Origin of the sequence: Shewanella sp. GutCb, from assembly GCF_002836135.1 — a bacterium.
Lineage (GTDB): Bacteria > Pseudomonadota > Gammaproteobacteria > Enterobacterales > Shewanellaceae > Shewanella.
In genome coordinates this window covers 57,672-115,342 of the sequence record NZ_PJBL01000001.1, presented here as the reverse complement: position 1 = coordinate 115,342, position 57,671 = coordinate 57,672, and the positions used below count along the sequence as shown (strand labels likewise).

Here is a 57,671-nt window from a genome sequence, read left to right as displayed (position 1 = left end):
GAACGCGCATTGATAAAACAATACCCAATTACCTTAAGTGTCGGCGTGTTAGTTGGACTGCTCCTCGGTATTGGGTCCTCTTGGTTGGTTGGCTACTTCACATCAATGCCCGCTGAATTATCTAATAGCCTAATGGTGCGTTCGGTTTCAACACCTTTTGCCATTGTTGCAACCTCCTCCTTTGGCGGCGTACCTGAACTCACTGCGATGCTAGTGTTAATCACGGGAGTAATGGGAATGCTGATTTGTGAACCTTTGTTTAAAGTCGCTAAGATCCGTAGTTCCGTGGCAAAGGGAGTTGCGCTAGGGGCTTCCGCTCATGGTGCCGGCGCAGCAAAAGCCAGTGAGATAGGCAGACAAGAAGGCGTCATCGCCAGTTTAACCATGATTTTCACCGGTATTGCGATGGTGATTATGGCGCCTGCATTTGCTTACATCATCAATTAAACCGCTTTTCCATAGCAAGGTTTTGTGCCGATGCTATTGAGCCTGCACGTAAAACCGTTCGAATAGTGACCTCCTCTTAATCAAGCCCAGTCTGAACTTGATGCCAAAGCCCTGAGTTATTCTCAAACTTCCATTAACGCACTGGTGTTTGTCATCAAATTAGGTAAAGTGTTTACCGCAATCACAAGCTTGCAGCGTTTTGGCAAAGAACATTACCTTCATCTCACCCAAAACCAACATAAAAATGCTTCTTAAATACGAAAGCAATAATAAATATAAATAATTAAAACAATTAAAGGAAAGTTATGAGCGAGTCAAAAGATGCTTACGCAGATAACGACCTACGGGAAGTAAAACAGCTGGGAATGTGGGCCTCGATTGCCAGCTTAAGTTATATATTTTGGATTGTCGGCGGCATGGAACTGGTCGAGCGTATTGCCTATTACGGCGTAAAAGCCAGTGCAGGCCTTTACGCTAAAGCACCAGTATCGAATGGCGGCCTAGGCATTAGCTTAAGTGACTACGGTATTATTATCGGTATCTGGGCGATGATGCAGACCTTCGTTCCAGTATTCACTGGCGGCATTTCAGACCGTGTTGGTTACAAAGAAACGATCTTCGCTTCAACGCTAATCAAGATCTCTGGTTACTTGGTGATGGCGTTTTTCCCGAGTTTCTATGGTTTCCTTTTTGGCGCCATTCTCCTGGCCGCTGGAACCGGGGTATTTAAGCCCGGTATTCAGGGCACACTCGTGCTCTCCACTGGGCGACAGAACACCTCGATGGCTTGGGGTATTTTCTACCAAGTCGTTAATATTGGTGGTTTCTTAGGACCGTTAGTTGCTGTGCATATGCGTCAACTCTCTTGGGACTATGTATTCTTTGCCTGCGCCGCGATTATTTCTTTTAACTTTCTATTTTTACTCGCCTATAAAGAGCCTGGTAAAGAGGAGCGTTTAGAGCGTAATCGTAAGATTAAATCTGGTGAAATTAAGCAAGTAGCACTGTGGCGTGATGCGCTACACGAGCTGAAAAAGCCAATCGTAATCTACTACATGTTAGTGTTTGCAGGCTTTTGGTTCCTGTTTAACTCCTTGTTTGATGTATTACCTATTCACATTGCTGAATGGGTCGATACCAGTGTGATTGTGACCTCACTATTTGGTCCAGAAGGCACCACAAATGGGTTTTTCCAGTTCTGGCTTGGCCTAGATAATACCGGTACTAAGGTGATGCCTGAAGGCATGCTTAACCTTAACGCGGGTATGATCATGACCACCTGCTTCTTAGTGGCGGCGTTAACCGCAAAGTACCGGATCACCTCGGCGATGTTAGGCGGGTGTTTACTGAGTATTTTGGCCTTCGTTCTCGTTGGTGCTACCAATGCCGCTTGGATGATCGTATTCGCTATCGCGATGTTCTCCTTCGGCGAAATGATGATTAGCCCGAAGAAAAATGAGTTTATGGGCAACATTGCCCCTGAAGGCAAAAAAGCCATGTATCTTGGTTTTGTGATGCTGCCGCAAGGCATTGGTTGGACGCTTGAAGGTTTCTTTGGCCCTAAGCTCTATGAGATGTATGCCTCGAAAGAGATCTTCTCGCGGGAGTTATTGGTAGATCGTGGCATGAGTGCCAGTGATGTTAGTGCTATACCTCTGGGCGAGGCATTTTCAACCTTAGTCACTTATACTGGTGAGCCGGCGCAGCAGCTAACGACATTGCTTTATAACACCCATAACATCGGCATGGCGTGGTACATCATCGCCGCCATCGGGTCTATTTCAGCCATTGGTATTTACCTTTACGGTAAGTGGTTGTTTAAGCTTCAACAACGCTAACCCCGTTTCATAACGAAAAAAAGCTGACATACTTGTCAGCTTTTTTGTTATCTACAGCCGTAAAACGCGAACGGTTATGCGGCTTTTAAAACAGGTTTTACATCAACAACCGTCTGCACGCTTGCTGAAAATCTGGCCTTACCGACCGGTAAAATCACGCGGTTATACTCTGCGTTAAGCACTTGAGCCATACCAAAGTAGATAGCGCTTAGACCACAGAAAATACCTTCAAAGCCTGCAATCGTGCCGATAAGTGCGTTGCCAGTAAAGTCACGCGCTGCTAATAAGAAGAATAATATCGTCAGTGAACCAAATACAATCTGTTTGGCCAGCGGGTAACGCATTGAACCGATAAACATAAAGCCAGTGAACGTGCCCCACAACGCTAAGTACCAACCCATAAATCCTGCTGGACTCGCCGCGAAGCCCATTTTAGGCATCACAATAAGCCCAACCAAGGTTAACCAGAACAAACCATAAGAGGTAAATGCCGTGGTACCAAAGGTGTCACCCCGTTTGAAACACATCATGCCTACGAGTACTTGCCCAATACCGCCATAAAATATGCCCATCGCTAGGATCATTGAATCCATCGGAAAGAAGCCTGCGTTGTGAATATTAAGCAAAATGGTGGTCATACCGAAGCCCACTAAGCCAAGTGGAGCAGGATTTGCCAAAGAATTTGTAAGCTGTGTAGACATTGAGTTCCCCTACAGGAAGTGATCAATTAGATGTGTAGCGGTTACGCTCTACCGCACTAGATTAACAATGGTTAATCTTAGCGCCGCGGATTTTAGTTAAAGCACACGCAGCAAGCAAATGAGTGGTGTTGATAATCACGATAAGAGAATGGTTCAAAAAATAGCGATTAAATATTATTATCAAACACTTAACCTAAAAAACTAAAGATTGTAATAACCACCATCCGCAACCAGCATCAAGATCACACTTCCTGCCATTACTTGCTGCTCCTCACGCTTATTCAGCATTATCACTTTAGCAATTGCTAAAACGGCTAAGCGATACTGTTGAATAATTGCACTCGGTCACAAACTCGGACATTGGTTCATTTTTATTAAAAATAACCAACCAACAGGGTCATTACACGCTAAACAAAAAAATAAACCCCAAAATCATCGCAAAAAAAGGGGAGCCCGAAGGCTCCCAAGAGGTTCAATGACTATGAGAAGCAGGGATCCCATAGCAGGTGAAACTTTTATAATTTTAAGTTAGTGAGCACCTCCCATATGCATCTTGTCGATACCATAAGTCTTACCTTCAGCGTGACACGTTGCACAAGATTCAACAGGTACTAAGTTAGCATCTCTAACTTCATCACCCCATACAGTCGCACCATTACTCTTGAAGTGAGCTAAGGCTGCAGCACCTGAGTGAGCATGGCAACTACGACAAGCTTCAGCAACCGGTGAGATATACTCAACCGTTGCACCGTAATTATCAGTTGTCGCAATCGCTTCTCTGCCCGATGTTAGACCACCGTTAGCAGCAAAGAATGGCATTGCATCGCCTTCAGAATTTTCATCTTTATGGCACGCTTGGCAGTCTGTTTTAGGTGCTGGATAGTTAACCCAAGTCTCACCATCTGTACCTAAGTAGATCCCACCACCTGTGTTACCAGCAAACATACCACTGTGGAAGCGGTGAGCAACGGTAACGAGGTCTCTGTTGTAATACTCCAAACCTTCCATAACTTCAAATGTCGGTTCACCATCTGCATCTACACCAGATTGCTTATAAACATCAGCATGATATGAACCCGCGTAGCTGTTGTTATGACAATCAGCACACTGAGTAAAGTCAGTTACACCATGGTTAGGTGATTTGATGTGCGATAAGTTGCCATGACAAGCATTACACTTGGCTTCATCAGCTGTTGTGCGGTCATTTCCAGCCTGCGTTGGAGACATATAGTCCGTAAGTTTAGAACTTACGAAGCGGAGGTTATCTTCAGTCTGTACACCTTTAACGGCTGTAGCTTCAAACTTGAAGAACTTAGTGACGATGTTAGCCGGAATAGCGACATCACATGCACCACTATCGGTACCAGCTCCTTCGGTTAGCTTAGTGTTTTCAATAATCTTGCTCGTGCTGGTATCGCCACACATATTCATTTCAGAAGAAACAGACAGTGTTTTGCCATCTAGCTGACCAGCAGTAATTGCTTTCGTTAAGGTTAACTTACCGCCTTGAACAACGAACTGCTCAGGATTGTTTTTAGTGTTAATACTTAGTCCACGAACATAATCACCGTTTGAATCAAGTGTGCCGATTAAAATATCATCGCCTGACTCGAATTTATTCAGGTACTTAGTTAAGTCAGTACCATCGATAGCGACTTCACCATTAAGCTGTACATCAATGACAACGGTTAATAGATCAGCAGCAACGTCGGCTGACATCACATCTAACACTAGACCGGTTTCAAAAGCAGCTCGGCGATCGACACTATGAGCTTGCATTGGGCTTAGGCTACCTGCGCCATGACAACCAGAACAAGCCGCATCACTCTCAGGCACAATACCTCTGTGACCATCACCTGTAGCTAAGTCAACATCAGTATGGCAAGACACACAGGCTTCAGCATAGACATTGTCATTCCACTGAGTACCGTTGTCATGACAAGTGGTACATTCGTTTAGCTCTGATGGGAAACCAATTTGTTCCCATCCTTCAGCTTTAGCGTCACCAACGAGATCAAGATGATGACCTGCGTGGATGGTGTGGATCATTGCGTTCCAATTAGGATTAAAGCCTTTTTCGGCGTCATTCTGATCAGCTGCGTATGCCGGATTATGACAAGCAACGCAATTTTCTACTTTTTGATAGTTATGGTGAGCACCAATATTGGCGATACGGATGTCAGTAACGGCGTAACCGTCTTTGCTACTATGACACTTGATACAAGCGGCATTAGAGACTGAATCTTTTACTGATACCGCAAGCTCACCCGTTGCAGGAATAAAATCAACAGGCGTAGACAGTAGTTTGTCAGAGATGCCGGCCCCTGAACTATCAGAGACATTATAGGTACGCACCATGACGCGGAATAGGTTATTAGCATCGCCTTCGGCCAGTACGACTGGCGCATTACCATCATGCTCCCAAGTACCTGTGTAAGTGCCTGGGTTAGCTTCATCTTCAACCAAAGTACAGGCATCTACTTCTGCGCCACCACGAGCCGTTGCTTTACCCGTTAGCGTACAATACATACTTGAGCCAAACTCGTTAGCCAGTGCATTGTTTTGCCACAATACCGGTGCGCCAGTATCAGTGGTGTTAGCAGCCTGGTTCATTACATATAGCGCAACTTTTTCTAGCCCAGTAAAGGGAACCGCTTCGCCTTTGCTGTTTTTACCTGTTGCGGTAAATTTAATAGTGAAGGCGTCAGTACCCACGACTACGATATCTGCTGGTGCTACTGTAAGTACGAAATCAGCGGCACTACTAACGGTATCAACCGTTATGCCTGCTGGTGTGCCTGGGGTACCAGGAGTGCCCGGTGCGCCTGGTGCACCGTCTTGGCCATCATCACCATCTCCACAACCAGTCAAGCCGATGGCAGCTATCAATGCCATCGCCAATAAAGACTTCTTATGTGTTCTCATCATTTTATCCCTTTATAGGTATTATTTTGCTGCATACGCAGTAAATCAAATATAAAAGAAACCGACTATTTCGACACCAATTTGTATCAAAGATGTGACTAAAAATTAAAGATTCAGTTAATGGAATTTCAATTACTGAAATTGGTAATACCAGTAATTGAAATTAGAGGCGGGAAATAAATTAATTAGATTGGAGTAAACCCTGTACCAACTCAACGACCAATGTTCTTCTCTCTTGCGTATACCTTCTATTTTTAAGTTCTTTTTCAATAAGATAGTATTTTGGAGATAACATATCGCCATGCAACAGCGCGACTTGTTCACGAGGTAAAGCTTCGGTTCTTAAAGACGGAATGTGATTACACTCATCAGCTTCTACCGCAGGCAGGAAAGCTAAGCTTCCCATCGTCATCAAATGACAAAACCATGCCTCACGACTCGTGACTTTTTCAACACTTTCAAGCTCTATTTGCGCATTACGACAATACATTTCCAGCGGATCAATCTTGTCATTAAACCCTTTACTTTCTAGGTATAAAAATGGATGGATCGCAATATGTTCTAAGGTAATATTTGGAATGTTTTGCCAGATAGGGTGTTGTTCTTTAGCGGCTAAATAAACACTTTCAAGTGTGCCTAATAATTCGTATTCAAGTTCAGTGGTGTGCGAAATATCAAATCCAATACCAAAATCAAGCTCGCCATTATGAATAGATTCAGCAGAATTGGCTTCCCAACTTTGCAGGCGGATCTTACCAATAACCTCTTGCTGGTCATGACTGCTAATGGCTATCGCTAAACTCCTCATAATGCCTTGGGTAACAGCAATGTTTAGCGTTGAAGTAAGTTTTGATTCAGTTTCGTCAAATGCGACCTGTTCAATATGCGTCACAGCATGATAAAAATCACAAATAGGATCATATAACAGTTCAGCCAAGGGCGTAGGTTTTAGCCCCTGCAGTCTACGGTAGAATAGTTCGTCATTGAACGTTGTGCGTAACAACGTAAGGCAACGGCTAATTTTTGGAGCAGACACTTGTAACTCAATTGCCGTCGAGTTCGCATGGCCATTCTCGTAAAGAGTCTTAAACACGATAAGACAAAAAACATCTAATTCAGACAACTTTTTCAGTGATTCATTAAGCATTATTTTTAGTCATTATTTGAATACTTAGCTATAGATATAGCATACTCTTGCATCTCAAATAGTGATCATTGCTAATAGCTGCAACATAATAATCAAATATAGGGTACACATCATACCGATCCGCAACAATGTGACGGTGGAATTTCGATAGCGACTGAATAACATACTATCAAAAAGCGCTATTGAGGCTATTCAGATACTTCTTCTGCGGTTAATAATCGGCTCTGTCCTGGCACTAAATTGGAATCGAGTACAATGTTGCCCACGGATATTCGATGTAGACCCACTACGGGGTTACGAAAACGGCCAAACATACGCTTTATTTGGTGATAACGCCCCTCCATCAGACTCACTAATGCAGTATATTCATCAATAATTTCAAGCTTAGCTGGCAAGGTAGTAATATCTTCAAATTCAAAGTACATTCCCGCTGCAAACGCGTTAATGTAGGACACATCAAGTGGGTTCTCTAGTGTCACCCGATACAGTTTGGCCACTTTATGCTCTGGTGACATTAACCGCTTTGACCAGCGACCATCGTTAGTTAATAGCAGTAATCCTGATGTATTGAGATCTAAACGGCCGACAATATGCAGACTATGTTTATCTTTTTGAGTCAGTAGATCGATCACCGTTTTATGCTTATCGTCAACAGTGGCACTGACCACCCCTATCGGTTTATGCAGCATCACATAGCTTGGTGTGTTGGCTTGTAATACTTCGCCCTCTAGACAAACATGAGAAAATTCATCGATGATTTGATCAATATCTCGTGCGACTTTACCATCAACTTCAACTAATCCTTTAGCCAGTAGTAGTCGAACATGTTTGCGATTAATGGAGGTTTTTACACTAATAAATCGATCTAGGCGTGCTCGTTTAGATTCCACCTTTCCCCCCTACCCGTCAACCGGGACAATCTTATAAGCGCAGCGACGTGCCCCCTCAATAATATGCTCTTCACGGCTAACACTGGCGTCATCTTTTAGCAGCGACTGAAACAGTTGCAGTTCTGAACGGCAAAAATTGAGGCATGAGGCAGCTGCTGCACATATTGGACAGTGATTTTCAAGCAGCCAATAAACATCATCACTCACTTCAACGCTGGCCATATAACCCTCTTCCGTTCGCAATCTAGCCAGTACGGCTAACTTGGCGGATAGATCTGTCGCGTCAGTTAATGCCGCTTGATATAGCGTAAAAGACGCCTCTTCACGATGGGCGATGAGCTGCTCTAAACCTTGATCACCAAAAATAGTTTTCACTGAATCAATTAATTGCACCGTGAGCTCTTCATGGCGATCTGAAAAGTGGCTGTTGCTTTTAGGCGTCAGGGACCAGTAACGAGTCGGTCTGCCACGAGTCGCTTTTCTATCTGCAAAAATCACATCGCTACTGTGTTCTAGACTTTGTAGATGTTGACGCACGCCCATAGTGGTCAATTCAAGTTCTGTTGCGATGACTTTGGCTGTCAGCTCGCCTTGGGTCTTTAACATCTGCAATATTTTGTCACTGGTTTTCATATATACCCATTCTACTTGAAGGTGCTCGTTTCAGAGGCGGTATTCTGTATACACCTCTATAACGCTTAAGGCACATTATTACTGAATCCATACTTAAGTAAACTTTTATCTTTACTTTATTATGTAAAGATATTACTTTACATAAAAATTAATAAACAAAAAGGTTTACTTAAATGGAATTAGTGATTGTTAGCGGCAGCCAACGTAAGGACTCGCAAAGTGCAAAAGTTGCCCAATACTTAATGCAACAAATGCTACCGACGCATAATGTAAAACACATTGAGCTTTGTCAGTATCAGTTGCCATTTTGGGACGGTGAGCCCGAGAGCAAAAATGTTGACGGTAGTCGCTGGCCTTTTATCTCTCAACAAATTAAACGCGCAGATGCACTTGTTTTAATAACACCAGAATGGGGCGGTATGGCCTCACCGCTCATTAAGAATTTCTTGTTGATGTGTGATAAGCAAGAGACAGCCCATAAACCGGCGTTATTAGTGTCGGTGGTGAGTGGCATTAGCGGTGCATACCCGATTGCGGAGTTGAGGATGAATGCATTAAAGAACAATAAACTAGTGGCGACACCTGACCATCTGATTATTCGTCAGGTTGAAGAGGTGCTCAACCAAGAAGAGCCCATGAGCGAGCGCGATCAGCACTTACGTGAGCGTATCAATTACTGCTTACACATGTTGCTGCAATACAGTGAAGCATTAACAACAATTCGTGTTAACCATGAAGCCATGCCCTACCCTAAACAACAGGAGTACAGTTATGGCATGTAAAAACTTAATCACTAAACAGGCTGCAAGGAGCAAATTATGATGCATTTAGAACACTTAAATTTGGTGGTAAAAGACATCCCGACCACTCTGGCTTTTTACCAAGCTATTTTTCCCCATTGGAAGACACGTGGCGGTGGGGTGAGTCAGTGGCATGGGGTTGATCGCAACTGGATCCATTTTGGCGATGATTATCAATATCTGACGTTTAATGATGATGGTGTCGACAATAATCGCGATCTGAGTGGCCATCAAGTCGGCTTGGCTCATTTTGCTTTTGTCGTCGATGATATAGACGCTGTAATAACGCGCCTAGCGGCGATAGGCCATCCTGTCGATAAAGCGGGTGCAGAGGACCCTTATCGACGCAATGTATACTACATTGACCCAGACGGTTACGAGGTTGAGTTTGTTCAATACCTTAGCGATATTCCCAGTGAACGTAACCGTTATTGATCGTTATAATGATTAACCGTTATAACCGTGAATCATCGCACTGGCGAGTCACATTAGTGCTGCAAATTTAGTGGTACGTCTTTAATGATGACTTGCGTGAACGTGATCAACTCATTTTTCTGACCCACGAATCGGGTACTACTCGCAGTGCCCAATGCAACAGTGCCCAAGGCCATGTAGGGACAAAACTATTGGCTTTTTCAGCCTCTATCGCTTTGACCATTGCACGGCACCCAACGTCAGTATCGACGATAAAGGGGACCTTTTCGACCTGGTCGTTAATTTCACTTCGAATAAAACCAGGATGAATACAACTCACACTAATTGGGGTGTTCATCACATCAATGCGGATCCCTTCGGTCAACGAGGTCACAGCCGCCTTTGTGGCCGCATACACTGTCATCGCTCGCCTGAAGCCTCGAACTGCACTAACCGATGATATAGTGACTAAGTGACCCGCATTTTGCTTTCTAAAAATCTGCATCGCAGCTTCTGCTTGTGCCAGTAAACCAATAAAATTAGTCTCTGCCGTTTGCTTGTTAGCTTCAAAATGACCAGTACCGATTGAGGCACCTTTGCCCATACCGGCATTAATAATGATCCGGTCAATGCAGCCCAACTCTTGATTAAATTCATCAAACACATCGAATACTTGTTGATGCTCGGTTACATCTAAAGATTTAATAGAGACACGGATATTAGGATTGAGCACTTCAAGCTCACACTTTAGGGCTTCTAACCTATCGATACGCCGTGCGCACAGCGCTAGATCTCGTCCCATCTTGGCAAACTCTAATGCCATTCCACGACCAAGCCCTGAACTCGCGCCCGTGATAAGGATAGTTTTTCTTATTTTCATATCATCTAGCAACTTTGCAGCAATTTTTAGCTAAGCTACTGTTGAATGGATAAAATGTAAACAGTTGTTTTAACTTTGAATGACTACAGAAATGCCTCAAAATCATCACTAACCCAGCCAAATAGCCAGTATGAAAAACAGCAGGTAGAAAGAGAATCCAATGATAAAGGTTATATTAAATGGGTCTTTCTCTTTGTACTTGCGACGGTGAAAATAGCTAACGGGTGTTAGAGGGTAGCGGGTTTTGCCAAAGCTAAAAATACGGATCAGTAATGCCCCGGTGAGACAAAATACAAATGACAACACATAATCCCACAGCACCCAAAACACCAACTCCATAGCAAATACAAACATAGCCTCTCCTTAGCGAGTTAGCGGCAATACCTTTGCCTTTAGCGAGTAATTAACGATTGCTTTTTTCGTTAACACAGCAGTGAAAATTGGCGTTTATCTCAACGTTCAACTAGGTTAACGAACCGTTAAAAATAAGTCATGTTAAACATTGTTAACAGGAGAAACCGTAGAATTTACGCCAGCTAATTCTTGAAATTATGTGAATTTAGTAATTGCAGTCGTGGTGCTTTTGAAACAAATCAGTTAGTTAATATTGAGTATATTGAATTGCGCTGTATAAACGGACTTTAAGCGCTATTCGTTATGAAGAAAACCGTGTGTTCATGGGGTTTTCGTCTACAGTTGTTCAAAATGGAGTGAAAGAAAACGGAGTACTTCAGATGATCTCTTACCACCATACGTTAGCGCTAATAGACAATCATTCAGCTACGCAATTCGCCCTAAATAAAGCCCTACAGCTCGCCTGTAAAACTAAAGCGAAAGTCACCATATTGAAAGTCGATAGACCCTATAATAACTTTCTCAGCCGCTTAGGTTTGATCCCCAACAATGCGCTGGACCCAATGCTATTTGTCAATAAACTAATGAGTAAATACCAACGTCAGGGAGTCGAAATAGACGTTAAAGTGATCAAGAATGTCAAAGACCATCAGGCTATTCTCAATGAAACAAACGCCAGTGATTATGACTTAGTGGTTATGAATAATCAGCACCACAATACCATTATCAATGAACTTATCCCCAGTTGCGAAGCGCATCTGTTACGCGAAAGCAATTTGCCTATTTTAATTGTTGGCAATAAATGTTGGCAACGACAGGGGCACATTTTAACTGCGCTAGAAACGGCGGGATCGACGATTGCCCATAAAGAACTTAATCAACATTTGTTAGATGATACACAGCAACTAGCAGACTTACTGGAAAATGACATCCACCTGCTTAACTGTTATCAACTGAAAAACTGGAGTATGTCAGTCAATAAAGATCATGGCTTATTTACTGATGAGGAGCAAAGGAGTCATCACTGGGATCACCTAATCGATTCGGCTAAAGAGTATCATTTGCGAGATGATCATCTGCATCTTGAGCAAGGGCTGCCGGACCATATTATTCCCGAAATTGCACATAAGTGTAATGCAAATCTGTTAGTGATTGGCGCAGGTGAACATCATGGCTTTATTAACGACCTAAAAGGACACACTTCATCGGTGATCATTGACCAATTAAAGTGTGACATCCTTGCCATTAAGCCAACGCAGCACTAATTACTCTAACGTATCAGCACAAACACCTACGATTATAAATAACCTGTATTGACGCTTTGATGATCTAGCTGGCGTCTCTTTCACTTTGGTTTTCAATAACGATGTCTGAGCCCGCTTGCGCCCAAAAATCGACCCTAAATTGGGTTTCTTCGGTTAATAACTCTACTTTATGCCAATATTGCGGTGGCGAAATAGCGGTCTGGCCGACCTCAATAACGATCTCTTGTTCCACCTCTGCTCGCCTATCTTTAAAACCATAAAACTTCAGCGTGCCACTTAATACATGAATTTGCCCATACACGCCTGCTTTAGTGTTATGCAGATGCAAAAACATCTTTGGCACAGTGTCTTTATCAAACAATGGTGTTGATTTATAATTTACAAAATCTGTTGGTATCATTGCCATAATCTCTTTTAACCCCTTTATCATTGCCAAACCTTGCTTCAATATAGCTTGATTAAGCCTGAGTTAATCAACTAAATGCAAACTTAAGGGTATAATAGCCAATTAGCGCCTTAAGCATTATCTTCGCATTAAACTAATGAGCCCAAATGAAATCTGAATACAGCTATACCACTCAATATACTTTAGATAAAAGCCACTTTAGCGAGTGCTTTGATGAGTCAGTTGTCATTGATACCTCAATACGCGCTCATAAAAAGGCCATCATCTTTATACTTATTGGCATTGTATTACTGCTGACTGGGATCAATGCTTATGCTTCGTGGTTTTTAATCGTACTCGGCGTATTAGAAGCATTAAACATACGTTACAAAAAACCTTGGTGGCTTATGCGTCAAATGGTCAGTAAAGCGGCCAGCAATGAAGTGACACTAACAATCGACGAACAAGGGATCTCTAATGACTCGTTTTATGTCAAAGGAAGTATTCTTTGGCAAGATGTTGTGTCTATTTCTGAATCAGAACAAGGCTTTTTAATCAAACAAGCTAACACCGTTAATTACTTATCCAAACGTAGCCTAGATGAAGAGGCCATTGCATTTGTCTGCAGTAAGATGAATAACGTTTAAAAGCGATCGTTGAGCCCTAATACCGTTTTGACGATGCTAGGCTGCCACATCGTTCAGCCAAAAATATTAACTACGTCTAGGCAATTGAATAAGCTCTTAAAATTCATGCTAACGTAAGTTGCAGACATCAATAAGCACGTCCCTCCACTAAGAGGTTAACGTTTTTAAATTCAGCTAAAAAATTGAGCTAGGCTCTATGCATGTACCGATAACTGCATTCATAAACCCTTTTTATTCAGTGCTCTAATTAGAATGCGTCAAATTTATCCCATTCTGCGTCAGTCGTTGCAGATTTAGCGGGAGCTCAAATCTGACTAGCCTGTTGATGACTTTATGACCTGTATCACTTTGCAACAAATCCACTCATCCCCATGATGCGATTAACGATTAGTGATACTCTATATTCTCTTTTGTTAATTTTGTAATCATAAGTCGATATCAATCTATGCATTATCTATTGGCGCTAATCCTAAGCATTAGCTTTTTTGCAACTTCTGCGCACGCTAGTAATAACGATGCTTGCAGCAACGACACCGACTGTATTGAAGTTGGTCGTTGGGATATAGGTATTGCACTCGGTTACGGCGTTAAATCAAACCCGCTTAAAGATTTTGATGATATCCCTCTCTATGCCGCACCAACCATTGCCTACTATGGTGACAGTTGGTTTTTTGATAACGGCAGTATTGGTTACACTATTACTGAAGGTGAAAATTATACCGTCAACGTAGTGAGCACGTTTAGTACCGACCGCGCTTTCTTCTATCGCTGGGATCCCTCTAATATTTTCCTTCTCAAAAGTAGCAGTGTTGAGCGAGCGACAACGCCTGCAGGTATCTCAACCATGAGAACCAAGGCAGAGCCAGAGATCGATACTAATGAACTCGAAAATAGAAACTTTACATATCTTGGCGGAGTAGAAGCGTTTCTTTACACTAGAATTGGTATAGTCAAAGCCTCTGTTACACATGATCTTTTTAATGTGCATAATGGAACAGAAGCGCAGTTAAAATGGTTGTATAATATTCCACTTGATAGTTGGAATTTTGAGTTCGCAGCTGTGTTAGACTGGAAAAGCGAACAAGTCGTTGATTATTACTATGGTATTAGACCGAGTGAGAGCCTCTATTGGAGCGAGAAGTACCAAGCGGAGTCAGCTTTGAATCAAAGTATCGAATTCACAGGACAATATGTGTTAACTGAAAATTGGAATATTTTGCTGGTAGCACGTTATACCGACCTTGCCGATGAAATTGTTGATAGCCCTCTGCTCGACAAAGATTATACGACTACCTATTTTGTAGGCGCAGCGTATAGGTTTTAACGCCAGTGTTATCAATAGCAAAAAAATCATGGTTGTGGTTCCTTTTTTACTCGGCGTTCAGTGGCTACGCTGTCGCTGAAGAGCTTGAACCTCTTACTGCCAGTCTGAGCTTATCCCCCACCATTTGTATTACCAGTGAAGATGAAGAAACTTGTAATACTGAAGTTGTACTCACGTGGGAGCTGTTAAAAAATCGCTCAATATGCATCATATCTGACTACAAAGAACTTAAGAAGTGGTGCAATAGTTCACCTGCCGTTAACTCTTTAGCGATCAATGTCAGTGCAGACAAAGATATTCAGTTTGTCATGATAGACAAAGATACCCACGAGACTCTTGCGGGTGTAAAATTAAAAGTTACTCAAGCTTCTTCGCCTCAAGTAAGGCGTCGTTACCGCAACCCATGGAGTTTATTTTAATGACCAACTCTCAATCTACGCATAGAGTCCTACTCGTAGAAGATGACATTCGTCTGGCCAACTTGATCGTAGACTACTTAAAATCGCATGGAATGCACGTTGAAGTGGAGCGTCGCGGGGATACCGTATTAACCCGACTAATCAACTATAAACCTGACATCATTTTGCTGGACATTATGCTACCAGGCATGGACGGTTTAACACTGTGTGAGAAGCTACCTGATTATTTTGCCGGGCCGATCTTATTAATGAGCGCATTGAGCTCAAATGAAGATCAAATTAAAGGCTTAGAGCTAGGGGCTGATGACTACGTAGTTAAGCCTGTCGACCCAGCGTTACTCGTTGCAAGAATTAATAACTTACTACGTCGTCAAGCAAAGCCACCACAAGTTGAGTCTCATTGTCTAAGCTTTGGTAAGTTAAGTATCGATCCTCACACTCAAGCCATTCGTCTGGGTCAAATAGAAGTTGACCTTACTAGCCATGAGTTTGAACTATTATGGTTACTTGCTTCTCAAGCAGGACAAGTCATGAGCCGCCAGTATATTTATCAATATTTACTGAATATCGACTTTGACGGTAAAGATAGAAAAATTGATGTGCGTATTTCGCGCTTGAGAAAGAAACTTGGTGATAATATTGAAACACCTTTCAGAATTAAAACAGTTTGGGGACAGGGATATCTATTCGCACCAGAAGCCTGGAATAACTAATCTTCAAGCTAGTCTAAAATGAAGCGTCTATTTTTAAGCTTATATTTACTGTTAAGCCTTGGCTTTCTCGGTATAGGTTGGACACTCGATAGTTTTTGGAAACAGAATGCCGATCAAGAGGGTGCACTCGATGCACCTTTAATCGCTTTGGCGCAGGTATTAACAAAATTACCCGCGCTGCAGCGACAAGAGATGCTCAACAGCATTAACAGCAATCCTGACTTTCCGTTAGCACTGCTCGATGCCGACCAAGTCGCGTTCTCAGAAGAACAGATGGTACAGAGCCACGCAGTTATCGCTACGCCGTATGATATCAATCATGAACTTCAATTCGTTGCTGTAGGCGAACAAATCTTAATGGCTGGCCCCATTGCACTTGATCCTGATGCTAGCTTGCGTGGCCTTTATAATGTCTTCTTTTATCTCTCATTAGCGTTTGTCACGCTCATTTGGGTGTGGCCACTCTCTAAAGATTTAAAAACACTGCGTAACGCGACAAAAGAGTTTGGCCAAGCAAAGTGGAATACCCGTATCAAACTCGCTAAACGCTCACAAGTGTTGCCATTAGCCACCACCTTTAATGATATGGCGGCGCACATTAGTGCACTCATCGAAAATCAAAAACACCTTTCAAATGCCGTCTCTCATGAGATAAGAACCCCACTAGCTCGGCTCAAATTCGCCCTGGCATTGATCCCACAATATTGTTTGCCAGAGTCTGATGAGCAGCGGCGCCAAGCATTTTTGGATGAGATGTTACTCGATATAAAAGAGATGGAAGACTTGCTGCAAGAACTGTTGACCTATGCCAGTTTAGAGACACAACGAGAAGGACTACAATTTGAACTCTGCGACTTAAACAGCTTAACAAAGCAAACCATTAAACGGTTGCAGTCGCACCACTCAACCCCTATTGAGTTAATTGAGCCTCAACAGATAGTACAACTGAAGGCCGATCCGTCGTTAATTGAACGGGCACTTCAGAACTTAATCACCAACGCTCAACGTTTCGGTGTCGAAAAGATCACTGTCGAAATTAGCCGTAAAGGTAAACAGATATGTCTCAGTGTGACGGATGATGGCGAAGGGATATTAGCGCAGGACCAGCTGAAAATTTTCGAACCCTTTTATCGCAGTGATACCCGTTGTAATGGTAATAAAGGCCATGGTTTAGGCTTGGCAATCATCAAGCGGATCATGGAGCGTCATCAAGGGGATGTATCGCTAAAAAGTCACCCCGGCTTTACCCAATTCACCTTAACTTGGCATCACCCATAATGGAGCTGCTAAAGCGTTTAATAGTGTTAATGGTAACGCGTTTAGTCTAATTTAAAATCACTCACATCGAGTGAGTCTGGCGCTTGATCCTTAAAATCTAAACTCGGATTGACTGTGGCTCTTTCTTCGATAAGTTGCGCCTTCTTTGCTTTTAGTATCGCAAGCTGACGACGGCGTTTACGCTGTTTACACAGCCTGATGACATCAAATTTTTGCACATCAGAAAACTCGAGCCACTTGAAACGTTCGTCTCGATTACGTAAACACCCTTTGCAATATCCCCTCGCATCACTTTGGCAAATACCGATGCATGGGCTGGGGATCTCAAAAAACTCTAACTGCTCCATACTCTAAACATATACTATGTAAGAGGTAATACCAATTTCATTAACTATGCTATCGATTCAAAACAGCAGAAGACAGCATACTTAATGACGTTGAATTAGCGTAACGTTGAGCACGCTCATTGAAGTTATTGTCTTCATATCAGCGAGTGAACCAAAAGAATAATGGGGCTTAACGCCTTAAATTAAAGAGGCTAAATAATGAATACACTAAAACGAACCTTATTAATTTGCTTGCTATCACTACCGCTATTTGCCCTACTCGGGTGCAGTTCCCCTCCAAAGAATGATTACGACCTTGATTACAACTTCTCTCCGCTAAAGACATTTTCACAAGTAGAGCCAGCGCAAACAACCGATCCGCTCAGTGCAGCAAGAATTCAGCAATCTATTGCAGCTGCGCTTATCGCTCAAGGATTTATCCAACAGGATGAAGCTGCTGATTTTTTGGTGACTTATGGTTTTAGAGTCGATGATAAACCCAAAGATTCAGGCTTTTCTATTGGACTCGGTGCAGGCTCATGGGGTAGCTCTAGCGGCGCATCAATCGGCACCAGTGTTGATGTTCCCGTGGGGAGTGATACCGCAAAAATCCAAACCATACAGATTGATGTGTTGGATCCACAAACACAAAAACTCATTTGGCGCGGCAGTGACAAATTTACTTTTGATGATGGCGGCGAAGAAAAGGCGCAAGAGACCAACGCGACTGTCAGCAAAATATTAGCGCTATTTCCACCGCAGAAAAAGCCATAACATCAAATTGAAGATATTAAAAAAGGACGCATAGCGTCCTTTTTTGTTCCCAATATTATTCGGGATTAGTGTGCGTGTGCAGCACTTGCTTCTGCAGCAGGTGCATCCGCTTTTTGGATATCCAACAATTCAACTTCAAATACTAAAGTAGAGTTAGCAGGAATAGTGGCTGTATCGCGATCACCATAAGCTAGTTCTGAAGGGATAACGAACTTAAACTTAGAACCCACAGACATTAGCTGTACGCCTTCAGTCCAACCAGGAATAACACGGTTCAATGGGAACGTTGCAGGCTCGCCACGAGCTACTGAGCTGTCGAACTCAGTACCATCAGTTAATGTACCAACATAATGAACTTTAACAGTGTCAGCAGCAACAGGCTTCTCACCAGTACCTTCGGTTAATACTTCGTACTGTAAGCCAGACTCGGTCGTTACAACACCCTCTTTTGCTTTGTTTGTTTCAAGGTATGCGGTGCTGCTAGCCAAGCTTTTCTCTGCTAATGCTGCCGCTTGTGTTTGGCGCTTTTCATTTAGCTTTTCATCAAGGGTTTGCAATACTGTTTGCATCTCTTCTTGCGTTAGCTTTAGCTCGCTGTTCAAGCCTTCGCTGAAACCAGTCACGACTAGGTCTCTGTCTACAGTTAAACCTAGTTCCTCTTGTTCCTTGATATGGCCAGCCATATAAGTACCAATTGACGCGCCAACGCTGTAGGCTTCTTTTTGCGCATCAGTTTTCAATTCTACCGGCGCAGCAACTGCTTCTTGTGCTTGATTACAAGCACTAAGACCAACAACGGCCAAAGCCACTAGTGAATATTTATAAATAGATTTCATTTAAAGCTTCCTCAGCATCTACACGTGGTTACTATAACCTTTACTTTTATTAAGCGAACCACTTTATACTAGTTAAATAGGTTATTCCAATCTGATTAGATAAAAACGACGTCACCGTGATTTAGCCACTTTTCCAATACAGATTAATATATTACATACATTGCCTGTCATTAGCCTGAACGACTATTGCACTTGTATGAACAAAGATTCACTTAAAAGACAACACAGAATAGAGCAAGTTCAAAGCTGAATGATGACATTGGTTAATAAACCACTTATTAACTTCTTTTTCGCTTACTGTTTACTGACAATCCATCTAACATGTTGGACAAGTTGTTAATACGACTATCCCCAAATATACGGAGCCGTTGTATACTCTGCTTCAACTAACGATAATCAACAGTAAGTGCAATGAGCATTTGCCCATCCATCAGAGGTAAACGTGGATAATATAGAACACAGAATTGAAGAGTTAGAGATGAAATTGGCGTTCCAAGACGGCACCATCGAGGAGCTCAATCAACAACTCATCAAGCTAAATGATGTGGTTGCAATACAGCAGGAGCAGTTACGTTTATTACTCAATAAATTACAATCAGCTGAACCGAGTAATATGGCATCCCAAGCAGACGAAACACCACCGCCACACTTCTAGTGACAAATGGATAACGACAACGACTAGATTAACAGCTTAAATTCTTGCTATATTTAAACGGTAATAGTCGTTATGCATTCATGTTACGTTCAGATTCGATATGTTAAAAGTGCGCTGCTATAAATGAAACTTTGTAAATATATATACATTCTCTTATCAGATTGATTTTATCATTTATACTGCATTTTAGTGCTCGGTCCATTCTCCAGAGCAAACAAGGAAGCCAATGCAAATAGCACACTATATCGAGACGTTAGCATGAGACGTTTATTATTACTGACAACCATGATGCTAAGTCTAAGTGGATGTGCATTTAACAGCGTATTCATTAACTACCCTTCTCAGATTGCCCCCGTAAAAGCGCAGCTCAATTCTGCAACGCCTCAGCAAGCGGCAAAGATTGTGGAATCAGAAGTGACCAGTGCCGATGGCTTACTGTACGCACAAGAAGCTGGACGCTCGGCACAAATAGCGGGCGATTTTGAAGGCAGTAAAACATTCTATCAACAAGCGGCCAATGCTTATCGAGTGTTTGATGATAAGGCTAAGCTCAGCTTAAGCGATGCGGGAGCCACGGCCACCAGCCTCTTTATTAATGACAACGTGATCCCCTACCGAGGTCCGGGTTATGAGCGAGTCATGCTCCACCAGTATCAAGCGCTTAACTATCTATTCAGTGGTGACGCTGAAGGTGCATTAGTGGAAGTTCGTCGCAGTAACGAGCTGCAAAGTTCAGAGCAAGCACGCTATCAAAAGTCCAACAAGTCAGTGCAAGCAATGGCTAATGGCACCATTGACGCCGAAGTCAATAAACTCGGTAAAGCAGCGGGAAGTACCACCAGCTCATTTTTAAATGCCTATAGCTACTACACCACTGGTATGTTGCATGAGATCTTAGGTGAACCTAATGACGCTTATATCGACTACCGTAAAGCAGCGCAAATATCGCCAAACAACCCATACTTACAAAAAGATTTAGTCAGACTCGCTAAGCAATTGTCGATGCCACAGTACGACGAGTTTAAAAAACGCTGGGGCGACGCCATATCGCAAAAAAAGGAAGAAGGACAAGTTATCGTGATGTTGGAGCGTGGCTTTGTACCTGAAAAGAAAAGCCTAACCGTGCCTTTTACGATACATGGTAACTGGCAAACCGCTTCACTCGCCACCTACTTCCCAACGAAGCAAACGGTAAGAGCGGGTCGTATACAAGGTCTGGGAACCGTTCTAGTTGCAGCGCCTATTGCCAATATTGATGCATTAGCGATTACAGCACTAAAAGAAGACTTACCTGCCGCACTGATAAGACAAGCCGCACGAGTTTATGCAAAATCAGAGATGGCACAAAGCGTAGAAAGCAGTAGCAAACGACGCAACAATCAAACGGATTATGCTTCAATTGCAATGCAAATATTTAACGTCGTCACCGAGCAAGCCGACAGACGTAGCTGGCTAACCTTGCCAGAACAAGCACAAATTGCCCGCACTTACATAAAGGCAGGTAACTACTCCGTTAAGCTCGATAATGCAGCACCGAGCTCTATTGAGGTAAAAAGTGGCCGAACCACACTCATTTGGGTCATTGATACTGGCAATTACACCCGTTTTTATTCAATAATAATTTAGCAATCACTTGTATGGAACTCACTATGAAACATTTAAAAGTTATTTTTATTCTCGCGGCAGTCATCGGCTTGTCGGCGTGCCAATCAAAAGTTGAATACGGTGATGCCACGGAAGTGGAAACCGTCAACGAAAACTTTGGCTCAACCGATCTACAGGCTATTGCCGCTAAAATGGTTGATAGCATGTTGACCTTCCCACCTGTTGTTGCGATGACCGCTAACGACCGTCCGATTATGTTTGTTGATAAAATTAAGAACAAAACCTCTGAGCATATTGATACGGAATCGGTTACTGACTCCATTAGCAATAAACTATTACGCTCTGGCAAGTTCCGCTTTATCGATATGACTAAAGTTGACTCGGTACGTAAGCAACTAGATTATCAAAATAATTCAGGTATGGTTGACCCATCAACAGCCATTAGCTTTGGCCGTCAAATTGGCGCGCAGTACATGCTTTACGGCAACCTATCTAGCATCGTAAAAGAAGATGGCAGCACTAAAGATGTTTACTACAAGATGACCATGCGTTTAATGGATTTGGAAACAGGCCTTATTGAATGGTCTGATGAAAAAGAGATCCGCAAAGTTAAGTCTAAGTCTTTCCTAGGCATGTAATGCTTAGTTAGCACTGCACAACCGAATAAAGCCAGCATCTCGCTGGCTTTTTTAATGGCTCAACAAGGTGATTTTAACTTCAGCGTATCGCTGAAATAAGGTACCGTATGCAGCTTGTTGCTATTGGCACTAAATCGCTTATTAAAAGGATGCTGTTTTGAACCTGCTTCATACTGCTGTCGTTATTGTAATATCTGTTGTACTTGCTGCATGTAATTCAACGCCTCGAGAGCCAATATCGACGCGAGATGCTTCTGCCTACATTAGTCAACAATCTGCAGCACAGCGCTCCGCTAGAGTGTCTGATGTGCATTATGATTTGGACTTTACTTTAACGGGGGGCACGACATTCTCTGCAACCACTAACGTTAACTTTAACCTCAGTGATACCAATAAAGCGCTCACACTCGATCTCAATCAAGCAACCATTAGCCACTTTAGTATTAATGGCAAAAAGGTTTATCCAAACTATAACAACCGTTATATAACCCTTAATCCAGGATTGTTAGTCAGTGGCCGCAACACCGTTGAAGTTCAATTCACCCGTGCGCATAGCACCAACGGCGAGGGGCTGCATCGCTTTGTCGATCCGGTTGACGACAAAGTCTATCTTTACTCCCACTTCGAACCCGCCGCAGCCCAACAGATGTTTGCCGTCTTTGACCAGCCAGATCTTAAAGCGACCTACACTTTGTCGGTCACCGCGCCAAAAGATTGGACGGTCATCAGTGCGATGCGAGAATCTTCAACAACAGAACAGGGCGATACCCGCCAATGGCGCTTTCCTCAATCCCCTAAGTTGAGCCCTTATAACTTCTCAATGCATGCCGGCCCATATCATCAGTGGACAGATAACAGTGGCAAGTACCCGCTCCGTTTATTTGCGCGGCAATCTGTTGTAGACCAAGTCACACCACAAGACTGGTTTACTTATACTCAGCAGGGACTTACATTTTTTGATGAGTACTTTGGGATCCCCTACCCGTTTAAAAAGTATGACCAAGTGCTGGTGCCCGACTTTCTCTATGGCGCGATGGAGAATGCCGCAGCAATTACCTTCAGCGAAAGTCGTTTTCTGTTTAATACCGAAATGACCGCAACGCAAAAGCAACGTCTAGCAGGCGTGATTATGCATGAGATGGCACATCAGTGGTTTGGTAATCTCGTCACCATGAAATGGTGGAATGGTTTGTGGCTAAATGAAAGTTTCGCCTCCTTTATGGGCACTCTTGCCACCGCAGAAGCCACTGAATTCACCCATGCTTGGCGCAGCTTTTATGCCAACAATAAACAGAGTGCTTATCATTTAGATAGCCAAGCTAGCACTCACCCTATTGAAGTCCCCGTCGCCACCACACAAAATGCTTTTGATAATATCGACGCAATTACCTATTCGAAAGGCGCTTCAGCCCTCAAACAACTGAATCATCTATTGGGTGAAAAAGCCTTTCAAACTGGAGTGCGAAATTACCTCACTCAATACAGTTATCAGAATGCTGAGCTAAATGATTTTATTAAAAGCTTAGGCAAGGCGGCCAATAAAAATCTCACCACTTGGAGTCAGCAATGGCTTTATGAAGCCGGTGTTAACAGTATCCAGGCCAGCTTTAGTTGTGAAAATGGTCGCATCACACAGTTTAGTCTTAATCAGACAGCTGCAAGCGACGCGCTACCGACATTACGTGAGCAGCACGTTCAAATAGGCTTATTTACTAAAGGCCGTAACCGACTGCATCACAATATCAGTATGCCAGTGACTTATAGTGGCAGCACCACCAATGTCACCAGTCTTGTGGGCCTTTATTGCCCTGATCTGGTCTATCCCAATTATCAAGATTGGGGCTTTGTAAAAGTTAATTTAGACCCTGTATCATTCAACACCGCAAAACAAAGTTTACGCTTAGTAAAAGATCCACTATTACGCTCTATGCTTTGGCAAAGCTTGTGGGATAGCGTGGAAGATGGCAGCCTTTCACTGAACAATTATATCGGCACTGTACTGGTAAATTTACCGGGGGAAATTGATTACACCATTGTAGGTCAGGTGCTTTCAAGCTTATCTAAAACGCGCATCTATCTCGACAAGATGGCTCCAATAAACCAACGTTATGCACAAAAAGCTATCCGAGCTATTGAGCAAATGAGCCTTAGAAAGGTGATGATAAATAGTCAAAATCGTGATTTTCAGCGACGTTGGTTTGCCAATTATATCGCGTTTGCACGAAGCCAAGATGCGCTCAATAACATTGATGCCTTGCTGAATAATAAAGCCAGTATTAAAGGCTTAACCTTGGATCAAGATCTTCGTTGGATGATGATTAGCCATTTAAACCGCTATGACCACCCGAGTGCGATGTACTGGCTACGTAAGGAACGTGAACTGGATAGCAGTGATTCGGGCCAGAAATCAGCACTTGCCGCTGAAGTATCCCGCCCAGATGCACTGAAAAAGCGTCAGTGGTTAACCCGCATTCAGCAAGACACCAATCTCCCCTTCTCCAAGCAACGTACCATTATGGATAACCTGTATCCCAGTGAACAAAAGTCTCTCAGCGCCGTCACTGCAGAGCAGCGACTAACCACACTGGCGCAGTTGGACCAAGACAAAGGCCCAGTATTTATGCGCAGTTACGCAAAAGACTTAATCCCAACGGATTGCAGCTATGGCAATGTCAGTGCATTACAACACTTGCAGAGCAACAGTGAACAGCTGTCTGACGGCACCCTGCGGGCACTAAAAGAAGCCATTCAACAGGAACAAAAGTGCCTGTTGATAACCTCTAAAATGAGCCGATAATAGTAAAGAAACAATTATCTCGAATCACAAAAAAGCCACCTTCGCGGTGGCTTTTACGTTACATCGACTCACTTAATCATATTTAATTGATTAAGTGAATTAGTGAAAGGCTTAAATAAACAACTCTCTAATGTTCTTTAAGTCGCCTTTACCTTCTGCAATCTCTTGTGCTGAAAGGCCAGAAACTTCATGAGGGAAAACCAACCACTCTTCAGATTCATGAATATAGTAGTCAGGCTTTAACGGCACTGTAGTGTTTTTAGGCTTGAAATATGGGCAAGCAATGCGCACATCTTTAGGCATATTGAAACGCATCAATTCACTTAACTTCTCTTTAAGTGCATGGATACTGCGGCCTGAATCAAACACGTCGTCAACAATTAACAGACCGTCGCCAGCATTGGCATTTTCAACAATATAGTGCAAACCGTGTACTTTAATCTGCTTACTTTGTTGGTTAATTCCGTAGTAAGAGGACGTACGCACTGCAATATGGTCAGTTTCTACTTTTTTAAAGTCAAAAAACTCTTGCACGGCGATACCGATTGGCGCGCCACCACGCCAAATACCCACAATAAACTGCGGGCGAAATCCACTTTCATAAACTTGTGCCGCTAAACGAAAAGAATCTTCTAGTAATTCTTGCGCCGTAATAAAGCATTTCTCTGACATCTGACCGTCCCCATCTTGGTATAGTTATCTTATTTTGGGTCTCAAAATGCAGCTGATGATCACTATTCCAAACTCTGAAATAGCACCTTGCTAGCGATCTCGCCGCTCAACTGTTTAAAGTGTAGGCACCCACCCGATTTTGGAGGCAAATTTTATACTAAAATCAGGATTAATGCTGCAAAAATGCAGCAAACTTGTGGCTTGAACACAAAAACAAAAACGGCTACCAATGGGTAGCCGTTGAGTTTAACCTTGTTAAAAGCCGATCTATACGGCTGTTAAGCTTGGTGTCCCCGCTTTGGTCACCATAGAATGGTTACGCTCAGTATCTTCAACAAAACCACGACTAACAATGGTATCGACATAACGCCAATCACTACGTACTTCTTCATGAGTGAAGGTTAGCGTGAGTAAGCCGCGATTCATTAAGTTGGCATACTTCAAGTTATCAACTAAACCGATAATCGCCTCTTCAGTCGCGGGAATATCCTTAGCATCAATACCCAAGTAATACTCCAATCCTGGCGATGATACTGAACTTGTCGCAAATTCAACACCGACCGCATCGCCCGCTGCATCTTTAAGTTCATTTGCCCAAGCATTATGAGTATCGCCTGCAATCACGACGAGGTTTTTAGCCAGCGATTTTGCCGTCGCCAGTATGACCTCTCGCTCATAGGCATAGCCATCCCATGCATCTAGGTTATAAGGTATTGCAGGTAGTTGCAGTAACGCCATCGCCTCTGGCGTCAACTTGTGTCCATAAAACTGTAGATATTTAAGTTCATCTGCAGACAAGGTTGGATCGCCAGCCTGTGCTCTGGCGGCTATTTTTGCTAGCGCTGCCAGTTGACCAAACTCTGGAATAGACAATTGCTGCGTGGCGATAGCAGCAGGTAACATCATCTGCCCCATTAACACTTGTTGCCCAAGCACTTGCCATTTAGCCGTTGAGGTTAGTAGTGTTGATTGCAACCATGTTTGCTGCTCTTGTCCCAACATCGTGCGGTTAGTGTCGGTGACATCAGCCATAAAACGTGCGCCGTCGAGTCCGCCGGTAGCAGGATCCATATAGTCCGGATATTCAAGCGGCTTATCTCGCCCTAATAGACGAGTGTCAAGCATATGTAAGTCTACGAGGTCGCCAAACTGAAAGCTGCGATAGATCTCTTCATGATTGCCTTCGCGCCAAGGGCGGATTGGCAACCATTCAAAGTAGGCTTGCAAGGCCCCTTCTTTACGCGCATCAAAATCACCTTCATTGTCGTTATGGTTTTCTGCGCCTTCACGCCAGCTATCATTGGCAACTTCGTGGTCATCCCAAACAGTAATAAAGGCCGTTTTGGCATGCAGCTTTTGCAAACTCAAATCACTGCGATATTGGCTATAGCGAATGCGGTAGTCCGATAAGCTAAACAGCTCTCCTTCTGGCAGCACTTCGCGGCCAAATTCAGCAGCACGCTCACTGGCATATTCGCCACGCGCATACTCATAAATATAATCCCCCAGATGAATAACCGCATCTAAGTCATCCATTCTCGACGCCATCTCATAGACGTTGAAATAGCCCGCAGGGAAGTTAGCACAAGAAAGCACGGCAAACTTGGCTTGCGCTAACGCACCTTGTGGCAAAGTTTTAGCCATTCCTGGCGGTGACATATTTTTGCCAGCCTTGAAGCGATAGTAATATTGAGTTCCCGCTTCAAGCCCCATGGCATCAATTTTAACGGTGTAGTCTCTGTCGCTATTGGTGATCATTTCACCGTTAGTGATCACTTGAGTAAAGGCACTATCGGTCGCGACCTCCCAAGTCACCTTAATGTCTCCCGCAGACAGAGGCGTCACTCTGCTCCATAGAATGACAGCATCGTGGCTTGGATCGCCACTGGCAACACCGTGTAAAAATTCTGCTGGGATCACATATTCATCATCGTCGCTACTACAGCCCATCAAGCCATAAGAAACTACGGCAGCGCCAACGCCTTTGGCTGATATGGCTAAAAAATCTCTTCGTGAAAAAGGTCGTTTCATTATTATTATTCCCTTAATATTATTCTATTTTAGTGGTACGAGGTCTAATGAGTCGAGATGGTAAACCGCTACTATTACACATACGTGACAATTTGGTAAAGTATTTGTTAAGGAGATTCTTAAACATGTCTTCATTGCTGTAGAACTCAATCAAACAGCAAACTCAGAAAGAAGAGATAGCGAAGGTGATGCCGCTATATAATTGATAATATTAGGTTATCTACGTGAACAGAGAGTACATACCACTGGAGCATGATCGGTACTGTGGCTATCTCGATCATATTGAGGATTGATTAAATGACGATCTTCAGTATGGTAATGGCTCACCTCAGCAGTGCTAGTGTGAAAAGCGGGATTGAAGTCTTGTGACAGTAAGATGTAGTCGAGCACATTGCCTTGAGCACCGTAATAGTGCGTCGGTTGTCTTTGGCTGAGGGGTATTTCCTCGTCAGGAGTTTGCTTATCAATCGCGGCTGATACACTTTGGCAATACAACTGATAAGCATCGGTTAGCGGGTAACTTGCAAGCTCACCCAAGCCATCTTTCTCAAACCTTAACTCTTTGGTGGTTAAAAAGGAAAGTACCTGATTGTTAAGGTCGTCATTAAAGTCTCCCATTAACATCATCGCATTCTGAGTCTCTACTCGACGCTGCATCATGCTATGAAACAGTAATGCCGCTTCACTGCCTCGTTGGATACTTGACGCCCACTGCCCCAACACATTACGCCCCAGTAACTCGCCATAATTGGCTCGATTAGCTCGATTAGCTCGATTTGTTTGAGTTGCTTGACCTTCAGTAGCGGTTTTAGGCGGGGGAAGTTCATCCCCCGATGGCCGTTTAGATTTAAAATGTACCACGTAAATGTCGCAGTGACCGATATCAGGCAGCACCACAGTCACTCGCAGTGGCTTACGGCTGTAGTTAAACTCACTTTCGAGTCCAAGCCCTTCAGCATAAGGTTTATCGACCTCAATCGAAACTACCTCTTCAAAAGCGAATTTAGAGGCGATTGCGACAACCGGGTCGCGGCAGATAAAATCATCAACAACGCTAGGCTTGTCCATTACTGCAAAATGGCTTAAGCCAGCATCACGAACTTGTTCTGCAAGTGCAGATGCTGAAAAGACCTCTTGAAACCCAATAATGTCGGGTTGCTGCTCAGACAAAAAATCATGCAACCAGCGCTGTTTCTTTACCCATTGCTCACTGGTGTAGATATTTTCAAAATCATAATAAGCCAGTGGAGGTTCAACGTAATTAAACAGATTGAAACTCGCGACCTTTACTTTAAAAGGCGTTAGCGCGACTTGCTCTATGTTTGTTTCCAACAAGATCATTCCTTAAATAACCGTCTTTAATGATTAACCGGTTTATCGCTTTTCAATTTGAGGACCAGTTGCAGCAACATAACGGCGATTGCACCTGCAACCACACCAAAAATAGAATTTAAAATACTCGGCGTGATAAATGATAGCGTTGGGCCGACCACAGACAGACCCTCAACCCAGGTCGCTACGTGGCTGATCTTATCGCTTACCCAGTGCAGCCCGTGAGTTAATATACCGCCACCGACCATAAACATGGCGATGGTGCCGACAACGGACAGGGTTTTCATTAAATAAGGCGCAGAGCTCAGCAATATATGCCCTAAACGGCGTTTAACTCGAGCCGCTAAGCTCTCTCCTTGGCGTTGACTTAAATACAAGCCCGCATCATCAATTTTGACAATACCGGCAACTAACCCATAAACACCTATGGTCATCACAATCGCGATGACACTCAAGGTGAAAAACTGAGTTATTAAGCCTTTTTCAGCAACAATACCAAGCGTAATAGCGATAATCTCCGCAGAAAGCACAAAATCAGTCCTAATGGCGCCTTTCACTTTTTTCTTTTCGTACGCTTTGAGATCGCCAATCACTTCGTCTGGTTGTTCATTGATGACGTTAGGCTGCTTCTTCACTTGGTAACTATGGTAAATTTTCTCAAAACCTTCAAAGCATAAAAACAAACCACCGAACATCAATAAAGGGGTTACCGCCCAAGGAATAAAAGCGCTAATGAGCATTGCAGCAGGAACCAAAATGCATTTATTTTTAAAAGACCCTACGGCTACAGCCCATACTACTGGCAACTCTCTATCCGCTGAAACACCAGTGACTTGCTGCGCATTTAAGGCTAAATCATCCCCGAGCACCCCGGCAGTTTTACGCGCCGCCACCTTACTCATTAAGGCAACATCATCCAAAATAGTGGCGATATCATCTAATAAGGTTAATAAACTTGCCCCAGCCATACAAACTCCTTTTAATAGCGTTACCTGAACGAAAAACCGATGTAGATGAGTGCTTATCAATGCTCATTGCCTGCCAACGGTAAAATAGCCTAAGCGCTTTTTAATCTAATTTTTATCTGTTGAGCCAAGCTAATCATGATATCGCCAGCTTGTCACTTTAAAAGCAAATTTCAGACACGCTTTAGTTTAAAGCGTATACTATCGCCAATATTTTTAACCTTTGCTTTTAAATAGGATTTCGTTATGACTCAAGATGAAATGAAAAAAGCCGCCGCTTGGGCAGCACTTAAGTATGTAGAGAAAGATAGCATTGTGGGTGTAGGAACTGGCTCTACCGTGAATCACTTTATTGACGCACTCGCGACAATGAAAGCAGAGATCGACGGCGCTACATCAAGCTCTGAAGCCTCTACTGAAAAAATGAAAGCACTTGGTATTCCAGTATATGATCTAAACAGTGTCGATGAACTCTCCGTTTACGTCGACGGCGCCGATGAAATCAACGCCCATATGGACATGATTAAGGGCGGTGGTGCGGCATTGACTCGCGAGAAGATTGTTGCGGCAGTGGCTGAAAAGTTCATCTGTATTGTCGATAATACTAAGCAAGTTGATATCTTAGGTGAATTCCCATTGCCTATTGAAGTTATCCCAATGGCACGTTCATACGTAGCACGTCAGCTGGTGAAGCTTGGTGGCGATCCTGTTTATCGTGAAGGCGTAGTCACTGATAACGGTAACATTATCTTAGATGTCTACAATATGAAGATCATCAATCCAAAAGAGCTTGAAACTAATATCAACGCTATTGTGGGTGTTGTGACTAATGGTTTATTCGCCATGCGCGGCGCTGATGTGCTGTTAGTCGGTACCCCTGAAGGGGTTAAAACCATCAAATAGATTGGCGACTGTCTTTTGCTGTCACTAAGCACTATTTTGCACCGCTAAAAAAGCCACAATACATTATTTGTATTGTGGCTTTTTTGATTCAGTATTAGCTATTTGCAGATCACTCTACTTGAGCTGTTTCGCCATCGCTAACAGACTCATCTTCAACTACCTTGTCAATCTCAAGTGCCTTTAACGTTGCAGCAATATCTTCAGCGGCAGTTTCAGCATTGATATCATCATCAATTTTTAAGATTTTGCCATCTTCACCGATATAAAAAGTCACCCGGCTGGCAACGCGCACAAAATTAAGCACATCGTAAGCTTTAGCGGTTTCTTTGGTCGGATCGCTTAACATTGGAAAGTCTGCTTTCTGTTCTTTAGCAAACGCTTGGTTATCTTCAAGGTCGTCAACGCTGGCCATCATGTATACCGCTTTGTACTCGCGAATAAGATGTCCTTTTTGCACCAACGATTTACATTCTAGTGTGCAACCATGGGTGTTAGCCATTGGATACCATGCCAATACTAACGTTTGCTTACCTTTATAATCACTCAGCTGATAGAAGTGTCCATCTGTGGCTTGTAACTTAAAGTTTGGTGCGGTATCACCCACCTTCAAATCGGTTGCCATTGCACTCAATGGTAAAAGTAACGCTGCAGCTAAAAGCATCTTTGACGTTTTCTTAATCATTGTTTTAATCATTGTTTTCACCTAAGTTTCCCTGTGTCGCCTTTCACTGTTATACCACTAATACGTGCGTAGAACTAAATAGATCACCTTAAGTGACCAGCAAGCTTTAGCTTAAACATTCAAATGCTAAATCGTAGGCCTTACCCAAATCAACCGTCTTAGGACGACAGTTTTTAAGCTCATTATGCTTCTTGTCTGACGCACGTAATGTCGCGGGGTGAATAAATTCCACCTCACAAGCGCATGTTGCCAGAATCGCCCCTTCCATCAAAAATGTTCCCGCACCTCCCGCACCTTGCCCTGTGGTCGCACGTCTATTTAGCACCAACTTATCAATAGCATGCTCACTAACATAACCATTAATCTGCGCTATAAATGCAACCACATCTGCTTGAGTCGGGTTTTTCAACAAAGCAAATTTAGTCACTTTAGGCGCGATCACACTATGGCTTATACGCTCACCAGTGAGAGTCACTACTCTGACCTCATTAGCTTTTAAAAAGAGTCCTGCAATAATCAAACTAATTCTCCTGAATCGACATTATCTTTAAGATGGAAATAAAAACGCCAGTTTTTATAAACTGGCGTTTTATCAGTGCGTTAAACGCTATTTTAAAGGTTACTTGCTCGCACGTGAATTCACCGATGAATCAATAACGATACCTTTATCATCCACATCAAGCTCAACTTTAACGCGCATGTCATAATCTTTCATCGCCTTGAACTCCTCTGGAATAGGCTCTCCAGTGAGCTCAATAAACTTAAGCAAGGGCGCAAACATTTTCATATAGTCTGCAGACATTGTCAGCAGACCATTGCTGGCCAAGGCTTCAGAGCTCAGCGTATTAGCAACCGCTTCACCCTTATCACCGAAGAACAACACCAAATGGTTGCCCTTCACTGCCAACTTGGCGGTGACTTTCATCTCTGGTGGCATGGGCAATACATCGTTCAAAATAATCGCACTGCCATCTGTCGGCAGTTGAATATTAGCGAGTTCTGGAGCAAATGGCTTAACCATATTAAACAACATTTCTGGGTTTTCGGCAGACAAGGTCATCACGGCATCTAAGCTTTCGAGTTCAGGAGAGTCAATATCATCATTGATTTTATAGTCAATCACTGACACACCGACACCTTTGACTCCATTAGCCATTCCAGTAAACATGCCAAGCATACCTGGGCTTTGTTGACTCATTTCCGCTTGCATCTCTTGCAATGGACCACACTGATACTCTGGCGTTAACATTTCGTCCCAAATGGCCTGTAAAGATGGCACCATTTGGTTAATATCGATGCCAAGCCCAAGAGTCGCAACGCTGTTATCAATATCTTGTACATATGCAGGAATATAACCGCGCATCTGTTGATATGCATTGAGCATAATCTGGTTCTTACTTTCAAAAACCACTCTATAACTCAGTGAGCTTTCACTACTGGTGATATCTATTTGATCATAACCGGCAACCGTGCGCGGCCAATTTGCGGCTATTGCCGACAACTCTTGGTCACACGCTGGCGATCTAAGCTCTGCAAAAGGGTCTTCTTCAGCCATTGCAAATAACTTAGTGAGCTGACGCGCCAGTTGATTACCATCAGTGCTAGTGAATGCTTTGACTATCTCTTGATGATTAATATAACTGATACCTTCATTGGTAAAACCATGTTTAGCAATGATATCTTCAATAATCTTAGCGTCGACAATCGAGCGTTCAACGGGCGTAACTGCCAGTGCGGTTTCCAGTAATACGGGCTCACTAAACGAGGCGTCTAGTGTCATCGTTAACATTGAGTCATGTACCGCTATAACCAGATTTATCTGTTCATCTTCAGTGCCATCAAGCAGCGGATAGCTACGGTAATTAACCCCTTTTAATTGAGCGGGCACATGCGTTAAGCCACTCTCGGCTTCTGCTTTATCCAGCAATGTCCAAATCGCATCTTCGTTGGCCACTTCAATCTTAAGTACAGGCATTACGCCTAGGGTATAAAAGTAACTACGGATATTTTCAGCAAGACCAAATGTACTAATGAAAGTATCACCATCTTTCATTGCAGCTAAATACGACTTCGTTAGACTGAGAAAAAACTGTGCACGTGGATCTTCTTCCGTTTCCCACTCGCCCAGCGAGTTTGCACCTGATTGCTTGTAGGCATCAGAAAGAGAATCGATATATGACTTGATCGGAAATGGCTGCAACTGTCCAGAAAATATAGGCGTATCAGCCGGAATATAAGCCATTACAGCGTTATCACTCGCCGATACTTCAGCATCTTGCTGACTGTACCAATACCCACCAGCACCAACCGCCACTAAGGCAGCAACTAGCATCTTATTCATTTAAAAACTCCATTTAATAATTCCATCAATCCAGTCATTGACGCTTTTGTTTTAACTCTGTCACTGCAAGCTAAGCCTAGCAAGCAATAACTTACTCATTATATTAATAACTTCGCGGGGTATATTACATCATTATTGACTGAGTTATATACCCAAGCCACTTCAACATGCTTGTTTCAGAGTTCCTGTAAGATCGGCGCTGAACAAGGCTGTGATTGCGATAATGCTTGCTCCCTTTTTTCAATATCACTAACGCAGAGCAGGCAACTTAAACGATTGATTTAATATCGAGACATTTGGCAAGCATCGATAGCCCTATTACGACCTTTTTACTGATAAATAGCCCAATGACTAAAGGGGAGATAGAGGGAAGGAGGTAAGTCGGCAGAGCAAATGAGGCCCTTGCAGTAAGGGGGGACACATTAAAAGAGACATTAGCAGCACAAAATAAGTAATAAACCCCAGGCAGCCTAAACAGACTACCTGGGGGCTGTTTGCTTGGATAAACAGGCGCTAGCAAGTCAACCTAAGCACTCAATAAAGCCACCTAATGGTGAGCGAAACTGAGCTTGGTTTGTTTGGTTACTGACGGCTCTGTCTGCAGTATTTAGCGAAGCTTCATTTATAGGAGAATTAACAAATATCTCAACTACAAACTAAGCCATTGGAAGACTAAATATTGCTAAGCCTAAATAGGCTTGATACAGAACAGTTACCTAAAACCATCTACGGGAACGTTGAACTATAGTCTAAAAAAAACCGCTGTGCATAACCTTGTTAATAAAAATGTACAATTTATTATCAAACGCAGTAAAAGATAACCTAAAGCATTAATATTTATATTATTAAATATTTATAAATAGAGCTGAAAATAGCGTTTAACCTCTCCCTTCGCCCCCCTTAAATGAACATTGGCGCGCTGCTAAATATCGACATACGCGCCTAGGGGTTATATATCGTAATGTAAGCCACATTCACGTTTAATACCGTTGAATCGGGTCTCCTCTTCGGTCATTCCCGCTTCAAGCGGTTTACTTGAGTGAATATCACCAACGGAAACATAACCTTGGTCCCATAACGGGTGGTAAGGCAGGTCAAAAGCGGTTAAGTATTCATGTACCTGTTTATTGTCCCATTCAATAATCGGCAGCACTTTATAACGCTTACCATGAATCGCTAGCACTTGTAGCGCTTCGCGAGTACTCGATTGCGAACGTCTAAGTCCGGCAAACCAGGTTCCCACTTCAAGCTCCTTCAATGCTCGCTGCATCGGCTCCACTTTATTGATTTGGTTATAGCGATCTAACCCATCAATGCCTTGCAACCAAAGAAAACCAAACTTGGCTTCTTGCCAAGCAGCACTTAGCGGCGAAGCATATACTTTAAGGTTGAGCTTCAACCGTTCAGTCAATTCATCAATAAACTGATACGTTTGGGTAAATAAGTAACCAGTATCAGTCAAAATGACCGGAATATCGGACTTTTCAGCGCTCAGCATATGCAACATCACCGCCGCTTGAATACCAAAGCTCGACGATAATGCAGCATTACCCGGCAGATATTCCAGCGCCCAACGTACTCGCTGCTCAGGCGTTAGCTCATCTAGAAAACGGTTCACTATTTCAAGCTCAATCTGCTGCTCAATTTTTGGCGCGGTCAGCAAAGCGGCTAGCGCCTCTTTAGAGATAACCGATTTAATCTGTAGATCAGCCATGGAAATCCTTAGCAGCATCAAGCACTGCGGCCACTACGCCGCTGCGAACGGTATAGTTACCAAACGTTTCACCTGCTTCTCGCTCTGATACATAACGAGCAAACAAGTCATCAAGTTCAGCAAGAATTTCAGCTTCCTGAATATTCTCACGATAGAGTTTATTAAGTCGTGTGCCTTCGAAGCTCGCGCCAAGATAGAGGTTGTAACGACCTGGGGCTTTACCGACTAAGCCAATTTCTGCTGCAAATGGGCGAGCACAACCATTAGGGCAACCTGTCATGCGAATAACAATGCCTTGATCTAAGAAGCCATGCTTATCTTGCAGCGCTTCAACTTTGGTTAAGAAACTAGGAAAATATCGCTCAGCCTCAGCCATTGCTAGGGCACACGTTGGTAACGCGACACACGCAATAGAGCGGCCACGCGTTTCGGTAATAAGCTTACCCATTAACCCGTGTTGTCTTGCCAACGCTTCGACTTTGTCTTTATCTGCTGCAGGCACGCCAGCAATAATAATATTCTGATTAGACGTCATGCGGAAGTCACCTTGGTGAATTTTCGCTATCTCTCTAAGCCCAGTTTGCAGAGGTTGACCAGGCAAGTCTTTAACACGGCCACCTTCAATAAATAGGGTTAAATGCCAGTTGTCATCAACGCCCTGCTTCCAACCATATCGGTCGCCACGGTCACCAATAACAACATCACGCTTTGGTTGAAACTTAATGCCAGTACGCTTTTCGACTTCGGCTTTAAAAGTGTCGTAGCCATGCTTAACAATGGTGTATTTAAGGCGCGACAACTTACGATTTTCTCGGTTACCCCAATCACGTTGCACCGTCATTATCGCTTCGGCAAATTTAAGCGTATCTTCCGCTTTAATATAACCAAAGTCATCGGCCAAACGCGGGAAAGTCGCCACTTCACCGTGGGTCGTTCCCATACCGCCACCCGCAACCAAATTAAAGCCAACGAGATCGCCATCTTCGGCCACTGCAATAAACCCTAGGTCATTGGTGTACACATCAACGTCGTTATCTGGTGGCACTGCCACTGCCATTTTAAACTTACGCGGCAGATACGTTTTACCGTAAACAGGCTCAACCACTTCACCCTCGGTTGTCACTAGCTTTTCATCGTCCAACCAGATCTCTGCGTAAGCTTTGGTGTGTGGCAGCATGTTATCTGACAACAGCTTGGCGTAAGCATAAGCTTGTTGATGTAACTTAGACTGCACCGGATTGGGATTACACATCACATTACGGTTCACATCACCACAAGCAGCGATAGAATCTAATGCTTCTCGATCAAGATCTTGAATGATGGTTTTCAAATTACGCTTTGGAATACCATGGTATTGAAACGTCTGACGCGTAGTGAGACGGATACTGTTAGAGCTGGTCAAGTTAGACGCTATCTCATCGACCGCTAACCACTGCTGCGGTGAACAAACGCCCCCCGCAACACGTGCACGCAACATAAAGCTATAAAGCGGCTCTAATTTTTGCTCTTTACGTTCGTTACGCTGATCGCGGTCATCTTGCTGATAAAAGCCATGAAATTTAATTAGCTGTTGGTCGCCTTCACTAAAAGCACCGGTGACAAGGGTATCCAAACCTTCTTGAATGGTGCCACGCAGGTAATCACTGTCGGTCTTTAAATACTCATTTATAGCTAACTTTTTCTCACTCATAGCAAGATACTCTCTATTATTCTTTTATATTTAGCGCTGACTTGGGTTTTGCCAGCGACTCATTAATGCGTTCTTTGTCATCTGCAAAAAAGCTAGTAAACGTCTTTTTGGTAGCGTTTAGCGACTCGCAGCGCTTCGAGGTAATCTTCAGCTTGCTCAGCGCTCTTACCGCCAAATTTTATGGCCACATCCAATAAGGCTTGGTGAACATCTTTTGCCATACGCTCTGCATCGCCACAAATATATAAATGAGCACCAGATTCAAGCCACTGCCACAGCGTCTCACCTTGTTCAATAATTTTATGCTGCACATACACTTTATGGGCTTGGTCGCGCGAGAATGCTAAATCAATGCGCGACAGCTCTCCGCTTTGTATGTACTGCTGCCATTCTGTTTGGTAGAGGAAGTCTTGCTCAAAATGGGGGTTACCAAAGATTAACCACGCATTGCCTTCAATACCCTGTGCTGAACGTTGCTGCATGAATGCTCTAAACGGAGCGACACCCGTACCCGGGCCTACCATGATAACTGGGGTATCAGGATTTTCTGGCAGACGGAAATGATTGTTTGGCTCAACGTAGACATTAACTTGTTGACCCTCTTCAGCACTTGCTAGGAATTGAGATGCACCGCCAAATCGAGCAACACCAGCGCGCTCGTCTTCAACTAATGCCACGGTTAGATGAACTTCCGATTCCACTTCCGCTTGGCTAGAGGCTATCGAGTAAAGTCTTGGAGTGATACCACGAAGCAGCCCAATCAATTGCTCTGCGCTGACGCTCGCTGGATACTGATGGACCAAATCAGCAACTTGGTTGTTATTAATATACTCACGCACAAGCACTTTGTCGGCACTGATATCAAGCAGTGCTTGGCTTTGGCTCAATTCAGCCCAACCTGTGACTAAACCAGGATAAAGCTGAGTTAACTCTTTTTTATTAATTAGCGCATCACGCAAGCTAAGCGTGTTGCTTCCAATGCTGACCTGCTCATCACCATTAAGGCTTAAATGCTCAAGCAGCTCATCAACCAACGCTGCACTGTTGTTAAACCACACTCCTAATGCATCACCCGCTTGATAATGAATACCTGACTCGCCTAGCTCAATTTCAACGTGACGCACATCTCGGTCGGAATCCCGACCGGTCAGCTTTTGACTGACAAGCAGCTCTGCAGCGTATGGCTTTTGTTTGGTAAAGCTAGAGGTTACAGACTGAGCCGTGCTCGCAATTGACACCACACTGGCACCAGCACTTTGGATCAGCGGCTTAACGGCTTCAAGTACACTGTCTTGCCACGCTTCTGCGTGTTCTTCATAATCCACATCACATTCAATTAAGGGCGAAATTGATGTTGCACCGAGCGCGGTAAGGCGAGCATCGAAATCTTTACCGGTTTGACAGAAAAACTCGTAACTTGAATCCCCCAGTGCCAATATCGAGTAGTTAAGATTATCTAACTTAGGTGCACGCTTTGAGGCTAAGAACTTGTGCAGCTCTATGGCGTCATCAGGAGCATCGCCTTCGCCATGAGTGCTAACGACTAACAGTAATAATGACTCTTGCTTTAGCTGACGCGCCTTGTAGTCACCCATCGATACTAAATTAACCGCATAACCTTGGGCTTGCGCCTTTTCAGCAAGTGCCGATGCCACGCCACGACCATTACCGGTTTGACTACCGTATAAAATAGTCATAATTTGCTCTGCACTAGCTTGTGGTACAACCGAAGTTCCCTGTTCAGATGTTGCAGCCAAATAGCCACTAACCCACGCAAGTTGTACGGCACTCAATTCAGCGGTGAACTGCTTTAGCTTATCAACTTGCCCAGAAGACAAAGGTGATGCGAGTGATGAAAGCTCTTTTAACAACATTAGAACGGCCCTGTATCAGTTTAGTGTTTGCAAGCTTAGCGCCTCTCACTAAAAGTAAAAAAGAATAAAAAATGATTTTTAATTCCATTTTGGAATATACAAAGATTGAAAAGTAAGCTACAAAAGTAACTGACATTTGAATGAATTCACTTTTAGTGGGCTTGATGACAGCAAACTTCCATTTAAAAGTGTGGCCTAGCGCAAATTTTTCAGTCAGACCAGTACTGTAAACACGATATTGAAAAATATCAGCTTGTGTCTAAATTCAGAGTCGCCACAATATGAGACCTTACAAATAAAAATGACATCTGTCCCTACGAATGTCCTCAACGAAGAGGTTAGCCTTTGTGAAGTTAGGTATCCCCAAAGAAAGTCATGCTGGAGAAAGTCGTGTTGCACTTATTCCTGCCAATGTGGCTCGTCTGCTAAAGAAAAACGTGCAAGTGCTTGTTGAAAGCGATGCTGGAAGTCATGCCGGGTTTACCGATGAAGATTATGTTGCAGCAGGTGCCACGATTGCACCTCGCGAACAAGTCTTGAGCGACTCGGATGTGATTACTGTCGTCAATGCTAAAGATGAGCAACTCGCTGAACTTAAAGCCACCATTAAACCGAATCAAATCGTGATCGGTATGATGGACCCACTTGCGCATCCAGAAAATGCCCAGGCGATTGCCGAAACGGGAGCGACTGCGATTGCACTTGAACTCGTGCCGCGGATCACGCGTGCACAAAGCATGGACATTCTCTCTTCAATGGCCACTATTTCGGGTTATAAAGCCGTTTTGCTTGCCGCGCATAAAGCTCCACGTATATTCCCAATGATGATGACAGCCGCAGGTACCCTCAAACCAGCACGTGCTTTTATTATGGGAGTTGGCGTTGCAGGCCTACAGGCTTGTGCAACCGCGAAGCGCTTAGGCGCTGTAGTTGAAGCTTACGATATTCGCCCTGCCGCACGCGAGCAAATCATCTCAGTAGGCGCTAAGCCCGTTGAACTCGATTTGGAAACTGAAAATACCGAAACCAAAGGCGGTTACGCTGCAGAGCAAACTGATGACTTCCTTAAGCGTCAGCAACAGGCAATGGCAAACGTGTTGGCACAGCAAGATATCGTCATTACCACTGCCGCTATTCCAGGTCGCAAAGCCCCTATCTTGATCACTAAAGAGATGGTAGATGGTATGAAGAATGGCACCATTATTGTCGATCTCGCCGCTGAAACGGGCGGTAACTGTGAACTCACGGAAGTCGATAAAGAAGTGGTTTACAAGGGTGTGACCATTCTTGGGCCATCCAATGTACCGGGTAGCGCGGCCAACCATGCTAGCCAGATGTATGGCACCAACATTGAAAATCTACTTAAACTGCTTGTCGATAAAGAGGGTGTTTTAACACTTGATTTTGAAGATGAAATTGTTAGAGATACCGTTGTGGCACACCAAGGCGAAGTCGCCAGTGCACGCTTACGCGATATATTAGGTTTACCCGCATTGGAGCCTGTCATAACGGCTGCTACACCGGAGGAAAAATAAATGGAAATTTTACTCTTACTGACCCTATTTATGGTCGCAGTATTTCTCGGCGTTGAGGTCATCACCAAAGTACCACCCACCTTGCATACTCCGTTAATGTCAGGTTCAAACGCAATTTCAGGGATCTCACTCGTCGGCGCACTATTGTCAGCAGGTTCTGGCGCCGGTATTTGGGTCAACGTTTTAGGGTTTGTCGCTGTGGTACTTGCCACGATTAATGTTGTCGGTGGCTATATGGTCACCAACCGCATGCTAGCTATGTTCAAAAGGAAATAAGCCACTATGAGTGCGACAATTATTTATCTCGTCTATTTGGTGGCTGCGAGCTTATTTATCCTTGGGATAAAAGGCCTGACAAAGCCGAGAACGGCGGTCAGGGGTAACCAACTCTCCGCATTAGGTATGCTCATGGCGGTCGTTGTGACTCTGTTTGACCAGAGTATTTTAAGTTACGAGTGGATCATTGCGGGTGTGCTATTGGGGGGAACTATCGGCGCAGTTATGGCGTCCCGAATTCAAGTGACCTCGATGCCACAGATGGTCGCAATGCTAAACGGTTTTGGCGGTGGAGCATCACTCTTTATCGCCTTGGCTAACTTCCTCGACCCTCAGTCTGCCACACACACCGTCGCCTTGATTTCCATTACGGCAACCGTGATTATTGGTGCCGTGACCCTGTCAGGTTCATTTATTGCGTTTGCTAAGCTACAAGAGCTTATTTCAGGCAATCCGATAAAGGTGCCTGGTAACAAGATATTCAATGCATTGTTGTTGATCAGTGCCATTGGATTGTCTGTTGCTATCGTGATGGACCCAAGCAACACTAATCTGATCTATGCGTTAGTTGCTGTGTCAGTAGTACTCGGTTTATTACTCGTCATCCCCATTGGCGGCGCTGATATGCCCGTTGTCATTGCCCTGCTTAACTCATATTCAGGTCTTGCTGCGGCAACGACTGGTTTTATTACCGGCAACACCGTCCTTATAGTATCGGGTTCACTGGTCGGTGCATCAGGTATTATTCTGACACGGATCATGTGTAAGGCAATGAACCGCTCACTGTTTAATGTGCTCTTTGGCGTTATGGCCGAAGGCGGAGAAACGATTGATGCTGACGAAGTTTATGCCGGTAAAATCACCTCGTCTTCACCAGAAGAAGTGGCGATGTTACTCGAAACTGCCGAGCGCGTTGTTATCGTGCCAGGTTACGGACTGGCAATGGCACAAGCGCAACATGCTGTACGTGAGCTAGCCTCGGTGATGGAAGCGCGAGGCACCAAGGTGCTTTATGCCATCCATCCCGTAGCGGGTCGCATGCCAGGCCATATGAACGTATTGCTAGCAGAAGCTGAAGTGCCTTATGAGCAGTTAATCGAGATGGATGAGATTAACCCTCAGTTTGAGCAAACTGATGTGGCGATTGTGATTGGTGCTAACGATGTAACTAATCCTATGGCACGAGAAGACAAAGGCAGCCCAATTTACGGAATGCCCATTCTCAACGTCGACAAGGCTAGAACCGTCGTAATTGTAAAGCGCTCATTAAGCCCAGGCTTTGCAGGGTTGCCTAACCCTCTGTTTGCGATGGACAACTCGGTCATGTTATTTGGCGATGGTAAGAAAGCCATTGTTGAGCTGACAAAGAGCTTAAAAGAAGCAGATTAATTATTAGCTTCAATGATTAAGAGACCGCATTTGCGGTCTTTTTTTTAAGTCTAAATTAATACAATTTTGTTAAACTTATGTATGTAACCTGCTTTTTTCTCTATACTTCGCTCAGCGCTAATCTAAGAAAAATAATATGAAATTCAATCTATATTCAACAACTTTTGTCTGCTTGTTAATGCTTGTGCCCCAAGGCAACGTTAACGCGGCGAAAGACCCTGCATTGGCAACGACAACAGAATCGGCAATCGCGGTGACAGCAGAAGAGCCGACAGCCAATCAATGGAATAACAGTTGGGGCATTGGTATCGGTAAACGCCGTGGCGATATTCCCTTCGCCACCGAAGAAGATGAGGTGTATGACACCTTGCCGCTCATCTATTTTAAGAATGATTATTTCTATATCAATGGAATGGAAGCTGCCGGTCACATCTGGAAAAATGACAACCATCAAGTCAATCTATACACCCGTTTCCGCTTTGTTGATATTCCCCAAGAATTGCAAAATGACACTCAATCTCAAGCCTTTGATTTTGGTTTTCAATACCGTTTTGTCAAAGATCAATGGGATGTCGATTTAGCCATTCTCTCTGACTCCGACAAGCGCAGTTATGGCTATAGTCGCACTCAATACCTTTGGCAGTCTGGAGATTGGCGCCTATTACCTTACGCTGAGTTTCAGTGGAAAAGTGCCGATTTTAATCAATATTATTATGGCTTAGATAAATATGAAGTGGGCGGTGGGGTGAGCTTTAATGCGGGCATAAAAGCGCGATATCATGTGTTCAGAAACCTGTATTTATTGGGCCAGTTTGGCGTAGGACGCTTAGAAGATGATGTCTACAATCTGCCCAGTATTAATAACCGCTTTCAGTATGAGTCCTTTTTCGGTTTCGGCTTTTTTCCCGAACCGGATAAAAAGAATTATTCGGCTAAGCCTGTTGTGACTAAACAAGAAAAACCTACCCAATACCTGCGTATTGCTCATGGCTGGGCGACGCCGTCGAACCTCAATGCGATACTCAAATGGCAAACCGCAACCGATCCCTATAACAACCAAATGACCTCGGCTTTTTACGGTACTCAGCTCACCGATACCCTGTTTACCTTACCGATAGAGCTTTACTTGACGCCGGGCTTAGTCTGGCACCATGACTCTGAAGTACAAGATAATATTGCTGAAGCCATTATTGCGATTAAAGCATACTACACCTTTGAAATTGGCCCACGATTTAGACTCGGTGTCGCCGAAGGTTTATCTTACGCCAGCACGGTCACTTACATTGAATCTAGCGAGTTAGAAGAAAAAGACTATAAGCCATCCAAGCTGCTTAATTACTTAGATTTTTCTTTAGATGTTAATGTCGGAGATGTGTTCAATTCAAGAAAAATGGAAAACCTTTGGTTTGGTTATAGCATCCACCACCGCTCAGGCATTTTTGAGTCGAGCTCGGCCTTTGGCCGCATAAGTGGTGGCAGTAATTATCAAAGTGTTTACCTGCAATGGCACTTTTAAGCTAGATTAGTTGATTGGTAGTGAGTTAACAAAAAGGCCGCATTCGCGGCCTTAATTTTCTAAACATGCGTAAACACACACAAACTATCGAGACACTTTCACTTCGGGTGAATTAAGCATCGCCAACATGGGGTTAGCCAACATGACTCGCTGCTTAAGCGCGATACCGATAACCAGACCTGCGATAAAACCGCCAATATGCGCCCAATAAGCCACGCCGCCCTCAGCAAACCATACCCCTACAATATTGATCAATAACCAAATCGCAAAGAATGCCATCGGCGACAATTTCTTTTGAAAGACAACAAACATGAATGTCAGACTGGCATGCCTAAACCACAACAGATACATACCAAACAAGCCCGCTATCGCCCCACTCGCGCCAACCATGTATACGGTCGATGTTGGATCCGATGCAATTTGAGCAAAGACGGCAGCAAAACCGCACAGTAAGTACACCGCAAGAAAACGAGAATGACCGAGTGCATCCTCTAAATTGTCACCAACCACATAGAGAAAATACATATTCCCCAGCAGATGAACGATATCACCATGAAGAAACATATGACTTAGCAGAGGCAATACCTGCTGCCCTTGCATCACGAGTGACGCCTGCATGGCAAAATGATCAAACACCCACACAGTAGCGGGGTCACTATAACCGTAGGCAAAAAAGATGATGATATTCAGTGCAAGTAAACTATACGTGACCCAAGGTTTGCTCTTGGTTTTTAAGTTGTACTCTAACGGCATTTGCAGTAAAAATTGAAACAGCCACGTTTTGACATTGGTTTTTTGATTGAGTCGTTCTAATGCCGCTCTAATTTGCGGGGACTGCAGCACTTTCTCTCGTTCGTGTTCATCAATCCATACCCCAGTACAAGAGTGGCAAACCTCCACCTCAACTTGAAAGTCGTCCATTAAAAAGTAGTGCTGCATACTGCACTGACAATGGCTGCATTGTCGGAGTGACACCCCTTGATGTTCACCGAGTGAATTTTCAATGCCGACGCTGTCATTGCCATTGTCTGCCGTTGAAAGTGCACCGTTAAGCTCACCACTATCAAACCATATACCACCGCACTCAGTGCAGCTATCAACCTCTTGACCATGAAACTCGAACACTCGCATCGCTTGGCTGTTACAACCGGGGCACTTAATCGTCATTTAAATATCCTTATTCAACCGTAATATTGGCAGCGTCTAACTCTGCGGCGAGTGCTTGATAGTTTTTTTGCAACATTGGGAGGGTTGATTCAGACACATTTTTGGTTAACTCTTTGAGTTTTTCAGCGCCAAACTTTGCACCATAGAATCGACTTTCCATTTTAGAAATAATGTTTGCCGATGTCATATAGAATCGCCGAGTCTCAGTGAGAATTTGCGTTGGAGTTTCCAATGTATTGGCTGAGTAGCGCATATTCTCCCAGACGAATGTTGCCATTGTAGGGTGAATACTCTTTAAGTCATAAGGGGAGCTTTTTGCCACTGTATCGGCATACTCATTGATGATAGTGACATTGTCATTCACTTCGTCGAAAAGTGCATGTCGAAGGTAATAGTTATCTTGTTTGTTTGATAAATCATCGAAGATAATCGCCTGTGACAAGCCCTCTTGCGCAGCCAAATAGACACCAACAATGGTGGCAATGATCATAAACACTTGGCTTATCCAAAAGCTGGGTTTGACTAACTCTTGATTATCTAATTTGGGGAAACGTTTGATCGATTCAGCGGCTACTGAGATGTTAGGTTTGACGTCCATATCGTGCATCACTCATTACAGGCTTAAAATATTTATTGGCCGCTAGCATATAGAAAAACTGACTTCGTCGCTACAGCGCTAGCACCTTAACCTTTTGCTTTTTATACTTAAGCAGCATTGGGCTATCCGTTACTCTATGTGGGTCATGCTCTCAACCGCTACGCCCTTGCTAACCCAGAATATCAAAGGCGAATCATAGATAACAAAGATGAGATTAATTTTAGCCCGAATAGCATACACAGAGAAAATCATTAGCTTTATAGGTTCGTGAACTATTTATTGCCTATTTTGCTCAAACAGAAATATTGCGCTTTTACCTAATAGCGTATCGACAGTTGCTCTCCCCGGCTCCCCAAACTCAACGGCCACTTTGTCATGTAACAAAGTCAGTGTCTTATATTGGGCTGTATTCAACTGATTGGAGCCACAAATAGCAAAGAACAATTTTATAATCGCGCTAAACTGAGGGGTTTCTAATGCGTAAAGCCAAGATTCCTGCAGCAATTCTGTGCTGCTAAAGTCTAAATCCTCAATTAACAAGGCGCCGAGTTTCGGTTCTAACAGGGTGAGAAAATCCGCTTTATAAGGGAAGTGATGGCTGATCCCAGTACGACTGATCCCTGTTGCTTGCGAAAGGGTGGAGTAGGACATCGCGTCATAACCCATATTCAACATCTGTTGCAGTGCAGCTGCTGTTATTTGTTCTATGGTTTGCTTGGTTTCAGCTCTTGAACGCTTTGGCATTATACGGCCCCATTGATTCGACGTGAAATGACTCTATCAAAAGCCGTTGCCAGAAACCCACTCCTTATGAAGCAATCAGTAAAGTGTTCAGCCTAGGTTCAGCAAAAAATGGCTGAACAGTGGCTGTCTGCTATTCATTAGCGAGCAAGCTAGAGCTTGGTTCTATGTTTTTACATTACTAGATATTAAGCTGCGCATACGCTGACTTCAGGTCATTGAAACCACTTTGGTCAGCAGCTAACGCATCTATGCCCCAAAACAATTTGGCTGTACTATCAGTTATTGTTTTTCAAAATCAAAATCGAAGTCGTGGTGCTTCGCCCACACCAGAGCCAAGGGGCAAAGCGCTTGCGCCCCTTGACAATCCCTCAGCGCCCCGGCGAAATTTAAACAGCAAAATTTCCAACGGGGGAGATTGGATTCTGTAATCAATGTTTATTCTGTTTGGCAATATTGCTTAATTTAAGGCTTATGTCTTTAAATTTAAAACTAAAATGCCGAGAGTTTGCGCTTTTATAACCCAGTGTAGATGCGGCTGAGGCCGTCGAAATCAAGGATGATTTCGTTGAGCCTTCAGGGACGAACTTGCGGCGAGCCTCGGCAGTGACTGCACATGGGCCGACCGCAGGTCATTGGAACCACTTTGGTCAGCAGCTAACGCATCTATGCCCCATTCCTTCTTAGAGTAGTTGCTCGCAACATTTCCTGCGTTTGCCATTTAGCCAAATCTTTCTAATACAAAAACTAAGATAGTAGGTGTAACATCTGGCTGTTATTTGGCAAAAAAACGATGTATCCCTCACCAACTTTTTCACTATTTTTGGGAGTGTTTCTTTATTGAAAGTATAATGCGTCGAACGTCAGTATTGTGTTGCGAACATCAACCATATCTTGAACTATGGCTAACTCATTCCCTTTAACCGCAGTTGCTTACTGAAAAAGAACTAGACCTTGTTAAGTCTCAAATGCTTAAAACAGATGAAGTGCGTTTTTTTTACCCTGATGAATTGCGGCTTCACGTAAGATTAGTCCATCAATAGCAATGATTTGCTACCAGTTTTCTCGTAACCTGGGTCTAAGTACAAAATGGGGTGGGGGGACGTCAACTCATGGTGCATAAATCATTAAAAAATATAAATTAACTATGAAGGTTTTTAAATACGATCAACTTATTCAGTTTATCTTACTACTAATCTAAAGATTTAAGCGATCGGTTTAAATAAACTTAGTTTATTCATTCTTAATGAGTTTAGTAGACACTGGTTTAAGTCAGTTTCCATATTGGATCAACGTTTTTTATCGCTTTTATACTTAGCCCCTGTTTGCGGAGAGAATAAATAATTTTCAATTTTACACTTCGATTCTCTTAAAAGCTGATAAATGTTTTTTGCACCCAAACCCCAAAATTAACCTTAATTTTTTATTAATTACTGATACCTATATTTTTTAATCAATTTGTAACGTTAAGGTCTAACTTTAAATTAACGTAAGTTTGAACCTACAAAAGTGTAATGTTAGGGTTGATATATTAATTATTTACACTGCAACCCCAGTGCTCTTTGACCCTAACTTGACAAGATCATGTTCCTAATACCGATTTCGAGGGGGTGGGCGCAAAACCCCAATAAGGGGGTAATAATACTTTTTAAGAAAATTTAATAAGTTTTTCGATATAAAACCAAGCCAACAGGTTATATCCCTTTACTTTTCCTATAAAAATAGGTATTCATAGTCCCCTATATAGGGATTTTCATGTAATAAGGATATTATAATGACACTAAAAAAAGCAGTAATTCTTGGTCTTTTATTTTCATCTACCGTTTCATTGCCCGCGCTAGCAATTGACCCCATTCATGCTGAATGTGCAACTTGCCAAACTGAGACGCAATTTTATACAGCCGCAAGAAAAAACGCTGTTTTAAATCGAACTTTATCCATCAATATCATGAATTTCGAAAACTATGAGTTGAAAAAATTTAGAGTTTCAAAATCTTCACATGTAGAATGCGAATATGACAACGAACCTGATGGAAGAGGTGGGAAACTCCAGATATGCCGCAAGATATATGACTATTCAACGATATCGGCATCAATCACAAATGAAGAATTAAATCTATTTACTGATTTAGCGGACTCGATAAATGATGCTAGGAAATATTATTCTCAACGTTCAATAGAAATACCTTCGACAGTTGTAGAAAGTGGATATGAGATCATTGGCGCAGGTTACGTAAAGACCAAAGTCACTAACTATTTTAATCAAATGCCTCTAAGAAAAAGCATTCTCGAAAAAGCAGTAGTTGTTGGTGCCTCCGCTTCAAAAATGATTTCCACAGGAATAAAATTTGAGATGCCGGCATTAGTCTTTCTTTTTTCTGATGGTGTAAAAGCCTACGCCACCCTTGATTTTTATGACATGGATGATGAAGCACATTTCAAATTCATTAAATTAGTTGATAAAAATGGAAATTCAGTTGATTTTACAAAATCAAATCCTTTTTCTGAAAAAAGTTATAATTTTTCAGGAATATCACAGGCTTCATGGTCAGTATTTCACGCGGCTATGAGCTCATATGGCTTAACTGTTCGGGGATCTTCAAGTAAAATAGTCCCAAGGGGAACCGTAACAATAGTAGTTTGTAGTAGCGGTAAAGATAACCTTTGTAAAAGCCCTAACTAATTAACACATATTGATTAACCTCTCCGCTAATAAATATGCGGAGAGATATCTATTCCTTCACTATATCCAAGCAGCAATTTCTATAAGCTCATCCCTCTTCCACCGAGTCAGGGCGGGCTCATACTATGTTAATGCTGGGGAACTTTTCTCACTAAGTACGATCTGATCGGGTATGTTATTCTTCTGGCCTACCCCATGTCCCTATTTGAACACTTGAGCATCATTAAAGATCGCCGCTCCTCAATTAATCGTGAGCACGACCCATGACGTTATCTCAGAAATGAGCCTAACTAAATGGTTTCTGCCCCTTTATGTGCTAGCGAGAGAAGTTAGGTTACTGAATAACCTCCAGTATAGACTTATATTTTCTAATCTATTGTGTGTCTAGCTCAAGCTTAAAAATAAATGTATTATCTCTGTACTATTTGCATTGAATCTCTTGAAATGTCTGACAATATAATCCTTTACACGAAAGCCATTTGGGAGCTAGTTGGCTTACAAAGCGATTCGCAGATTGCAGTTTTAGCTCTGTTGGTTTCTTTTGCCTCGTTAATATTATCTTACAGGTCTAATCGTAAGACATTAAAAATAGCAACTGATGATTCGGCTTTGAAAGAAAAGCGTTTAAAGCTAGAAATTGACAACAAGTTGTATGAAGCATTCTATCTTATGGGAGCAGATATAAAGACTGAGGCGCTTCAATCCTTTTCAACTCTTGAAACATTACACAAAGCACAACGGCTTATAGAAGATTGCATCACATTAGATCCTACAAGTTATAGATCTTATATTATGAGAGGGCATGTTAAAACAGGCCTTAAAAAGCCAAAACAAGCAGAATGTGATTACAAGTTTGCGATTACTTTAAGTCCAGAATCAGCTGAAGCATATAGCTCATTATCTATGTTGATGCTTGAAGCAGGAAGACTACATGAAGCTGAAGAGAACATTAGGAAGGCACTTAGACACTCTCCTGATGAACCTGTATATCATTTTAATTTAGGTAATGTGTTGGCCAAAAAAGGGAATATTGAAGAAGCTGAAAAATCATATATTAAGGCAACTAAATTAGATCCATTTCCAAGCCCTTACTACCAGAACCTTGGGTTAACGCTATTTAGAAAAGGACAGTCAGAGAAAGCGTTAGAATTTTTTAATAAGGCTGAGAGTTTTAGTTCTGAAAAATCAAGTTTTTACGCAGGAAAAGCCATAATTCTTTCAACACTTGGAAAAGAAGATGAAGCCTACCAAGCTTACATTAAAGCTAATGATCTAGAACCAAATCTAGATTTTGTTCATCATGCTTTGGGAAATTACTTCCTATCGAGAAAAAAGTACAAGGAAGCAATCGAGCATTTAGAACAAGCTGTTCAAATAACACCAAGCTTATCACAGGCTCGCTGTATGTTAGCTACAGCACTATTTGCTAATAATCAGGATAGTGAAGCTTTATCTAATATTAATTTAGCTATACAAAATGAACCCGAAAGAGCTGAGTATAAGCAGGTATTAAAGATAATTTTGGATTGTAAAGTTTCAGAGCAAAAATAAGAAATGTGGGATCAGTGTAAACGGTATCTGAACACCATAGATTTTATAATCCCACTCCCCATTTTTAGACTCTTTGCTCTAACGCATTTCTGTCCCATAACGAGTCAGAAACGAGCTCAAATCGCTGTGAACACCAAGGGACTTTGTCGTACCTTAACTACCAAGCGACTTTGTCGTTTCTATAATTACCAAGGGAAATTGACGGATCTAAATTTTCAGTAATCCTCTGAGTAGCACTGTGTACTTTTTAGAGGTTACTAAGGATGATCATGATGAATTCCCAATCCCAACTCACTGTTGATGTGATTGCTAAGGTTGCTCAAGGTAAAATCAGCATTCTTAACGCCTCAAAACTGCTCAATAAATCCAGTCGAACCATTGAACGCTATCTCAGTCGATATAAAAAAGATGGCATTCGTTTTGTTGTCCACGGTAACACGGGGAAAACGCCAACTAATAAGATCCCCGACTCATTAAAAAGACAAGTTCAGTCACTCATTAAAGAGAAGTACTATGACTTCAACCTATTACACCTAGCTGACATTTTAAGGTTTAGAGAAGGCATTCAAGTTAAGCGTGAGACGCTGCGATCCTGGGCTCATGCTATTCACCATGTGAAACGGGCGAAACATCGTCGTTCGAAAGTGAGAAGAAGGCGTGAACGGATGGAATCATCGGGATTAATGCTGCAAATGGATGGCAGTCCGCACCAGTGGTTCGGTCATAATAAATCTTGTTTAATCGCTATTATCGATGATGCGACCAGTGATATCCATGCTGAGTTTTTTCCGTCCGAGACTACCGAAGGTTGCATGAAAGTCATGAAAGCTTATATCGAGAAGCGAGGACTGTTTAAGACGCTATACGTTGATAGAGCAGGGATCTTTGGTGGTCCTAAGCGTTGTAACTTCTCACAAATGCAAAGGGCGTGTGAAGAGCTTGGAATAGAGATAATCTTTGCCAATTCACCTCAAGGTAAAGGTCGGGTTGAGCGCGCATTCGATACCTTCCAAGATCGCTTAGTTCCTGAACTTCGTCTGGCAGAGATAATGGACATGGACAGCGCTAATGATTATCTTCAAAGCATCTTTATTCCAGACTACTGGTTGAAAAAACTCACCGTCCATGCAAAGAATATCCGTTCGGAATTCAAACCCGTCCCTGAGCACATCAACCTTGATGCTATCTGCGTTCAAAAGGAATACAGAAAAATCCGTCGTGATCATACCTTCAGTTATAACAACACCATGTACTTGATCGACTCTCCTTTAAGGCATTCAATCGTGAACCATAAAGTTGAAATACGGAAGCAGTTAGATGGTAATTTCAGCGCTTATTTTGCAGATCGTAAGCTCTCTATCGCTGAAATAAAGGAATCGTGCAAACTCACGGAATGTGGAGAAGAGGTTCAGAAAAAACTTGATGCCATCAAGCTTGCAGAAGAGCTAGGTAACTTATCTGAAGCGGCTCGGATCAGTGGTTGCTCAAGGGAAAGTATCTACAACAATCGACGTCTGCTTGAGACTCAGGGGCCTCTAGCGCTAAAACGGATGTATGGTATCCCTCGTCATACCAATCGTATAGATCAGGATACTGAGGATAAAGTCATTGCCTTAACATTAGAAAAACCTTCTCTTACCCAAATCTTTATAAGTAGTGAAATGATGAAAAGGCACAAGATATCAATCAGTCACTCGACAATTAGGAACATCTGGGTAAGAGAAAAACTGAATACTAAGGTGTTACGGATCGAGCGTTCAGAGGCATTAGCAAATACACCGTAGTAAGTGATACGGATGGACTAGACTTTAAAGTGAAAAACGACAAAGTCCCACGGTAATTACTCCGTCACACTCCCTCGGTAATCACAAACGAGCTCAAATCGCATAGACGCAGCAGCATTGGATTAAGTAAGAAAGTGTGGTTGGACATACAGTATTATTGGCTTAATTGTGGAAACAGATCATTTTCTTAGATTCAATTCACGCTTTACTATTGTGCAGTGTTAGTAACTTGTATAAATTCAGTAAGATGTAAGTGTGCGTTCATGAAAAGTTCAGATAACCGGAAAGCAAAGTGTGCGACTCACTTTTCTCCCTAGGTGTATTGGATACAATTTTTAGCGTAAGTGTTTAATAAGCTGTTATTAATAAACTTTTAAGGCTTTTTACTGTGCACGCTTTCTCAACATGGCTTGGCAAAACGCGCAAGCCGTATATTAAAATGTTATGTGTAAACGGATATCGTCGAGTATATGGATATTTTCAAAGGTATAGATTTCAATGATTCGTTTGTTCTCGGCTGGAGTTCAAATGCAACTGAAATTACATTCAAAATTGAGGCTAGCATTTGGCCTGATTCGCCTCATTATCTAAATCCAAAATCTGATGAATATACTTGCTACCGTAAATGTGAAATTCAATTTACGGGTTTTACTTCATGTTCAGGGCTTGCTGAACAAAGTAGCGTTAATCCAAACAAAGATATAAATGGTTCATTTGATTATGGCAATATAGATTCGTTAATTAAAACAAATCAAGGCTTTAAGGTTGTTGGTGAGTTTGGTAACTTAGAAGTTATAAACGGCAAAGTTCAGTTAAAAATTTACACATAACAAGCTGTTCAAGAGGGACAAAATTCAGTTGGCTGTTTTCGTTCCTCAACATTTTAGCCAACTAAATTTTGCCCCTTAACAGGGCGTTATATCTCTAGGAGTTTGTGTTGATTATTGTTGAAACTGAAAGGTTATGTATTCGTCAAATTACGAATGAGGATGCTAAAAACCTATCAAAAGTGTTAGCTGATCCTGTAGTCATGCAATACTCAACTGTAGGTGTTCACACAGAAGAACAAATCCATGATTATATAGCTAACTGCAAAAAACAGTATGACTTAAATGGCTATGGGCACTGGGCAATTTTTAACTCTATTACTGATGAGTTTGTTGGGGTGTGCGGTCTTAATAAACATAAGTTGGACTCCGAAGATGTTATACATATTAACTATCGCCTTACCACTGACCAACAAGGTAAAGGTTATGCTGTTGAGTCAACATATGGGGTTTTAGACTTTGCTAAAAAATCCTTAAATCTTAACGCGGTACACGCACTAATAGAGTCAGATAATGTTAGCTCTGTTAAAGTCGTAAACAGAACAGGCTTTCAATTTATTAAATCTTCTGTATTTCGTGGGTTCGAAATAGATATATATCAAGTGGCTTTATAAAACGAGATATAACAAGAAAATCAATAAGGACACGTAACAGTTGGCTACGTTTCGCTTCGCTACACAATTTTAGCCAACCATTACTTAGCCTGTTATTTAGGCGTTAAGTTCATATGAGTGACATGGAAATTTATCAAAAACTTGAAGCTCTCAGAGATAATTATCTGAATGAAACAGTTATTCCAAAAAACTCGGAATATATGATTTCTGGAAAGGCATACGAACAGAAAATTTGGAGTGAGTCTTATCAAAAAGACGAGCTGATAGTGTTTCAATTAGAATCGAAAAATATTATTGGTAGCAGTGTGTATTGCTTAGGCCTCAAGAGATCCGAAGCTGGCAAGATCGAAAAACTAAGTAATAGTCAGCTTTGGGATATTGGTATTCCTTAAAAGCACTTAACAAACAGTTGGTGTACGCACCTGCGGTGCTGGGGCGGTTAAACTTCGCTCGTTCCTCGCTGCGTTTCACCGCCCCACAACAAAAGCGTTAATACTCTCAAGGATGGAGTCATAGATGGTCTATTTTTTCATAGCCGTTTTTTTATTAGCGATCTACTTTTCGGCCAGAACATCTTATATGACCTACAAAAGTGATTTACTCGAACAAAACCAAGTCTATTTGATTTTTGCTGTCTCTTGGTTAGTACCATTTGTAGGTGCTCTTCTGATTAGTTCAGTTCTGAAACCGGAACTTAGTAGCCGAGAGGAAGCGGTAAAGTCAATGTGGGATTGGATCTTTTGGTTTAACCCGCAAGAGCAGCCCAATGTTTTCCCTTCAGAAGATAGTAGCCAAATGGGTTCGTCAGTTGGTGATGGCGACCATTAACAAGCTGCTAAATTCAGATTCACCAAGGCTGTCATGCCATTTGCTGAGCAAATCGCCCGCCAGCACTCGGTTCACTTATTAGCAGGGCGTTAAATTCCTAAATAAAACATATCGCATTCAGGAAGAATAATTATGAATCTATGCAGTATCCTCGGTATTGAAAAGCCAATAATTCAAGCTCCAATGGCTGGAGTACAAAACTGGGAGTTGGCTGCTGCAGTATCAAACTCTGGTGGGCTTGGCTCTATTCCTTGTGGGATGTTGACTAAAGATCAGGTCTTATTCGAGATTATAAATTTCAAAAAAAACTCAAATAAAACTTACAACTTAAACTTTTTTTGTCACAAAATGCCTGAGACAAATAATCAGGCACTTGAAGCATGGGAAGAACAGCTTTCACCGTACTACGAATCTTTTTCGATCAAGCCTCTAAACGAAATTTCTGGCTTGAGGGTTCCTTTTGATGCAAACCTTGCTGATGCAATAGAACCCCATAAACCACCAATACTTAGCTTTCATTTTGGTCTTCCATCGGCAGAGCTTGTAACAAGAATAAAGTCATGGGGAACAGTTGTAATGTCTTCAGCTACGACTAAGGAAGAAGGACTGTGGCTAGAGGAAAATGGAGCTGACATTGTCATTGCTCAGGGCTATCAAGCTGGAGGTCATAGAGGTATGTTCATGACTTCGGACGCATCAACTCAACTTCCGACGTTAGAACTTGTAGCTTGCTTAAAACATGAATTATCTGTACCAGTTGTTGCTGCAGGTGGAATAGCTACAAGCACTGATATCAAAGAAATGATAAGGCTAGGTGCTTCAGGAGTTCAAGTTGGAACTTCTTACTTGTTATGCGATGAGGCAAAAACAAGTGCTATTCACAGGCAAGCGATAAAATCAAAAAACAGCGTAACCGCTTTAACTAATATATTCTCAGGTCGATTGGCGAGAGGCATTACTAATAAAATAATGAAAGAGTTAAATTTTATAGCGAGTAAAGCCCCAGAGTTTCCTTATGCATCTATAGCTATTGGTCCTTTGAGATCAAAAGCTGAATCCCAAGGTCTATCAGATTTTACTCCACTGTGGTCAGGTACTGACCGAAGTGGCTGTAAAGAGATTTCTGCTACTAAGTTAACCTATGAGTTATGGGGTGACGGCATTTAATCGGGTAGCCTGAGGTATCTAGCCTCAAAAAGACAGGACAGCTATATCTTTAATAGACTTTCTATTTCAAACTTAAATGCCGAGTGATTGTGCTTTTCTAACCCAGTGTAGGTGCAGCTGAGGCCGTCGAAAGCAGGCAATTGGAACCACATGCTTCAAAAAAACCACTTCTGCCCAAGGGGAAATAGGTAAGCCTCTACCTTAAAGGAACCCTGCTTACAAACCCCTACAGTCTGGGCTTTAGACTCGAACCATCTTGATCCATACTTTGATCTACAAGCCACTGCACTGCATCAGTCTGTCCCATTAACTTAATCAATGTCGGCTTAAAATAATGTCCTAAAGCGGGTTTGCGCCAATACATATATTCCGGCAGTGGTTGCACTGTCCCAGCACCGAATGTACGCTGAATCAGGCTTGAAAATTCAGCTAAACTATCAGCGGTTGGCAGTGCTATCGTCGGCCAAAAGTCAGCTAAAAATGTATTAAAACTGTTGAACGCGGTGAGCTCTTTGGCGCTATAACGCGCAAGAGCTTGCGACATGATAGGCACACTCCAATGGGACATAAATGCCACATTTGCCATTACATCAATGTTACGACGATGATATTGCTGCCACGCTAAGCTCAAGCTGTTAGTTTCTTTGGCGATACGCCAAATCAGATAGATATCCGCTAACCACTCATGTTGAAAAGGACTGGAGATCTCAGCATTCATGGTCTTAAGCGCTTCAATTGCTTGAAGGTGGCCTAATTCATGCCAATAGGTCAGTTCATCCTGCCGATTAAGACTCAAAGAAAAGTCCCCTTCTCCCCAGTTAACACTGCGTTTGAGGGGAAGCTGGCTAAAGTCGGTTACTAATACGCCTGCGACGTCGACATGCTTGAGAGGTAACACCATCGCGGCGCGCGCGCCCAATGACATTTGTATCAGCTGAGTGTTAGGTAACTGTTTTCTGGCAGAAGGAGGGAGTTGACTTAAGCAAACTTCAAGCTGCTTAAGCTCGCAAACAAGGGCTTTCTTAGAACCGATATCATCCCAAATAAAGCCACTTGTCAGCGCGATGCTAAAAACTAATGAGTTCAGCATTAATTAGATAACATTATTGATCTTTACGCATGGCTTTCACTAGCGATTAGCCATGATGTTTTCAATAATCGCCGTGGTTGAAATACCCTCTTCGAAGCCGAGTACTTTAACCTTGCCCCCCGCAGCAATCACCTCTTCGCCACCCGCAATATCTTCAACCTTGTAATCGCCGCCTTTTACCAGCAGATCAGGCAACAAGCGAGCAATCACGCGTTGCGGTGTATCTTCACTGAAAGGGACCACCCAATCAACCGAAGCAAGACCGGCTAACACTGCCATTCGTCTGTCTTCTGGGTTTACCGGACGCCCTTCGCCTTTCAGGCGTTTGACTGAAGCGTCGCTATTAACAGCAACGATTAATCGATCACCTAGGGCTTTGGCCTGTTGCAGGTAACTAACGTGTCCAGCATGTAAAATATCAAAGCAGCCATTGGTCATGACCACACGCTCACCACGCAGCTTAGCTTGCTCTAGCGCGTACATTAGCTGGTCTTCACTCACTGCACCGAAACCTGATTCACCTTGATTCAAAGAGAGCGCTTCGATTAACTCAATTCTGGTCACCGTTGAGGTGCCTAACTTGGCAACCACTATTCCTGCTGCCGTATTAGCAATAGCGCACGCTTGTGGTAAATCACTGCCTGCGGCAATCGCTGTCGCTAGCGCTGAAATAACGGTATCACCCGCACCCGTCACATCGTAAACCTCGCGTGCAACCGTGGGGATATGCAGCTCAGGCTGATCTTTAGTGATTAATGTCATGCCTTTTTCTGAACGCGTTACCAACATGGCATTGAGCTCAAATTGCGACAACAAAGACTGGGCTTTAGCGACTAAGTCTGCTTCTGATTCAACCTTGCCCACTACCGCTTCAAATTCACCCATGTTTGGCGTTAATAGATAAGCACCACGGTAACGAGCAAAATCACTGCCTTTAGGATCCACTAACACTTTGACCCCTTTGTCGTTCGCCGATTGAATAAAGGCTTCAGGAGAAACGAGGGCGCCTT

Annotated in this window: 53 protein-coding genes (2 of these 53 cut by a window edge); 28 read left to right on the top strand and 25 right to left on the bottom strand. The window is 42.9% G+C overall.

Annotated features, from left to right (window positions below):
* Both CXF86_RS00535 and CXF86_RS00530 read left to right on the top strand, forming a co-directional pair.
* Nucleotides 1–447 carry the 3' portion of an LrgB family protein gene (locus CXF86_RS00535; RefSeq protein ID WP_101091793.1) on the top strand. It extends 243 nt beyond the left edge of the window, so the window shows 447 of its 690 coding nt (coding positions 244–690); its start codon lies beyond the left edge, outside the window; the stop codon is at nucleotides 445–447.
* 305 nt (nucleotides 448–752) lie between these two features.
* Nucleotides 753–2,285 carry an MFS transporter gene (locus tag CXF86_RS00530; protein ID WP_101091792.1) on the top strand — a complete coding sequence of 511 codons (1,533 nt, stop codon included), beginning with the start codon at nucleotides 753–755 and terminating at the stop codon, nucleotides 2,283–2,285.
* A gap of 74 nt (nucleotides 2,286–2,359) precedes the next feature.
* Here CXF86_RS00530 and CXF86_RS00525 read toward each other — a convergent pair whose 3' ends face one another.
* The 5 genes from CXF86_RS00525 to CXF86_RS00505 form a co-directional block, all read right to left on the bottom strand.
* A complete protein-coding gene (locus tag CXF86_RS00525) occupies nucleotides 2,360–2,986 on the bottom strand; it encodes an acetate uptake transporter (protein ID WP_102038079.1) in 627 nt (208 codons plus the stop codon).
* Between the two features lie 528 nt (nucleotides 2,987–3,514).
* On the bottom strand, nucleotides 3,515–5,914 hold the full coding sequence (locus CXF86_RS00520; protein WP_180960975.1) for an OmcA/MtrC family decaheme c-type cytochrome: 2,400 nt from the start codon (nucleotides 5,912–5,914) through the stop codon (nucleotides 3,515–3,517).
* Nucleotides 5,915–6,092: 178 nt separating this feature from the next.
* On the bottom strand, nucleotides 6,093–7,058 hold the full coding sequence (locus CXF86_RS00515) for a LysR family transcriptional regulator (protein WP_102038077.1): 966 nt from the start codon (nucleotides 7,056–7,058) through the stop codon (nucleotides 6,093–6,095).
* A gap of 188 nt (nucleotides 7,059–7,246) precedes the next feature.
* Nucleotides 7,247–7,948, bottom strand: a complete 702-nt coding sequence (locus tag CXF86_RS00510; protein ID WP_101091788.1) for a pseudouridine synthase — start codon at nucleotides 7,946–7,948, stop codon at nucleotides 7,247–7,249.
* 9 nt (nucleotides 7,949–7,957) lie between these two features.
* Nucleotides 7,958–8,581, bottom strand: a complete 624-nt coding sequence (locus CXF86_RS00505; RefSeq protein ID WP_101091787.1) for a helix-turn-helix transcriptional regulator — start codon at nucleotides 8,579–8,581, stop codon at nucleotides 7,958–7,960.
* Between the two features lie 173 nt (nucleotides 8,582–8,754).
* On the opposite strand from CXF86_RS00505, the gene CXF86_RS00500 reads away from it, so the two are divergent.
* Together CXF86_RS00500 and CXF86_RS00495 are read left to right on the top strand one after the other, a co-directional pair.
* The gene (locus CXF86_RS00500) at nucleotides 8,755–9,363 is read left to right on the top strand and encodes an NAD(P)H-dependent oxidoreductase (RefSeq protein WP_101091786.1); all 609 of its coding nucleotides are present in this window, start codon (nucleotides 8,755–8,757) and stop codon (nucleotides 9,361–9,363) included.
* A gap of 36 nt (nucleotides 9,364–9,399) precedes the next feature.
* Nucleotides 9,400–9,816, top strand: a complete 417-nt coding sequence (locus tag CXF86_RS00495) for a VOC family protein (RefSeq protein WP_101091785.1) — start codon at nucleotides 9,400–9,402, stop codon at nucleotides 9,814–9,816.
* Nucleotides 9,817–9,922: 106 nt separating this feature from the next.
* Here the strand turns inward: CXF86_RS00495 and CXF86_RS00490 are convergent, their stop codons facing one another.
* Together CXF86_RS00490 and CXF86_RS00485 are read right to left on the bottom strand one after the other, a co-directional pair.
* Nucleotides 9,923–10,675 carry an SDR family oxidoreductase gene (locus CXF86_RS00490; protein WP_102038076.1) on the bottom strand — a complete coding sequence of 251 codons (753 nt, stop codon included), beginning with the start codon at nucleotides 10,673–10,675 and terminating at the stop codon, nucleotides 9,923–9,925.
* A gap of 108 nt (nucleotides 10,676–10,783) precedes the next feature.
* Nucleotides 10,784–11,029 (bottom strand): hypothetical protein, encoded by a 246-nt coding sequence (locus tag CXF86_RS00485; protein ID WP_101091783.1) that lies wholly within the window; start codon nucleotides 11,027–11,029, stop codon nucleotides 10,784–10,786.
* 380 nt (nucleotides 11,030–11,409) lie between these two features.
* On the opposite strand from CXF86_RS00485, the gene CXF86_RS00480 reads away from it, so the two are divergent.
* Nucleotides 11,410–12,294, top strand: a complete 885-nt coding sequence (locus CXF86_RS00480) for a universal stress protein (protein ID WP_101091782.1) — start codon at nucleotides 11,410–11,412, stop codon at nucleotides 12,292–12,294.
* A gap of 64 nt (nucleotides 12,295–12,358) precedes the next feature.
* Here the strand turns inward: CXF86_RS00480 and CXF86_RS00475 are convergent, their stop codons facing one another.
* Nucleotides 12,359–12,700 (bottom strand): TehB family protein, encoded by a 342-nt coding sequence (locus CXF86_RS00475; RefSeq protein ID WP_102038194.1) that lies wholly within the window; start codon nucleotides 12,698–12,700, stop codon nucleotides 12,359–12,361.
* 146 nt (nucleotides 12,701–12,846) lie between these two features.
* Between CXF86_RS00475 and CXF86_RS00470 the strand changes: the two genes are divergently transcribed.
* From CXF86_RS00470 to CXF86_RS00450, 5 genes are all read left to right on the top strand, one after another.
* On the top strand, nucleotides 12,847–13,326 hold the full coding sequence (locus CXF86_RS00470; protein WP_101091781.1) for a YcxB family protein: 480 nt from the start codon (nucleotides 12,847–12,849) through the stop codon (nucleotides 13,324–13,326).
* A 445-nt stretch (nucleotides 13,327–13,771) separates the two neighbouring features.
* Complete coding sequence (locus CXF86_RS00465) at nucleotides 13,772–14,650, top strand: MipA/OmpV family protein (protein WP_101091780.1); 879 nt, start codon at nucleotides 13,772–13,774, stop codon at nucleotides 14,648–14,650.
* A 5-nt stretch (nucleotides 14,651–14,655) separates the two neighbouring features.
* A complete protein-coding gene (locus CXF86_RS00460; protein WP_308303103.1) occupies nucleotides 14,656–15,069 on the top strand; it encodes a DUF3019 domain-containing protein in 414 nt (137 codons plus the stop codon).
* Nucleotides 15,069–15,782, top strand: a complete 714-nt coding sequence (locus tag CXF86_RS00455; RefSeq protein ID WP_101091779.1) for a response regulator — start codon at nucleotides 15,069–15,071, stop codon at nucleotides 15,780–15,782. Before CXF86_RS00460 ends, CXF86_RS00455 begins: the two co-directional genes overlap by 1 nt.
* An 18-nt stretch (nucleotides 15,783–15,800) precedes the next feature.
* Nucleotides 15,801–17,060: a sensor histidine kinase gene (locus CXF86_RS00450; RefSeq protein WP_101091778.1), complete on the top strand. Its 1,260-nt coding sequence runs from the start codon at nucleotides 15,801–15,803 to the stop codon at nucleotides 17,058–17,060.
* A 41-nt stretch (nucleotides 17,061–17,101) separates the two neighbouring features.
* On the opposite strand, the gene CXF86_RS00445 is transcribed toward CXF86_RS00450, so the two are convergent.
* Entirely contained in the window at nucleotides 17,102–17,407 is a 306-nt protein-coding gene (locus CXF86_RS00445; RefSeq protein WP_101091777.1) for a DUF1289 domain-containing protein, read from the bottom strand.
* 198 nt (nucleotides 17,408–17,605) lie between these two features.
* On the opposite strand from CXF86_RS00445, the gene CXF86_RS00440 reads away from it, so the two are divergent.
* Nucleotides 17,606–18,160: a DUF4136 domain-containing protein gene (locus CXF86_RS00440; RefSeq protein ID WP_102038075.1), complete on the top strand. Its 555-nt coding sequence runs from the start codon at nucleotides 17,606–17,608 to the stop codon at nucleotides 18,158–18,160.
* A gap of 65 nt (nucleotides 18,161–18,225) precedes the next feature.
* Here CXF86_RS00440 and fkpA read toward each other — a convergent pair whose 3' ends face one another.
* On the bottom strand, nucleotides 18,226–18,996 hold the full coding sequence (fkpA, locus tag CXF86_RS00435; protein WP_101091775.1) for an FKBP-type peptidyl-prolyl cis-trans isomerase: 771 nt from the start codon (nucleotides 18,994–18,996) through the stop codon (nucleotides 18,226–18,228).
* Between the two features lie 442 nt (nucleotides 18,997–19,438).
* Here fkpA and CXF86_RS00430 point away from each other — a divergent pair, with 442 nt between their 5' ends.
* The 4 genes from CXF86_RS00430 to pepN all read left to right on the top strand — a co-directional run bounded on the left by CXF86_RS00430 (nucleotide 19,439) and on the right by pepN (nucleotide 24,691).
* Nucleotides 19,439–19,651, top strand: a complete 213-nt coding sequence (locus tag CXF86_RS00430) for a SlyX family protein (protein ID WP_101091774.1) — start codon at nucleotides 19,439–19,441, stop codon at nucleotides 19,649–19,651.
* A gap of 258 nt (nucleotides 19,652–19,909) precedes the next feature.
* Entirely contained in the window at nucleotides 19,910–21,277 is a 1,368-nt protein-coding gene (locus CXF86_RS00425) for a COG3014 family protein (RefSeq protein WP_102038074.1), read from the top strand.
* A gap of 23 nt (nucleotides 21,278–21,300) precedes the next feature.
* The gene (lpoB, locus tag CXF86_RS00420) at nucleotides 21,301–21,894 is read left to right on the top strand and encodes a penicillin-binding protein activator LpoB (RefSeq protein ID WP_180960974.1); all 594 of its coding nucleotides are present in this window, start codon (nucleotides 21,301–21,303) and stop codon (nucleotides 21,892–21,894) included.
* 157 nt (nucleotides 21,895–22,051) lie between these two features.
* Nucleotides 22,052–24,691 carry an aminopeptidase N gene (gene pepN, locus CXF86_RS00415; protein WP_102038073.1) on the top strand — a complete coding sequence of 880 codons (2,640 nt, stop codon included), beginning with the start codon at nucleotides 22,052–22,054 and terminating at the stop codon, nucleotides 24,689–24,691.
* Nucleotides 24,692–24,802: 111 nt separating this feature from the next.
* On the opposite strand, the gene CXF86_RS00410 is transcribed toward pepN, so the two are convergent.
* From CXF86_RS00410 to CXF86_RS00395, 4 genes are all read right to left on the bottom strand, one after another.
* Complete coding sequence (locus tag CXF86_RS00410) at nucleotides 24,803–25,363, bottom strand: phosphoribosyltransferase (protein ID WP_101091770.1); 561 nt, start codon at nucleotides 25,361–25,363, stop codon at nucleotides 24,803–24,805.
* Nucleotides 25,364–25,630: 267 nt separating this feature from the next.
* A complete protein-coding gene (locus tag CXF86_RS00405; protein WP_101091769.1) occupies nucleotides 25,631–27,394 on the bottom strand; it encodes an alkaline phosphatase D family protein in 1,764 nt (587 codons plus the stop codon).
* 216 nt (nucleotides 27,395–27,610) lie between these two features.
* A complete protein-coding gene (locus CXF86_RS00400) occupies nucleotides 27,611–28,735 on the bottom strand; it encodes an endonuclease/exonuclease/phosphatase family protein (RefSeq protein ID WP_102038072.1) in 1,125 nt (374 codons plus the stop codon).
* Between the two features lie 17 nt (nucleotides 28,736–28,752).
* Complete coding sequence (locus tag CXF86_RS00395; protein ID WP_101091767.1) at nucleotides 28,753–29,694, bottom strand: DUF808 domain-containing protein; 942 nt, start codon at nucleotides 29,692–29,694, stop codon at nucleotides 28,753–28,755.
* Between the two features lie 243 nt (nucleotides 29,695–29,937).
* On the opposite strand from CXF86_RS00395, the gene rpiA reads away from it, so the two are divergent.
* Nucleotides 29,938–30,594 carry a ribose-5-phosphate isomerase RpiA gene (gene rpiA, locus CXF86_RS00390; RefSeq protein WP_101091766.1) on the top strand — a complete coding sequence of 219 codons (657 nt, stop codon included), beginning with the start codon at nucleotides 29,938–29,940 and terminating at the stop codon, nucleotides 30,592–30,594.
* A 109-nt stretch (nucleotides 30,595–30,703) separates the two neighbouring features.
* On the opposite strand, the gene CXF86_RS00385 is transcribed toward rpiA, so the two are convergent.
* From CXF86_RS00385 to CXF86_RS00360, 6 genes are all read right to left on the bottom strand, one after another.
* Nucleotides 30,704–31,276: a peroxiredoxin family protein gene (locus tag CXF86_RS00385; protein WP_102038193.1), complete on the bottom strand. Its 573-nt coding sequence runs from the start codon at nucleotides 31,274–31,276 to the stop codon at nucleotides 30,704–30,706.
* A 106-nt stretch (nucleotides 31,277–31,382) separates the two neighbouring features.
* Entirely contained in the window at nucleotides 31,383–31,796 is a 414-nt protein-coding gene (locus tag CXF86_RS00380; protein WP_102038071.1) for a DUF3010 family protein, read from the bottom strand.
* A gap of 99 nt (nucleotides 31,797–31,895) precedes the next feature.
* Nucleotides 31,896–33,617, bottom strand: coding sequence for a hypothetical protein (locus CXF86_RS00375; RefSeq protein ID WP_101091764.1), 1,722 nt, complete (start codon nucleotides 33,615–33,617; stop codon nucleotides 31,896–31,898).
* A 949-nt stretch (nucleotides 33,618–34,566) separates the two neighbouring features.
* Nucleotides 34,567–35,331 carry a phosphoadenylyl-sulfate reductase gene (locus tag CXF86_RS00370; RefSeq protein ID WP_102038070.1) on the bottom strand — a complete coding sequence of 255 codons (765 nt, stop codon included), beginning with the start codon at nucleotides 35,329–35,331 and terminating at the stop codon, nucleotides 34,567–34,569.
* Nucleotides 35,324–37,021, bottom strand: a complete 1,698-nt coding sequence (gene cysI / locus CXF86_RS00365; RefSeq protein ID WP_102038069.1) for an assimilatory sulfite reductase (NADPH) hemoprotein subunit — start codon at nucleotides 37,019–37,021, stop codon at nucleotides 35,324–35,326. Before cysI ends, CXF86_RS00370 begins: the two co-directional genes overlap by 8 nt.
* Before the next feature lie 92 nt (nucleotides 37,022–37,113).
* On the bottom strand, nucleotides 37,114–38,895 hold the full coding sequence (locus CXF86_RS00360) for an assimilatory sulfite reductase (NADPH) flavoprotein subunit (RefSeq protein ID WP_102038068.1): 1,782 nt from the start codon (nucleotides 38,893–38,895) through the stop codon (nucleotides 37,114–37,116).
* Nucleotides 38,896–39,242: 347 nt separating this feature from the next.
* Here CXF86_RS00360 and CXF86_RS00355 point away from each other — a divergent pair, with 347 nt between their 5' ends.
* The 4 genes from CXF86_RS00355 to CXF86_RS00340 all read left to right on the top strand — a co-directional run bounded on the left by CXF86_RS00355 (nucleotide 39,243) and on the right by CXF86_RS00340 (nucleotide 43,611).
* Complete coding sequence (locus CXF86_RS00355) at nucleotides 39,243–40,430, top strand: Re/Si-specific NAD(P)(+) transhydrogenase subunit alpha (protein ID WP_101091760.1); 1,188 nt, start codon at nucleotides 39,243–39,245, stop codon at nucleotides 40,428–40,430.
* Nucleotides 40,431–40,706: an NAD(P) transhydrogenase subunit alpha part 2 gene (locus CXF86_RS00350; RefSeq protein WP_101091759.1), complete on the top strand. Its 276-nt coding sequence runs from the start codon at nucleotides 40,431–40,433 to the stop codon at nucleotides 40,704–40,706.
* 6 nt (nucleotides 40,707–40,712) lie between these two features.
* Entirely contained in the window at nucleotides 40,713–42,095 is a 1,383-nt protein-coding gene (locus CXF86_RS00345) for an NAD(P)(+) transhydrogenase (Re/Si-specific) subunit beta (protein WP_102038067.1), read from the top strand.
* Nucleotides 42,096–42,231: 136 nt separating this feature from the next.
* Nucleotides 42,232–43,611, top strand: a complete 1,380-nt coding sequence (locus CXF86_RS00340) for a MipA/OmpV family protein (protein ID WP_180960973.1) — start codon at nucleotides 42,232–42,234, stop codon at nucleotides 43,609–43,611.
* Nucleotides 43,612–43,695: 84 nt separating this feature from the next.
* Here the strand turns inward: CXF86_RS00340 and CXF86_RS00335 are convergent, their stop codons facing one another.
* From CXF86_RS00335 to CXF86_RS00325, 3 genes are all read right to left on the bottom strand, one after another.
* Nucleotides 43,696–44,778 (bottom strand): rhomboid family intramembrane serine protease, encoded by a 1,083-nt coding sequence (locus CXF86_RS00335; RefSeq protein ID WP_102038066.1) that lies wholly within the window; start codon nucleotides 44,776–44,778, stop codon nucleotides 43,696–43,698.
* Nucleotides 44,779–44,788: 10 nt separating this feature from the next.
* A complete protein-coding gene (locus CXF86_RS00330) occupies nucleotides 44,789–45,376 on the bottom strand; it encodes a hypothetical protein (RefSeq protein ID WP_101091756.1) in 588 nt (195 codons plus the stop codon).
* 276 nt (nucleotides 45,377–45,652) lie between these two features.
* Entirely contained in the window at nucleotides 45,653–46,120 is a 468-nt protein-coding gene (locus CXF86_RS00325) for a TetR family transcriptional regulator (RefSeq protein WP_102038065.1), read from the bottom strand.
* Between the two features lie 1,771 nt (nucleotides 46,121–47,891).
* Between CXF86_RS00325 and CXF86_RS00320 the strand changes: the two genes are divergently transcribed.
* The 8 genes from CXF86_RS00320 to CXF86_RS00285 all read left to right on the top strand — a co-directional run bounded on the left by CXF86_RS00320 (nucleotide 47,892) and on the right by CXF86_RS00285 (nucleotide 55,571).
* Nucleotides 47,892–48,800 carry a hypothetical protein gene (locus CXF86_RS00320; protein WP_102038064.1) on the top strand — a complete coding sequence of 303 codons (909 nt, stop codon included), beginning with the start codon at nucleotides 47,892–47,894 and terminating at the stop codon, nucleotides 48,798–48,800.
* A gap of 444 nt (nucleotides 48,801–49,244) precedes the next feature.
* Nucleotides 49,245–50,351: a tetratricopeptide repeat protein gene (locus CXF86_RS00315; RefSeq protein WP_180960972.1), complete on the top strand. Its 1,107-nt coding sequence runs from the start codon at nucleotides 49,245–49,247 to the stop codon at nucleotides 50,349–50,351.
* 263 nt (nucleotides 50,352–50,614) lie between these two features.
* Nucleotides 50,615–52,135, top strand: coding sequence for an ISNCY family transposase (locus tag CXF86_RS00310; RefSeq protein ID WP_102038062.1), 1,521 nt, complete (start codon nucleotides 50,615–50,617; stop codon nucleotides 52,133–52,135).
* Nucleotides 52,136–52,605: 470 nt separating this feature from the next.
* Entirely contained in the window at nucleotides 52,606–52,965 is a 360-nt protein-coding gene (locus tag CXF86_RS00305; protein ID WP_102038061.1) for a hypothetical protein, read from the top strand.
* A 104-nt stretch (nucleotides 52,966–53,069) separates the two neighbouring features.
* The gene (locus CXF86_RS00300) at nucleotides 53,070–53,576 is read left to right on the top strand and encodes a GNAT family N-acetyltransferase (protein ID WP_102038060.1); all 507 of its coding nucleotides are present in this window, start codon (nucleotides 53,070–53,072) and stop codon (nucleotides 53,574–53,576) included.
* A gap of 113 nt (nucleotides 53,577–53,689) precedes the next feature.
* Nucleotides 53,690–53,968 carry a hypothetical protein gene (locus tag CXF86_RS00295; RefSeq protein WP_102038059.1) on the top strand — a complete coding sequence of 93 codons (279 nt, stop codon included), beginning with the start codon at nucleotides 53,690–53,692 and terminating at the stop codon, nucleotides 53,966–53,968.
* Nucleotides 53,969–54,092: 124 nt separating this feature from the next.
* Nucleotides 54,093–54,404: a hypothetical protein gene (locus CXF86_RS00290; protein ID WP_102038058.1), complete on the top strand. Its 312-nt coding sequence runs from the start codon at nucleotides 54,093–54,095 to the stop codon at nucleotides 54,402–54,404.
* 132 nt (nucleotides 54,405–54,536) lie between these two features.
* A complete protein-coding gene (locus tag CXF86_RS00285; protein ID WP_102038057.1) occupies nucleotides 54,537–55,571 on the top strand; it encodes an NAD(P)H-dependent flavin oxidoreductase in 1,035 nt (344 codons plus the stop codon).
* A 226-nt stretch (nucleotides 55,572–55,797) separates the two neighbouring features.
* Here CXF86_RS00285 and CXF86_RS00280 read toward each other — a convergent pair whose 3' ends face one another.
* Nucleotides 55,798–56,661, bottom strand: a complete 864-nt coding sequence (locus CXF86_RS00280; RefSeq protein ID WP_257985231.1) for a hypothetical protein — start codon at nucleotides 56,659–56,661, stop codon at nucleotides 55,798–55,800.
* Between the two features lie 39 nt (nucleotides 56,662–56,700).
* A protein-coding gene (hldE, locus tag CXF86_RS00275) for a bifunctional D-glycero-beta-D-manno-heptose-7-phosphate kinase/D-glycero-beta-D-manno-heptose 1-phosphate adenylyltransferase HldE (protein ID WP_102038056.1) crosses the window boundary here: on the bottom strand, nucleotides 56,701–57,671 show its 3' portion. It continues 460 nt past the right edge of the window; 971 of the gene's 1,431 nt are visible here — the last part of the coding sequence; the start codon falls outside the window, past its right edge; the stop codon is at nucleotides 56,701–56,703.

Coding starts and splice junctions, on each gene's coding strand:
- cysI (WP_102038069.1), bottom strand. CDS start 37,021: ATGAGTGAGAAAAAGTTAGCTATAAATGAGTATTTAAAGACCGACAGT.
- CXF86_RS00440 (WP_102038075.1), top strand. CDS start 17,606: ATGAATACACTAAAACGAACCTTATTAATTTGCTTGCTATCACTACCG.
- CXF86_RS00350 (WP_101091759.1), top strand. CDS start 40,431: ATGGAAATTTTACTCTTACTGACCCTATTTATGGTCGCAGTATTTCTC.
- CXF86_RS00475 (WP_102038194.1), bottom strand. CDS start 12,700: ATGGCAATGATACCAACAGATTTTGTAAATTATAAATCAACACCATTG.
- CXF86_RS00400 (WP_102038072.1), bottom strand. CDS start 28,735: ATGATCTTGTTGGAAACAAACATAGAGCAAGTCGCGCTAACGCCTTTT.
- CXF86_RS00295 (WP_102038059.1), top strand. CDS start 53,690: ATGAGTGACATGGAAATTTATCAAAAACTTGAAGCTCTCAGAGATAAT.
- CXF86_RS00405 (WP_101091769.1), bottom strand. CDS start 27,394: ATGAAACGACCTTTTTCACGAAGAGATTTTTTAGCCATATCAGCCAAA.
- CXF86_RS00500 (WP_101091786.1), top strand. CDS start 8,755: ATGGAATTAGTGATTGTTAGCGGCAGCCAACGTAAGGACTCGCAAAGT.
- lpoB (WP_180960974.1), top strand. CDS start 21,301: ATGAAACATTTAAAAGTTATTTTTATTCTCGCGGCAGTCATCGGCTTG.
- CXF86_RS00485 (WP_101091783.1), bottom strand. CDS start 11,029: ATGTTTGTATTTGCTATGGAGTTGGTGTTTTGGGTGCTGTGGGATTAT.
- CXF86_RS00305 (WP_102038061.1), top strand. CDS start 52,606: ATGGATATTTTCAAAGGTATAGATTTCAATGATTCGTTTGTTCTCGGC.
- CXF86_RS00505 (WP_101091787.1), bottom strand. CDS start 8,581: ATGAAAACCAGTGACAAAATATTGCAGATGTTAAAGACCCAAGGCGAG.
- CXF86_RS00470 (WP_101091781.1), top strand. CDS start 12,847: ATGAAATCTGAATACAGCTATACCACTCAATATACTTTAGATAAAAGC.
- CXF86_RS00395 (WP_101091767.1), bottom strand. CDS start 29,694: ATGGCTGGGGCAAGTTTATTAACCTTATTAGATGATATCGCCACTATT.
- CXF86_RS00340 (WP_180960973.1), top strand. CDS start 42,232: ATGAAATTCAATCTATATTCAACAACTTTTGTCTGCTTGTTAATGCTT.
- CXF86_RS00335 (WP_102038066.1), bottom strand. CDS start 44,778: ATGACGATTAAGTGCCCCGGTTGTAACAGCCAAGCGATGCGAGTGTTC.
- CXF86_RS00410 (WP_101091770.1), bottom strand. CDS start 25,363: ATGTCAGAGAAATGCTTTATTACGGCGCAAGAATTACTAGAAGATTCT.
- CXF86_RS00520 (WP_180960975.1), bottom strand. CDS start 5,914: ATGATGAGAACACATAAGAAGTCTTTATTGGCGATGGCATTGATAGCT.
- CXF86_RS00360 (WP_102038068.1), bottom strand. CDS start 38,895: ATGTTGTTAAAAGAGCTTTCATCACTCGCATCACCTTTGTCTTCTGGG.
- CXF86_RS00310 (WP_102038062.1), top strand. CDS start 50,615: ATGATCATGATGAATTCCCAATCCCAACTCACTGTTGATGTGATTGCT.
- CXF86_RS00465 (WP_101091780.1), top strand. CDS start 13,772: ATGCATTATCTATTGGCGCTAATCCTAAGCATTAGCTTTTTTGCAACT.
- CXF86_RS00285 (WP_102038057.1), top strand. CDS start 54,537: ATGAATCTATGCAGTATCCTCGGTATTGAAAAGCCAATAATTCAAGCT.
- CXF86_RS00375 (WP_101091764.1), bottom strand. CDS start 33,617: ATGAATAAGATGCTAGTTGCTGCCTTAGTGGCGGTTGGTGCTGGTGGG.
- CXF86_RS00345 (WP_102038067.1), top strand. CDS start 40,713: ATGAGTGCGACAATTATTTATCTCGTCTATTTGGTGGCTGCGAGCTTA.
- CXF86_RS00280 (WP_257985231.1), bottom strand. CDS start 56,661: ATGCTGAACTCATTAGTTTTTAGCATCGCGCTGACAAGTGGCTTTATT.
- CXF86_RS00515 (WP_102038077.1), bottom strand. CDS start 7,058: ATGCTTAATGAATCACTGAAAAAGTTGTCTGAATTAGATGTTTTTTGT.
- CXF86_RS00455 (WP_101091779.1), top strand. CDS start 15,069: ATGACCAACTCTCAATCTACGCATAGAGTCCTACTCGTAGAAGATGAC.
- CXF86_RS00385 (WP_102038193.1), bottom strand. CDS start 31,276: ATGATTAAGAAAACGTCAAAGATGCTTTTAGCTGCAGCGTTACTTTTA.
- CXF86_RS00330 (WP_101091756.1), bottom strand. CDS start 45,376: ATGGACGTCAAACCTAACATCTCAGTAGCCGCTGAATCGATCAAACGT.
- CXF86_RS00530 (WP_101091792.1), top strand. CDS start 753: ATGAGCGAGTCAAAAGATGCTTACGCAGATAACGACCTACGGGAAGTA.
- fkpA (WP_101091775.1), bottom strand. CDS start 18,996: ATGAAATCTATTTATAAATATTCACTAGTGGCTTTGGCCGTTGTTGGT.
- CXF86_RS00495 (WP_101091785.1), top strand. CDS start 9,400: ATGATGCATTTAGAACACTTAAATTTGGTGGTAAAAGACATCCCGACC.
- rpiA (WP_101091766.1), top strand. CDS start 29,938: ATGACTCAAGATGAAATGAAAAAAGCCGCCGCTTGGGCAGCACTTAAG.
- CXF86_RS00450 (WP_101091778.1), top strand. CDS start 15,801: ATGAAGCGTCTATTTTTAAGCTTATATTTACTGTTAAGCCTTGGCTTT.
- CXF86_RS00480 (WP_101091782.1), top strand. CDS start 11,410: ATGATCTCTTACCACCATACGTTAGCGCTAATAGACAATCATTCAGCT.
- CXF86_RS00320 (WP_102038064.1), top strand. CDS start 47,892: ATGACACTAAAAAAAGCAGTAATTCTTGGTCTTTTATTTTCATCTACC.
- CXF86_RS00315 (WP_180960972.1), top strand. CDS start 49,245: ATGTCTGACAATATAATCCTTTACACGAAAGCCATTTGGGAGCTAGTT.
- CXF86_RS00290 (WP_102038058.1), top strand. CDS start 54,093: ATGGTCTATTTTTTCATAGCCGTTTTTTTATTAGCGATCTACTTTTCG.
- CXF86_RS00525 (WP_102038079.1), bottom strand. CDS start 2,986: ATGTCTACACAGCTTACAAATTCTTTGGCAAATCCTGCTCCACTTGGC.
- CXF86_RS00425 (WP_102038074.1), top strand. CDS start 19,910: ATGAGACGTTTATTATTACTGACAACCATGATGCTAAGTCTAAGTGGA.
- CXF86_RS00370 (WP_102038070.1), bottom strand. CDS start 35,331: ATGGCTGATCTACAGATTAAATCGGTTATCTCTAAAGAGGCGCTAGCC.
- CXF86_RS00445 (WP_101091777.1), bottom strand. CDS start 17,407: ATGGAGCAGTTAGAGTTTTTTGAGATCCCCAGCCCATGCATCGGTATT.
- CXF86_RS00490 (WP_102038076.1), bottom strand. CDS start 10,675: ATGAAAATAAGAAAAACTATCCTTATCACGGGCGCGAGTTCAGGGCTT.
- CXF86_RS00325 (WP_102038065.1), bottom strand. CDS start 46,120: ATGCCAAAGCGTTCAAGAGCTGAAACCAAGCAAACCATAGAACAAATA.